Genomic DNA, 57,671 nt, shown 5'->3' on the forward strand with positions numbered 1-57,671 from the left:
GAGGGCCTTCCAGGTCTTCCAGAAGCCGAACATTACGAGTCAGCCTTCAGGAAAGCCTTGAAGCGCACCAGTTCGGTCAGGCGGTAGCCGCGATAACGCCCCATGGCCAGCATGAAGCCCACCAGGATCAGCAGGATCGCCGGGAAGGTGAACACGAAGTAGACCAGCTCCGGCACGCTCATGATCAGGTGCGCCAGGGAGGCGGCGAACAGCGTGCCGATTGCGACTTTCAGCGCATGGTTGGCGCCGCGTTCTTCCCAGGTGATCGACAGGCGTTCGATGGTCATGGTCAGGATCACCATCGGGAACAGCGCCACCGACAGGCCGCGCTCAAGCCCCAGCTTGTGGCTGAACAGGCTGATGGCGGCGATCAGCACCACCACGAAGGTCAGCACCACCGAGAGCCTCGGCAGCATCTGCAGCTTCAGGTGTTCCAGGTAGGAACGCAGGGACAGCCCCAGCGCGGTAATAATGGTGAACAGCACAATCCCGAAGCCCAACTGCGTCTCGCGGAATGCAAGGGCGATCAGCACCGGCGTGAACGTGCCGAGGGTCTGCAGGCCGATCAGGTTGCGCAGGATCAGGATCACCAGCACGCCGATCGGGATCATCACCATGATCATGAAGGTCTGCTGGGTTTGCAGCGGCAAGCCGTACAGCGAGTACTCGAGGAAGTTGGCGTCGGTGTTCTCGTCGGTCAGCTTGGCCAGGCGAATCGCGTTCATCTCGCTGTTGTTCAGGCTGAAGGTGACCATGGCTTTCTTGCCGCCATCCACGGTGATCAGGTTTTCATCGCCGGTCCACCACAGCAGGCGGTCGGCGGGCAGGCCTTGCTCGCCGGTCTCCGGGTTGAAGTACAGCCAGTCATTGCCATTGAAGCTGCGCAGCCACAGTTCCGGGGCTTGCGGCTGGTCGGCCACCAGGCGAATGGTGTGGACTTTTTCCACCGGCACATGGGCGATGGACAGCAGCAACTCGACGATCTTGGCCTTGTGCGGCGTCGACGGGTCGCCCGCCAGCAGCAGCTTGACGTTGTCGTCGTTGAGGTTGTTGGTGCGCTTGATGGCTTCGCTGATAAAGGTCTCGACGTCGGCCGAGTGCTGGCGAATCGGCGCCAGCAGGGCTTCGGCGGCGATTTTTTCCGGGCCTTCCACGGCAATGCTGTCGCGGAAGGTCGGGCCCTTGACCTTGACCTTTTCGCCGCTGTATCGCTTGGTCAATACCAGGCGATAGTAGAGGGTCTGGTTGCCCTTGGCCCGACGCGCCGACCAGGTGACCTTGCGGTTGCCGTCGATGCGATTGACGCTCACCCCATAGTTATTGGAGATGAAGCTTTCATTGAGGCTGACGAAGTCGCGGCTCAGCGGCGGCACGAACATCTGGATCTTCACCGGGTCCTTGGGGTTGGCGACGAACTCGACCTTGGCGTCGATATTCCACAAGTCGTCAGTGGCGTCCTCGGTAACGGGAATCCCCAGCACGAAGATCTGGTAGGCGGTGACCGAAATACCCAGCACCACCAGGATGGTGATGAGGATTTTCAGGTGCAGGGTCAGAGAGCGCATTCGGTTTACTCGGCGGTATGAGCGTCGGCGGCGCAGGCGGGTTTGCCTGCTGCATATTTAAGACTTGGGTCGACCAGCGCATCAAAGCGTTTCAACGCTTCGGAGCCGATCAGCAGCGGGTATTGGAAGGCGCTGCGGTCAGTCAAGTTCACTTCGATGCTGCGTAAAGCGGTGCCCATGCAGATGTCGAGGGCAATCACCGGGCGGGCAGTGTAGTTCTTGTCCTCATCGGGGTCGTAGTCACCGGCGCGGCGCTTGATCTTGCTGACGCGGGCCAGGGGGCGTTCGATGGGATGGGAGTGGGCGGTGTCGATCGCCAGGTAGAAGCGCACCCAGGACTCGCCGTTGCGCTTGAAGCGCTTGATGTCACGGGCGCTGAGGGACGCGGTCTTGGCGCCCGTGTCCAGCTTGGCCGCGACTTCGAGGTCGATGCCGGCCAATTGGGCGTATTCGTTGAGGCCATACACGGTCTTCTCGGCGGCAATGCCAAGACCGGGGACGAACAGTAGGCAAAACAGGGGGAAGGGCTTGAGTCTCATAGATCCTGAGGCGGTGCAGTGCGATGTTCCATTCATGGCGACTGGCATTGCTGCTCAATCTCTGGTGCGCCGTTTCATCAAGCGATGTCAGGCAAATGCGGCGGGCATTCTAACATGATGCTTTTTTGGCGCCAGCGCTGGCAGCCGGCCATGCCGGGGGCGGGTGCATCAAGGGTTATTAGACGATTGTCGACAATGTGGATTTATTCTTTGACTAAGCAAGCCTGATTAGCTAGTTTTTGCGGCATTGCTTTTGAAGGTGTCGACAATATGCTGGGTCAGCCAGAAGCTCCGATAATCGCGTCGGACGAATCCCAAACGATGTCGGAGAACGTCTTTCGCCGTATCCAGGCCGCCATCGTCAAGGGTGAGATCGCCCCCGGCAGCAAGATCTCCGAGCCGGAACTGGCGCGCACTTACGGCATCAGCCGTGGCCCGTTGCGCGAGGCGATCCACCGCCTGGAAGGCCAGCGCCTGCTGGTGCGCGTGCCCCACGTGGGCGCCCGGGTCGTGTCGTTGAGCCATGCCGAGCTGATCGAACTGTATGAAATCCGCGAGTCGCTGGAAGGCATGGCGTGTCGCCTGGCCGCCGAGCGCATGACCGACGCGGAAATCGAGGAGTTGCGCCAGGTGCTGCACACCCATGAGCGCGACGAAGCGTTCCAGGCCGGCCTCGGCTACTACCAGCAGGAAGGCGACTTCGATTTTCATTACCGGATAATTCAAGGCGCCGGTAATCGCACCCTGACCCAAATGCTCTGCGGTGAGCTGTACCAATTGGTGCGCATGTACCGCATCCAGTTTTCCGCCACCCCCAATCGTCCACGCCAGGCCTTCGCCGAGCACCATCGCATCCTGGATGCGATTGCCGACCGCGACGGCGAACTGGCCGAATTGTTGATGCGCCGGCACATCGGCGCTTCCAAACGCAACATTGCCCGTCATTTCCCCGACGGCGCCCCCCTGAAGAGGTGAGTCATGAGTTCTAACAACAAAAGCACTCCAGGCCAGCGTTTCCGTGACGCGGTCGCCAGCGAGCAGCCGCTGCAGGTGGTCGGTGCAATCAACGCCAACCACGCGCTGCTGGCCAAGCGCGCCGGTTTCAAGGCGATCTACCTGTCGGGTGGTGGGGTGGCTGCCGGTTCCCTGGGCGTGCCGGACCTGGGCATCACCGGCCTGGACGACGTACTCACCGACGTGCGCCGCATCACCGACGTGTGCGACCTGCCGCTGCTGGTGGACGTGGACACCGGCTTCGGTTCCTCGGCGTTCAACGTGGCGCGCACCGTCAAGTCGATGATCAAGTTCGGCGCCGCCGCCATCCACATCGAAGACCAGGTGGGCGCCAAGCGCTGCGGTCATCGTCCTAATAAAGAAATCGTGTCGCAGCAGGAAATGGTCGACCGCATCAAGGCCGCCGTGGATGCGCGCACCGATGACAGCTTCGTGATCATGGCGCGCACCGACGCGCTGGCCGTCGAAGGCCTGGAATCGGCCCTGGAGCGTGCCGCCGCGTGCATCGAGGCCGGCGCCGACATGGTGTTTCCGGAAGCCATCACCGAGTTGGACATGTACAAGCTGTTCGCCTCCCGTGTGAAAGCCCCGATCCTGGCCAACATCACCGAGTTCGGTGCGACCCCGCTGTACACCGTCGAACAGTTGAAATCTGCCGATGTTTCCATCGTGCTGTACCCGCTCTCGGCTTTCCGCGCCATGAACAAGGCCGCCGAGAATGTCTACACCGCGATCCGTCGCGACGGCACCCAACAGAACGTGATCGACACCATGCAAACCCGCATGGAGCTTTACGATCGCATCGACTACCACACCTTCGAGCAGAAGCTCGACGCACTGTTTGCCGCGAAAAAGTAATGCCTGCCAACCCTGCGGGAGCCGCAAGCCGGCTCCTGCAGGGTCGAGGTTGACGAACGCCTCCCGAATAAATTCAAGATTGGAGAACAGACATGGCTGAAGCAAAAGTACTGAGTGGCGCCGGCCTGCGTGGCCAGGTGGCCGGGCAGACCGCACTGTCGACCGTGGGCCAGGCGGGTGCCGGCCTGACCTATCGCGGCTACGACGTGCGCGAACTGGCCGCCGATGCGCAGTTTGAAGAAGTTGCCTACCTGCTGCTGTACGGCGAGTTGCCGACCAAAGCCGAGCTGGCCGCCTACAGCGCCAAGCTGGGCAAGCTGCGCGACCTGCCGCAAGCGTTGAAAGAAGTGCTGGAGCGCATCCCCGCTGACGCACACCCGATGGACGTGATGCGCACCGGTTGCTCGTTCCTGGGCAATATCGAACCCGAAAAAGACTTCAGCGTGCAGCGCGACGTGACCGATCGCCTGCTCGCCGCGTTCCCGGCGATCATGTGCTACTGGTACCGCTTCAGCCACGACGGCAAGCGCATCGACTGCGTAACCGACGAGCCGACCATTGGCGGCCACTTCCTGCACCTGCTGCACGGCAAGAAGCCGAGCGAGCTGCACGTGAAAGTCATGAACGTGTCGCTGATCCTCTACGCCGAGCACGAGTTCAACGCCTCGACCTTCACCGCCCGCGTGTGTGCCTCGACCCTGTCCGACCTGTATTCCTGCGTCACCGCCGCCATCGGCTCGCTGCGTGGCCCGCTGCACGGCGGCGCCAACGAAGCGGCGATGGAAATGATCGAGCGCTTCGGTTCGGCCGAGGAAGCTGTCGAAGGCACCCTCGGGATGCTGGCGCGCAAGGACAAGATCATGGGCTTTGGCCACGCGATCTACAAAGACAGCGACCCGCGTAATGAAGTGATCAAGGGCTGGTCGAAAAAACTCGCCGACGAAGTAGGCGACAAGGTGCTGTTCCCAGTGTCCGAAGCCATCGACAAGACCATGTGGGAGCAGAAAAAGCTGTTCCCGAATGCCGACTTCTACCATGCCTCGGCGTACCACTTCATGGGCATCCCGACCAAGCTGTTCACGCCGATCTTCGTGTGCTCGCGCCTCACTGGCTGGGCCGCGCACGTGTTCGAGCAGCGCGCCAACAACCGCATCATCCGTCCAAGCGCCGAGTACATCGGCGTCGAGCAGCGCAAGTTCGTGCCAATCGAACGTCGCTGAGTGAGGCAACCGGCGATCCGGGAATGGGTATGAGGTCAAATGTGGGAGGGGGCTTGCCCCCTCCCACATTTTGATCACATTCCAATTCTGGATCGGCTTCGGTTCTTCTTTTGTAACTACCGTGACCGAGTCCTGACGATGAACACTGAATTTCGCAAACCGCTCCCCGGCAGCCGCCTGGATTTCTACGACGCCCGCGCGGCTGTCGATGCAATCAGCCCCGGTGCCTACGCCACCTTGCCCTACACCTCCCGCGTGCTTGCGGAGAACCTGGTACGCCGTTGCGACCCGGCGACTCTCAACGCCTCCCTGAGCCAATTGATCGAGCGCAAGCGCGACCTCGATTTCCCATGGTTTCCGGCGCGTGTGGTGTGCCATGACATCCTCGGCCAGACCGCGCTGGTGGACCTCGCCGGCCTGCGCGATGCCATCGCCCTGCAAGGCGGCGACCCGGCCCAGGTCAACCCGGTGGTGCCGACCCAACTGATCGTCGATCACTCCCTGGCGGTCGAAGCCGGTGGTTTTGACCCGGACGCCTTCGAGAAAAACCGCGCCATCGAAGACCGCCGCAACGAAGACCGTTTCCACTTTATCGAGTGGACCAAAAAGGCCTTCAAGAACGTCGACGTGATCCCGCCAGGCAACGGCATCATGCACCAGATCAACCTGGAGAAAATGTCCCCGGTGATCCAGGTGCGCGACGGCGTGGCCTTCCCTGACACTTGCGTCGGCACCGACAGCCATACCCCGCACGTGGATGCCCTCGGCGTGATCGCCATCGGCGTCGGCGGCCTGGAAGCCGAGAGCGTGATGCTCGGTCGCGCGTCGTGGATGCGCCTGCCGGAAATCATCGGTGTAGAGCTGACCGGCAAGCTGCTGCCGGGCATCACCGCCACCGACATGGTGTTGGCGTTGACCGAGTTCCTGCGTCAACAGAAAGTCGTCGGTGCGTGGCTGGAATTTTTCGGCGAAGGCGCCTCGAAGCTGACCCTGGGCGACCGCGCGACCATCTCCAACATGGCGCCGGAATACGGCGCCACCGCGGCCATGTTCTATATCGATCAGCAGACCATCGCCTACCTGAAACTCACTGGCCGCGAAGACGAGCAAGTCACCCTGGTCGAGCAGTACGCTCGCCACACCGGCTTGTGGGGCGATGACCTCAAGGGCGCGCAATACGAGCGCGGCCTGACCTTCGACCTGTCCAGCGTCGTGCGCAATATGGCCGGCCCGAGCAACCCGCACGCCCGCGTCGCCACCCGCGACCTGGCCGCCAAAGGTATTTCCGGCCAATGGGATGAAGTGCCGGGGCAAATGCCCGACGGCGCGGTGATCATCGCCGCCATCACCAGTTGCACCAACACCAGCAACCCGCGCAACGTGATCGCTGCCGGCCTGCTGGCGCGCAACGCCAACAAGCTCGGCTTGACGCGCAAACCGTGGGTCAAGTCGTCGCTGGCCCCCGGTTCGAAAACCGTGGCCATGTACCTGGAAGAAGCCGGCCTGGGCCATGAGCTGGAAAAGCTTGGCTTCGGCGTGGTGGCCTTCGCCTGCACCACCTGCAACGGCATGTCCGGTGCACTCGATCCAGTGATCCAGCAGGAAATCATCGACCGCGACCTGTACGCCACCGCCGTGCTGTCGGGCAACCGCAACTTCGACGGGCGCATCCACCCGTACGCCAAGCAAGCGTTCCTGGCTTCACCGCCGCTGGTGGTGGCATACGCGATTGCCGGCACCATTCGTTTCGACATCGAAAAGGATGTGCTGGGCTTGGACGCCGAGGGCAAGGAAATTCGCTTGCAGGACATCTGGCCAAGCGATGAAGAAATCGACGCCGTGGTCAAGGCCTCGGTCAAGCCGGAGCAGTTCCGCGCCGTGTACATCCCGATGTTCGCCATCCACGAAGACACCGGCCCCAAAGTGGCGCCGCTGTACGAGTGGCGCCCGCAGAGCACCTATATCCGCCGTCCGCCGTATTGGGAAGGCGCCCTGGCCGGTGCCCGTCCGCTCAAGGGCATGCGTCCCCTGGCGGTGCTGCCGGACAACATCACCACCGATCACCTGTCGCCGTCCAACGCGATCATGCTCGACAGCGCCGCCGGCGAATACCTGGCGAAGATGGGCCTGCCGGAAGTCGACTTCAACTCGTACGCGACGCACCGTGGCGACCACCTGACCGCGCAGCGCGCGACGTTCGCCAACCCGAAACTGTTCAATGAAATGGTGCAGGAGAACGGCAAGGTCAAGCAGGGTTCGCTGGCGCGTATCGAGCCGGAAGGCCAGGTCACGCGGATGTGGGAAGCCATCGAAACCTACATGGAACGCAAGCAACCGCTGATCATCATTGCTGGCGCCGACTACGGCCAGGGCTCGTCCCGCGACTGGGCGGCCAAGGGCGTGCGCCTGGCCGGTGTGGAAGCGATTGCCGCCGAAGGCTTCGAGCGCATCCACCGCACCAACCTGGTGGGCATGGGCGTGTTGCCGCTGGAGTTCCTGCCGGGCACCGACCGCCACACCCTGCAGATCGACGGCAGCGAAACCTATGACGTGGTCGGTGAGCGCACCCCGCGTGCGCGGCTGACCCTGGTGATCAACCGCAAGAATGGCGAACGTGTCGAAGTGCCGGTGACCTGCCGCCTGGACACCGCCGAAGAAGTGTCGATCTACGAGGCGGGCGGCGTGTTGCAACGTTTTGCCCAGGACTTCCTGGAATCGGCGGCGACCGCCTGAAGAGGATAACCATGGCACACGCAGCGCAAATCAAGATCCCCGCCACCTACATGCGTGGCGGCACCAGCAAGGGTGTGTTTTTCAGCCTCAAGGACCTGCCCGAAGCGGCGCAGGTGCCGGGCGCCGCACGCGATGCCTTGCTGTTACGGGTCATCGGCAGCCCCGATCCCTATGACAAACAGATCGATGGCATGGGCGGCGCCACGTCGAGCACCAGCAAGAGCGTGATCCTCGCCAAAAGCACCCGCGCCGATCACGACGTGGACTACCTGTTTGGCCAGGTCTCCATCGACAAGCCGTTTGTCGACTGGAGTGGCAACTGCGGCAACCTGTCGGCGGCAGTCGGCTCGTTCGCCATCAGCGCCGGGTTGGTCGACCCGGCGTGCGTGCCCCACAACGGCGTGGCCGTGGTGCGGGTGTGGCAGGCCAATATCGGCAAGACCATCATCGCCCACGTGCCGATCACTGACGGCGCGGTGCAGGAGACCGGCGATTTCGAGCTGGATGGCGTGACCTTTCCGGCTGCCGAAGTGCAGCTGGAGTTCATCGATCCGGCGGCGGAAGAAGAGGGCGGTGGTGGCTCGATGTTCCCTACCGGCAACCTGGTCGACGACCTCGAAGTTCCGGGTATCGGCACCTTCAAGGCGACATTGATCAACGCCGGCATCCCGACAATTTTCATCAACGCCGAAGACCTCGGTTACACCGGCACCGAGCTGCAGGGCGCGATCAACAGCGACCCCAAGGCGCTGGCGATGTTCGAAACCGTGCGCGCCCATGGCGCGTTGCGCATGGGCCTGATCAAGCACCTGGACGAAGCCGTCCAGCGCCAACACACGCCGAAGGTCGCGTTTGTGGCTAAACCTGCGGATTACGTGGCGTCCAGCGGCAAGGCGATCAAGGCCGGCGATGTGGATTTGCTGGTGCGCGCGCTGTCCATGGGCAAGCTGCACCACGCAATGATGGGCACCGCCGCGGTGGCGATCGGCACGGCGGCAGCGATTTCCGGCACGCTGGTCAACCTCGCTGCAGGCGGCATCGAGCGTAATGCCGTGCGCTTCGGGCATCCGTCCGGCACCTTGCGCGTCGGCGCGGAAGCGACCCAGGTGAACGGCGAGTGGGTCGTGAAAAAAGCCATCATGAGCCGCAGTGCGCGGGTATTGATGGAAGGCTGGGTGCGCATTCCCGGCGACGCTTTCTAACATCCACACCGCTCCCTTGTGGGAGCGGGCTCGCCCGCGGTGACGGCGTGTGAGGCCACACTTGTCTGAACTGACAAACCGCTATCGCCGGCAAGCCAGCGCCTGCAAAGGGGGCGAGGATTTGCGTAGGACCAAGGCAGGCAATCAGACCTGCCATGACACATCAACCTGACCCTGAGGATGGAACAACCCCTAACTTTTGGAGAACTGCCATGAGCGCCAACGTCGACCAGAACAACCGCCCCGACTACGACCAGGTGTTGCAGGACATCGCCGACTACGTCCTCGATTACCGGATCGATTCCGAGGCGGCACTGGACACCGCCCGCAACTGCCTGATGGACACCCTCGGTTGCGGGCTGCTGGCCCTGCGTTTCCCCGAGTGCACCAAGCACCTGGGGCCGATGGTCGAGGGCACGGTGGTGCCGTTCGGCGCGCGGGTGCCGGGCACGTCGTTTCGCCTCGACCCGGTCAAGGCGGCCTGGGACATCGGTTGCATCGTGCGCTGGCTCGACTACAACGACACCTGGCTCGCCGCCGAGTGGGGCCACCCGTCGGATAACCTCGGCGGCATCCTGGCCGTGGCCGATCACCTCTCGCAAAAACGCGTGGCCAATGGCGATGCGCCGCTGACCGTGCGTGCGGTGCTGGAAGCGATGATCATGGCGCATGAGATCCAGGGCGTGATTGCCCTGGAAAACTCCTTCAACCGCGTCGGCCTTGACCATGTGCTGCTGGTGAAAGTCGCCTCGACTGCCGTCACTGCCAAGCTGATGGGCGCCAATCGCGAACAACTGCTGGCGGCGCTGTCTCACGCCTTTGTCGATGGCCAGGCCTTGCGCACCTACCGCCATGCGCCGAACGCCGGCTCGCGCAAATCCTGGGCGGCGGGGGACGCGTCGAGCCGTGGCGTACGCCTGGCGGACATCGCCCTGCGCGGTGAGATGGGCATCCCCGGTGTGCTGAGTGCGCCGCAGTGGGGGTTCTACGACGTGCTGTTCAGCCACACCAACAAGGACCTGGCCCTCAAGCCCGCAGACAAGCGCGCGTTCAGCCTGTCCCAGCCGTATGGCACCTATGTGATGGAGAACGTGCTGTTCAAAATCAGCTTCCCCGCCGAGTTCCACGCGCAAACCGCCTGCGAGGCGGCGGTGACCTTGCACCCGCAGGTCAAGGAGCGCCTGCACCAGATCGAACGCATCGTGATCACCACGCATGAGTCGGCGATTCGCATCATTTCCAAAGTCGGCCCACTGGCCAACGCCGCCGACCGTGATCACTGCCTGCAATACATGACCGCCGTGCCGCTGGTGTTCGGCGACCTGGTGGCCGAGCAGTACGAAGATGAATTCCACGCGGCGCACCCGATCATCGATGAGCTGCGCGACAAGATGGTCATCGTCGAAGACCCACGCTACAGCCGCGAATACCTGGAAGCCGACAAGCGCTCGATCGCCAACGCGGTGCAGGTGTTTTTCAAGGACGGCTCCAGCACCGAGCAGGTCGCGGTGGAATACCCGATCGGTCATCGTCGGCGTCGGGTGGACGGCATCCCGTTGCTGGAGGACAAGTTCAAGGCCAACCTGGCCACACGCTTCACCGCGCAGCGCAGCGCCGAGATTTTTGCCTTGTGCAAAGACCAGGCACGGCTTGAAGCCACACCGGTAAACCGGTTTGTCGATTTGTTCGTGATCTAGCCAGCGTGTCGGACCCGGCTTGTGTGGGAGCCGGGCTTGCCCGCGATGGCATCGCCTCGATACTTCTGATGTACCGAGGTGAATGCATCGCAGGCAAGCCAGCTCCCACAGGTGGTCGGTGCTGTGCAGACGGGCTTGCAGGCACACCGGTAAACCGGTTTGTCGATTTGTTCGTGATCCAGGCAGCGTGTCGGCCCCGGCTTGTGTGGGAGCCGGGCTTGCCCGCGATGGCATCGCCTCGATACCCCTGGGGGACCGAGGTGAATTCATCGCAGGCAAGCCAGCTCCCACAGGTGGTCGGTGTCGTGCAGACGGGCTTGCAGGCACGCCGGTAAACCGGTTTGTCGATTTGTTCGTGATCTAGGCAGCGTGTCGGACCCGGCTTGTGTGAGAGCCGGGCTTGCCCGCGATGGCATCACCTCGATACTTCTGGCATACCGAGGTGGATTCATCGCAGGCAAGCCCGCTCCCACATTTGGAGGTACGTTCGTCTCGACGCTTACATGCTGCCTTCCACATCATCCAGGCTGAACGTCTCCGTGTGGTCGTCATAGGAGAAGATCTCCGCATAGCGCCCCCACGCCACTACGCTTTCCAGGGTTTTTTCGACGAATGCTTCGGTCATCGAGTCTTCCAGTTCCTGCTCGAAGCGCACCCGTGGCGCCCGGTGGCCGCTGCGCTCGAGTAAGACTTGATGAATGCGCGCGGCCAATGGCACGTGCCGGATCAAATGCTCGGCGAACAAGGTCTTGCGTTCCTGGGTGCCGTAGTCGGCGAACAGCTTGCCGGCGTCGGTCAGGGTGATGTCGGCGCCCTTGAGTTCGGCGAAACCCAAATGCTCCAGCATCTCCGCCACCGGGAACAGGTCGTCGACTTCAAGCAAGCGCCGTTCGGCTACGGTGGGCAGGCCGGCGTGGCCGTTGTAGGGCTCGGCGGCCAGCGTTTCGATCAGGCCGGCCATCAGGTTGGTGGAAACTTCCGGCAGCAGGCTGCCCATTTTCAATTCGGGAAGGCCGCGGCTGGCATCGGCGCTGCGCCGGTCGGTCATCAGCGCGTAGATGTCGTCGACCATTTGCCGGAAGGTCGGGTCCAGCCGGTTGCGCGGGTGCGCGAACGGCACCTTGATTTCCGCGACCACCCGGCCCGGGTTGGACGACAGCACCAGGATGCGGTCGCACATCAGCACCGCTTCTTCGATGTTGTGCGTCACGATCAGGATCGACTTGATCGGCAACTGCTTGCCGCTCCACAAATCCAGCAAATCGGTGCGCAGGGTTTCGGCGGTGAGTACGTCCAGGGCCGAGAACGGTTCGTCCATCAACAACAGCGTCGGGTTGACCACCAGCCCGCGCGCAAACCCCACACGCTGGCGCATGCCACCGGACAACTCGCGCGGGTAGGCGTTTTCAAACCCGTCCAGGCCGATCAGGTCGATGGCTGCCAGGGCACGCCGACGGGTTTCCTTGCGTTCGACTTGCAAGGCTTGCAGGCCGGCTTCGACGTTTTCCAGCACGGTCAGCCAGGGAAACAGCGCAAAGGTCTGGAACACCATGGCCACACCTTCGGCCGGGCCGTTCAGTGGCGCGCCGTTGTAGAGCACTTCGCCCGAGGACGGCTGGATCAGGCCGGCGATGATGCGCAGCAAGGTGGATTTGCCGGAGCCTGAGCGACCCAGCATGCCGACAATCTCGCCTTCGTGCAGGCTCAGGTCCACACCGCTGAGGACCTGCAGTTCATCCTTGCCTTTGCCGAACACCCGGTTCACGTTTTTCAGCGAATAGATTTCCGGAGTGTCGGCGGTGTGTACGGTGTCGGTAGTCATCGCAGCGAATCCCATCAATTCAAGCGGAGTTTGTTTTCAGCCATGGCGTACATCGGCCGCCAGACCGCACGGTTGAACGCCACCACAAAGATCGACATCACCACCACGCCCAGCGCGATTTTTGGAAAGTCGCCGGCCGCCGTGGTCTGTGCGATGTAGGCACCCAGGCCGTGGGCGACCACGGTGTCCTTGCCCCAGGACACGTACTCGGAAACGATGCTGGCGTTCCACGCCCCGCCTGACGCGGTAATGGCGCCGGTGACGTAGTACGGGAAGATGCCCGGCAACATCACCTTGCGCCACCACAGCCAGCCGCGAATGCGGAAGTTGGCCGCCGCTTCCTTATAGTCGTTGGGGAAGGCGCTGGCGCCGGCGATCACGTTGAACAGGATGTACCACTGGGTGCCGAGCACGATCAGCGGGCTGAGCCAGATATCCGGATTGAGGTCGTAGTGCAGGATCACAATCACAAACACCGGGAACAGCAGGTTCGCCGGGAAGGCCGCAAGAAACTGCGCCAGTGGCTGGATTTTTTCCGCCAGCGCCGGTCGCAGGCCGATCATTACGCCCAGCGGCACCCAGATCAGCGACGCAATCAGGATCAGCCCCGCGACGCGCAGCAGGGTGATCAGGCCCAGCACAAACACGTGCCCGACTTCGCTGAAGGTCACCTCGGTGCCGACATACCGCACGATGTGGTAGAGCGCATAGGCGGTGAGCACCGCGATCAGCGCGCCCCACACCCAGTCGATCACTTTGGACCGCGTCGCACTGGCCGCCGGCGTTGCCGTGCGCACGCCGCGCGACAGGCTGAAGCGCCTGTTGCCCAGGCGGCTGATAGTGCGGGTCACCGGGCGCAGGATGCGTTGGACCACGCGCGTGCGCTGGACCAGATTGAGCACCCAGGATTGTGGCGCAATGCCCTGTGAGGCGGTGGTCTCCATGCGGAACTTGTCGGCCCAGGCGACCAGCGGCCGGAACAGGAACTGGTCGTAGATCAAGATCACCGCGATCATCGCCAGGATCACATAGCCCACCGCGTGCAGGTCTTTCTGGGCGATGGCGAGTGCCAGGTACGAACCCACGCCAGGCAGGGTGATGGTCTTGTCGCCGACGGTGATCGCCTCGGAGGCAACCACGAAGAACCAGCCGCCGGACATGCTCATCATCATGTTCCAGACCATGCCTGGCATGGCGAAGGGCACGTCGAGTTTCCAGAACTTCTGCCAGCCGGACAGCCGCAGGTTGGTGGATACCTCGACCAGGTCATGGGGCAACATGCGCAAGGACTGGTAGAAGCTGAACGTCATGTTCCAGGCCTGGCTGGTGAAAATCGCAAAGATTGCCGCGAATTCGGCTCCCAGCACGCGGCCGGGGAACAGCAACAGGAAGAACGTCACCGTAAACGAGATGTAACCGAGCACGGGCACCGACTGCAGGATGTCGAGCACCGGCACCAGCAGTTTTTCGGCACGCCGGCTCTTGGCCGCGAGGGTGCCGTAGAGCAGGGTGAAAACCAGCGCCGCGACCATCGCCGCGAGCATGCGCAGGGTGGTGCGCATCGCGTATTCCGGCAGGTTGGCCGGGTCGAGGGAAATCACGTCGCTCTGCAGGGTGGCGATGGGAGCCCACGTCTCCCGGGCGGTGATGGAGAAAAACAGCAAGAAGCCGATCACCAGCGGCAGGGCGACCAGGTCCCAGCGGTTGGGGAGCAAGCGCAACGTGGACGCGGGGATGTAATGACGGAATACTTTTTTCATCGGCCGTTGCTCATAGGCAGTCATTCCAGCAGCGTTCAGGGTCAGAGGGGCGTTACGGGGATGAGCGTAGCTTTTGTACGAACGACTCACCGAGAAGGGGCGGACGCTCTTCTCCGTGAGTCAGGGGCATCGCGACGATGCTGGCGGAATTGTACGTTTCTGAATGTTACAAGCGCATAAATTTGCTGTCAGTTTGCTGTACGAACCGCGACCTGGGCAGCGGCGCCCCGGTCGCGACTCGGCGGTTACTCAAAGCGCAGGATCACCCGGCGGTTGTGCTTGCTCTTCTTCTCGATCTTTTCGCAGAACACCCGGCCGATTTCCTCGGTGTTGATCACATGGGTGCCGCCGCACGGCTGGATGTCAATACCGCCAATTTCAATCACCCGTACCGAGCCCTGGATCACCGGCGGTGCGACCGCCTGGGTGCGGGTGATCTGCAGCAGGGTGGCGTATTCCGAGGCGGGCATCGACAGGGTCTTCACCTCGTGGGCCTGGGCGATCAGCGCGTTCAGGTCGCGGGTGAGGGTGTCCTTGTCGAGGGTCATTTCCGGCAGGTCGAAATCCAGTCGGCCCTTGTCGGCACTGATGCTGCAGCCGGTCACCGGCGCGTCGATGAGCGAGCACAGCAGGTGCAGGCAGGTGTGCATTTTCATGTGTTGATAGCGGCGTGCCCAATCGATGCCGGCGTCCACCTGTACTCCGGCGATCAATGGGTCGGGGCAGTGTTCCACCTGGTGCCAGATGATCGAGCGCTGCATCGCGTCGCGCACCGTGCCGATGACCTCGACCCGAGTGCCGTCTGCCAGGGTGAAGTGGCCGGTATCGCCCGGTTGCCCGCCGCCCGTTGGATAGAACAGCGTGTGCTCCAGGGCGATGCCGTGTTCGCTGACGGCGATCACCCGCGCGCTGAAGGCGTTCTGGTAGGGCGCGCTGTCAAACAGCGCGAGGGTTTCCATGGTGTGCACGGACATGTTCAACCTCCGACAATCAGTGGGCTGGCTTGCAGCAGGTGGCGCACCATCGCGCTCAAGCCAGGGGGAGAGAGCAGGGTGATTTCAAATTCCGGCCCGCACACTTTGAGGTTCAGCGGCAGGCGCGGCAGTTGATTGCCCGACTCGATGCGGTGCAGGCGAAACTGCAGGTGATGGCGCTCCTTCACCGTGGGTTCGAGCATCAGCCCCGGCAAGGCGTGGAAGTCGGCGTCCAGCACCGTGACCTTGTGGCTGGCATTCACCTCGCCGACCACGTGCAAACGCTCATCGAGGGCGAAGGCGCCGAGGTAGTTGCTGTGGTCCGACTCATCGTTTTTCTGCAGCTGGATCTGGTTGACCACCTTGACCTTGGTGCCGGCCGGGACGTCCTGGGTGATCACGCAGGAGGGGCTGATAAACACGTTGTCGCCGATCAGCACATAGCCCAGCACGCGGGCGCCGGAACCGACTTCGACGTTGTTGCCCAGGCGCGGATGACGCTTGCCATCGGGGTTGTTGGCGATGCCGCGCGCGCCCAGCGTGACGCCGCAGAGGATGTAGCAGTCGTTGCCGATCTCGCAGGTCTCGCCGATCACCGTGCCGTAGCCGTGATCGAGCACGAAGCGCCGGCCGATGCGCGCCGCTGGGTGGATCTCGGCGCCGGAGAGGACCTTGCCCTGGTTGCTCAGCTTGAGGGCGATGCGCGAGAACATGCCGTTCATCTGGTCAGGAAAATTCCACACCAGGTGGGCGAGGCGGTAGTACAACACCGTCTTGAACGAGGCGTAGGATTCCAGGATCAACTCGCCACGCCCGCGCGACGCCGGGTCGCGGTAGGCATAGGCGATGAGGTCCTCGGCCACCGCCTGGGCGGCGTTCTGGATCAACGGCGCCAGGTGCGGCTCCAGTTGCTTCATCTGCGCCGGCGTGAGCGTCTTGATGAGGTGGGTGAGTAACTCATCGTGCAACTGTTGCATGTCGATAAAGCCGCCCATGAAGGCACCCCCGTATGCTGGATGGTTGTCGATTATTCGAAACTGGGCAGGTAGCTGTCGGCATTGTCGTAGACCATGGTCAGCACCACCGTTTCGGGCGGCAGTTCGGGGGCGAGCCTGGCGATGGCCACCATGTTCGCGGCAGAGGACAGGCCCAGGCTGATGGCGTCGGTGCGCATGATGCGTTTCATCATGTCGATGCATTCCTGGCGCGAGACCTTGAGCATGCCGTCGAGGATGTCCAGGTTGAGGATGCTCGGGATCAGCCCGATCGACAGGCCCTGGATATGGTGCGGCGCGTGCTGGTTTTTCAGCAGGTCGCACTCTTCCGGCTCCACGCCCATCACGCGCATGGCTGGCCAGGCGTCCTTCAGGGTTTCGCCGATGCCGGTGATATGGCCGCCGGTGCCGATGCCGCTGACGAAATAGTCCACCCGGCGATCACCGAAGGCGCGGAGGATTTCCCGTGCGGTGGTGTCGCGATGGGTTTGCGGGTTGGCGCCGTTGCGTTGCTGGTTGAGCATCACGAAGCTGGGGTTTTCGAGTTGCAGCTCCATGCACTTTTCGCCGTGGGAATTGTTGCCCAGGCGGCTGTCCGACAGCACCACCTTGGCGCCGTACAGGCGCAGCAGCTTCTGCTTTTCCGGGCTGTAGTTGTCAGGGATCACCAGCACCACTTTGTAGCCGAGCACATTGCCGGCCATCACCAGGCCGATGCCGGTATTGCCGCCGCTGGGCTCGATGATGGTCTGCCCGGAGTCGCGGATCAGTACGCCCCGGCGCTCGGCGTCGAGGATCATGCCCAGGGCGATGCGCGCCTTGTGGCTGCCGCCCGGGTTGAGGGATTCGAGTTTGGCGTAGACCTCGATGCCGAGGTCTTCTGAAAACTGCGCCATGCGCACGATCGGCGTGTGGCCGATGGCGTCGAGGATTGAGTTATGCAGCATCAGGTAGGAGCCCATGGCCGGAGGTCAGTACAAAGGCATGTCGGGTTCGACGTCGCGAACCCAGTGTTTCATACCGCCTTGCAAGACTTTGGTGTTGGCGAAACCCGCCGCCAGCAGGGTGCTGGCCGCTTGCTCGGCACGGGTGCCGGCGTAGCAGATCAGGTAGTGAGTATTGTCCCGGCTGAGGCTGTCGAGGTGGCCATCCAGTTCGGCCAGGGGGATATGCACCACCCCCGGTAATTTGCACACCTCCAGTTCGCTGGCATCGCGCACGTCCAGCAGGACGTCGGCGCTGCGGTGGTGTTCGAGCACCTGCTTGAGCACGCGAGGCTTGATGTAGCGCTCTTCGGCCAGCGACGGTTGGCTCGGCATGGCGTCTGCACAGACCGCGGGCGCCCGGGTTTCAGTGTGGCGCAGCTCGGAGCAGCAGGGGCAGTCGGCGCGGCGCTTGAAACGGATCTCGCTGAACTTCATCGCCAGCGCATCGAAGCGCATCAAGCGGCCGGACAGCGGCTCGCCGATGCCGATGAGCAATTTGATCGCCTCGGTGGCCTGGATCATCCCGACCACTCCCGGCAGCACGCCGATCACCCCGCCGGCGCTGCAGTTGGGGGCCAGTTCCGTCGGGGGGGCGCTGGGGAACAGGCAGCGATAGCACGGGCCGCCTTGATAGTTGAGCACGCTGATCTGCCCGTCGAAACGGTAGATCGCACCGTATACGAGGGGCTTGCCCAGTTGCACGCAAGCATCGTTGACCAGGTAGCGGGTGTCGAAATTGTCGGTGCCGTCGATCACCAGGTCATAGGCGCCCACCAGTTCCAGGGCGTTGTCGGCCGTCAAGGCGGTATCGTGGGCGTTGATCTGGATATGACGGTTGAGGTCCTGCAGGCGCTGCCTGGCGGATTCGACCTTGGGCATGCCCAGGGTGCTGTTGCCGTGCACGATCTGGCGTTGCAGGTTGCTGCTTTCCACCACGTCGAAATCCACCAGGCCCAGGGTGCCGACGCCAGCCGCCGCCAGGTACAGGCTGATGGGCGAGCCCAGGCCGCCGGTGCCGATGATCAGCACCTTGGCTTTTTTCAGGTTCAACTGGCCTTCGCGACCGACGCCGGGCAGGGTGATGTGGCGCACGTAGCGCTGTACTTCTTCATTACTCAGGGTGTCGACGTCGATGCCGCCGGACGTGGCGAGCAGCACTTCGATCCTGGCCTTCTCCGGCAACCGGTCATCGGCGCCGATCAGTTCTTCCTCGGCGGTAAACAGGAAGTGTTCCTTGAGCTGGTTGTTGGCTTCGTGAAACAGGTGCGGGCGCAGCTGTGGGTGGCTGCTGCAGAGGTTTTCAATGACTTCGCGCAATGTCGATCCGGTGCCCTCGAGGGTCGATTCCGGCAGCTTGGCCACGCGAACCAGAATGTCGGGGAAAGAGACAGCGTTCATGGACAACTCCGTGTGCAGGTCGTTGAAGGGGTGAGGAGCGAAATGCTGGCCGTCCCAGGCAAACAGCTTGGAGGCCAGGGCCTGGCCCTGGCGGACATCGACCACCAGGTAACTGACCGGGTAGATCGGCTCGCCCATGAAAAGGGCCTTGTCCTGGTCCTCGTCGCTGAAATAGGCGCCAACGTCCGGATGGGAGTGGTAGATCACCACCACCGGGTTGTCGCTGCGAAACGCTTTGTTCATCAACAGCGTGTCGGCCACTGAAAACGTGTAGCCGTTGGCGGCGCTGCGCGCATACATCTCGGGGTTCCTGCGGTGCAGCTCATTCTGGATATTGCTGCCCAGGTACACGCTGCCATCGGCAAACACGAAGCCACAGCATTCCTCGGGGTAGCTGCGGCTGGCGTGGGCGTAGATCTGTTCGAGGGCAAGGGGGCGGAGGACGTCCATGTTTCTCTCGCGTTGTGGTGGGAGGGCCGGGCCGGTCAATTTTTCTTGGCCAGGAGTTTTTCAATCGGCAATTTGGTGATCGCAAAGCCGGCCAGGAGGATGGCCGAGTACAGCATCAGGTCGCGGGAAATCGCCACGCCTTCGTACCAGGCGCCGATGATCACCGCGAACACCGGGAAAATGATGAACACGAACGACAGAATGATCGGGCTCAAGCGCTTGAGCAGCATGAAATACACGATGAAGCCGCCCACCGACGCCACCAGCCCCAGGTAGAACAGCGCGCTCCAGGAGCGCAGGGTGATGGCATCGAAGGTCGGTGCTTCAAAAAACAGGCCGGCCACGAACAGCATCAACCCGGCGATGCCGATGGGCAGGGTGTTGTAGGTGATCACGCTGATGGCGCTGCCTTTCTGCTTGGTAATGACGTAGCACAAGGCATGCATGATCGCGGCGGTCAGAATTGCCAGCACCCCGAAGAACTCGGCGTGGTCCAGGTGCAGGCCCTGGCTCTTGATGATCATGTAGAGGCTGCCGAAACCGATGCCGATGCCGACGACCTGGGAAAAGTAGATGCGCTCGCGCAGGAACAGCGCCGAGAAGATCAGGATAAACACCGGCATGCAGCTGAACAGCAAGGCAGTGAGGCCCGACGACACGTGCATTTCACCGTAGTTGAGCAGGTAGTACGGCACGCTGAAGTACGACAGCGTCACGAATACGAAGAACCAGCGGCTCTCGCGAGGAAACAGGATCGGCTCGCGGCGCACCAGGGCAAAACACAGGAACAGCGGGAAGGCGATCAGGAAGCGCAGGCCGGCGGAGGTCAGCGGCGGCACGCTCTCCACGGCAATCTTGATCCCCAGCCAAGTGGTGCCCCAACTCAGGCACACGATCAGGAACATCACGCTGGTGACCAGTGCGGCCAACCACTGTTTTTGGGTTTTTGTTTTCGCGGTGTTTTCGAGAACGGCGGACATTGGCATCGTTTATTGCTTCCCTGAGCCGAAATTGAACTCTATATTGAGCTTGTAATGAGTTGTAAAATTCGGCGATTGAACCCGTAAAAGCACACTATTAGGGCGAAAGATGGCTGTCAAAACAAATATTGACATGGTGTCAATTATGCGTGAGGGGTTGTCCAACGGGCAGGGCGTGAAGTACAAGCGCCTGTCCGATGTCATGGAACGGGGCATCCTCGAAGGCTTGATTGAACCCGGACGAAAACTGCCGCCCCATCGGGTGCTTTCCGACAATCTCGGGGTGACCATCGGTACCATCAGCCGGGCCTACGGCGAACTGGAACGCCTCGGGCTGGTAGTGGCGCGGGTGGGTGACGGCACATTCGTGCGCAAGCGTGGGATGGAGCGCCAGCGTGATGAAGGCTTTCGCAATTTCAGCGAGGAGCCGCGCCAGTACTTCGACATGAGCCGCAACATGCATATTCCGGGGCAGGAAACCGCCTTCCTGGCCCAGAGCCTCCAAACCCTGTCGACCAATGCCAAGTTCCTCCAGGACATCAGCGCCTATACCCCGGATGCCGGCCTGCCGCGTTATCGCGATGCGGGCGCGCAGTGGTTGGTGCAGCGCGATTTTCACCCGATCCCTGAACAGGTCATCTGCGTCAACGGCGGCCAGCATGGCCTGCTCTGCGCGATGATGGCGCTGTTGCGCGCCGGCGACACGGTGGTGACCGAACAACTTACTTACCCAGGGCTGATCACCGCCGCGCGCATGCTCGGCGTACGCTTGATCGGCCTGGAGATGGATGAGGAAGGTGTGCTGCCGAGCGCGCTGGATGAGGTCTGTCGTAATCACCGGGTGTCGGCGCTGTATTGCACGCCGACCATCCAGAACCCGACCACGGCGGTGTTATCGGTGGCGCGGCGCGAAGCGCTGGTGAAGGTGTGCCGCGAACACAATCTGTTGATCCTCGAGGACGAAGCCCACGGCGTCCTGGTGGAAGACCGGCCGCCACCCCTCAGTCATTTCGCCCCTGAACGTACGATTTTGATCAGCAGTTTGAGCAAGGCGGTGTCGGCCGGGCTGCGTGTGGGTTATGTGCATGCGCCACCGGCGCTGGTCAGCCGTATCTCGGCGGCGTTGCGCTCCACCTGTTGGATGGCCACGCCGGTGACCCTGGAGCTGGCCACCCAGTGGATCGAAAACGGCACGGCGGAATACCTGCTGCGCCAGCAGATCAACGAGATCAGCCGGCGCAAGGCGTTGGTGCAGGATTTGTTGGCGGGCCTGCGATACCGCACCCACCTGAACAGCCCGCATTTCTGGATCGAAGTGCCGGAGCCGTGGCGCGCGTCGGAAATCGAGGCGGAACTCAAGCAGAACAACTACCTGATCGCCACCGCCGAGGCCTTTGCCGTGGGACAGACGGCGGTGCCGCAGTTTATCCGCGCGAGCATCTGCAATACGTCGGGGGATGATCAGTTGTTGCGGGCGGGGTTTGATGCGCTGGCCACCGCGCTGGGGCAGGGCGGCGGGCGCTTTCACCTGTAGATGACGGCGGTCCTTGTGGCGAGCGGGCTTGCCCCGCGTTGGGCTGCCTGGCAGCCCCAAAACCCGTCGCTGAGGACCGTCTGACACACCGCATTCATCTTGAAGGGGGCTGCTTCGCCGCCCAACGCGGGGCAAGCCCGCTCGCCACAGTCAGCGCCTGCCTGTATTACTTGAAGCGCCGCTCCACGCCCTTCTCCACCAAAATCTTCGCCGAAATCTCTTCCACCGAGAAATGCGTGGAATTGATATGCGCAATGTTTTCGCGGCGGAACAGATTTTCCACTTCGCGCACTTCGAATTCGCACTGGGCATAGCTGGAGTAGCGGCTGTTGGGCTTGCGTTCGTTGCGGATCGCGGTGAGGCGGTCCGGGTCGATGGTCAGGCCAAACAGCTTGTGCGAATGGGCGCGCAGGGCGGTGGGCAACGTCAGGTGCTCCATGTCGTCCTCGGTCAGCGGGTAGTTGGCCGCACGGATGCCGAATTGCATGGCCATGTACAGGCAGGTCGGGGTCTTGCCGCAACGCGACACGCCGACCAGGATCAGGTCGGCCTTGTCGTAGTAGTGCGTGCGGGCGCCGTCGTCGTTGTCGAGGGCGAAGTTCACCGCCTCGATACGCTCCATATAGTTGGAGTTATGCCCGATGGAATGGGACTTTCCGACCGAATAGGAGGAATGTTCACTCAACTCCTGCTCCAGTGGCGCCAGGAAGGTCGAGAAGATGTCGATCATGAAACCATTGGAGGTTGCGAGGATCTCACGGATGTCTTGATTGACGATGGTGTCGAAAATGATCGGGCGAAAGCCGTCTTTTTCAGCCGCCAGATTGATTTGTTGTACCATGGCCCGCGCTTTATCCACGCTGTCGATGTAGGGCCGCGTGAATTTGGCGAAGGTAATGTTTTCGAACTGCGCGAGCAGGCTTTGACCCAGTGTTTCGGCTGTAATGCCGGTGCCGTCGGAGATAAAGAAAGCAGATCGTTTCATTTGAGCCCTGGGCCTTAAGCTGATGGCGAATCTTGGATATGATAGGCGCGATTTTGCCGTCCCGCAGTGGGCCGCATTCTCACTTATTTTCCAGGTCCAGGCCACAAGCGCTGGCGTTAGCTCCTACTGAGCCGCCGGCGTCCTGAGCTTTTCCAACACAGAAAGTGGAGAGATCACCTTGGTAGAGTACGTAGTTTCCCTCGATAAGCTCGGCGTCCATGATGTAGAGCACGTGGGGGGCAAGAACGCATCCCTCGGCGAGATGATCAGTAATCTTGCAGGCGCTGGTGTATCGGTGCCCGGTGGTTTCGCCACCACGGCCCAGGCTTACCGCGATTTCCTTGAGCTGAGCGGCCTCAACGCTCAGATCCACGCCGCGCTGGACGCTCTGGACGTCGATGACGTCAACGCCCTGGCCAAGACCGGTGCCCAGATCCGCCAGTGGATCATGGACGCCGAGTTCCCCGAGAAGCTCAACGAAGAAATCCGCAGCGCCTTCGCGACGCTCTCGGCCGGCAACCCGGACATGGCGGTTGCCGTGCGCTCCTCGGCCACCGCCGAAGACTTGCCGGACGCGTCCTTCGCCGGCCAGCAGGAAACCTTCCTTAATATCCGTGGCGTGGAAAACGTGATCCGCGCGGCCAAGGAAGTGTTCGCCTCGCTGTTCAACGATCGCGCCATTTCCTACCGCGTGCACCAGGGTTTCGACCACAAGCTGGTGGCCCTGTCTGCCGGCGTGCAGCGCATGGTGCGTTCGGAAACCGGCACCGCCGGCGTGATGTTCACCCTGGATACCGAATCGGGTTTCCGTGACGTGGTGTTCATCACCGGCGCCTACGGCCTGGGCGAAACCGTCGTACAAGGCGCGGTCAACCCCGACGAATTCTACGTACACAAGGGCACCCTTGAAGCGGGTCGCCCGGCCATCCTGCGCCGCAACCTGGGCAGCAAGGCCATCAAGATGATCTACGGCGACGAGGCCAAGGCCGGTCGCTCGGTGAAAACCGTTGAAGTCGACAAGGCCGAGCGCGCGCGCTTCTGCCTGACCGACGCTGAAGTCAGCGAGTTGGCCAAGCAGGCGATGATCATCGAGAAGCACTACAAGTGCCCGATGGACATCGAATGGGCCAAGGACGGTGACGACGGCAAGCTGTACATCGTGCAGGCACGTCCGGAAACCGTGAAAAGCCGCACTTCGGCCAACGTCATGGAACGCTACCTGCTCAAGGAAACCGGCACCGTGCTGGTGGAAGGCCGTGCCATCGGCCAGCGCATCGGCGCCGGCAAGGTGCGGATCATCAAGGACGTGTCCGAGATGGACAAAGTCCAGCCAGGCGACGTGCTGGTGTCCGACATGACCGACCCGGACTGGGAACCGGTGATGAAGCGTGCCAGCGCCATCGTCACCAACCGTGGCGGGCGTACCTGCCACGCGGCGATCATCGCGCGTGAGCTGGGGATTCCTGCGGTAGTGGGTTGCGGCAACGCGACCCAACTGCTCAAGGACGGCCAGGGCGTGACCGTGTCCTGCGCTGAAGGCGACACCGGTTTCATCTTCGAAGGCGAACTGGGCTTCGACATCAAGCAAAACTCCATCGACGCCATGCCTGACCTGCCGTTCAAGATCATGATGAACGTCGGCAACCCGGACCGCGCCTTCGACTTCGCGCAGTTGCCGAACGCCGGTGTGGGCCTGGCCCGCCTGGAATTCATCATCAACCGCATGATCGGCGTGCACCCCAAGGCCCTGTTGAACTACGACGGCCTGCCGCTGGACATCAAGGAAAGCGTCGACAAGCGCATCGCCGGCTACAACGACCCAGTGGGCTTCTACGTCGAGAAGCTGGTGGAAGGCATCAGCACCCTGGCAGCGGCGTTCTACCCGAAAAAGGTCATCGTGCGGCTGTCGGACTTCAAGTCCAACGAATACGCCAACCTGATCGGCGGCAAGCTCTACGAGCCGGAAGAAGAAAACCCGATGCTGGGTTTCCGTGGCGCCTCGCGTTACATCAGCGAAGCGTTCCGTGACTGCTTCGAACTCGAATGCCGCGCCCTCAAGCGCGTGCGTAACGAGATGGGCCTGACCAACGTCGAGATCATGGTGCCCTTCGTGCGCACCCTGGGCGAAGCGAGCCAGGTGGTGGACCTGCTGGCCGAAAACGGCTTGTCCCGGGGTGAAAACGGCCTGCGCGTCATCATGATGTGCGAATTGCCGTCCAACGCGATCCTTGCCGAAGAGTTCCTGGAATTCTTCGACGGTTTCTCCATCGGTTCCAACGACCTGACCCAGCTGACCCTGGGCCTGGACCGCGACTCCGGGATCATCGCCCACCTGTTCGATGAGCGTAACCCGGCCGTCAAGAAGCTGTTGGCCAACGCCATCCAGGCCTGCAACAAGGCCGGCAAGTACATCGGGATTTGCGGCCAAGGCCCTTCCGATCACCCTGACCTGGCCAAATGGCTGATGGAGCAGGGCATCGAAAGCGTCTCGCTGAACCCCGATTCCGTGCTGGAAACCTGGTTCTTCCTGGCCGAAGGCCAAGCTTCGGCTTAAGGTCGATACGTCAAAAGTGCCGGTCACCCGTCAAGGGTGACCGGCATTCTTATCTGTGCAGGGCGGAACTCCTTCCGGACGCCGCCCTTTTTTGTGCAAGAGCATTATGCAAAGCAGCAGCAACCTGTTTCCCGTCGCCTTGATCAGCGCTGAACGTCGTGGCGACCTGAGTGAAGATGTGTATCGCCTCAAACCCGGCAACAGCCCCGACGGTACCGTCGAGTTGGCCGTTACCCGTTTGGGCTTGGCCGATGTCCCGGAAAACCGGGGCATCCCGGTCATTTTGTTGCATGGCAGTTTTTCCAATCGGCGCTTCTGGTATTCGCCCAAAGGGATCGGCCTGGGGGCTTACCTGGCGCGCCAGGGATTCGACGTGTGGATCCCGGAAATGCGCGGCCATGGCCTGTCGCGGCGCAATCACGACTACGCCAGGAACCGCGTCGCCGATTACGCGCGTTACGATTTGCCGGCGATTGGTGCGTTTGTGCGCGAGCAAAGTGCGCAGATCCCGCATTGGATCGGCCACTCCCTTGGCGGCACGACCCTGGCGGCGGCCCTCGGCGGGCAGCATCTTGGCGCGCCGGCGGTGGCCTCGGTGGCCCTGTTTGGCTGTCAGGTCAGTCGCACCCACTGGCCGTTGAAAATCCCGCCGGTGGAGTGGACCGGCCGCTTGCTGCTCAAGCGTTTTGGTCAACTGTCCGGCTCGCGGCTCAAGCGCGGCCCGGAGGACGAGCCGGCAGGCGTGCTGGTCGAAGCCATGCGTTGGAATGGCCTGTTTGGCCGCTTTGGCGAAGGCAAGCAGGATTGGTGGAAAGGCCTGGCCGACGTTGACGTGCCGCTGCTGGCCGTCAGTGCTGCAGGCGACCACCAGGACCCCGATTGGGCCTGCCGCAAGTTGTTCGAACAAATCGGTTCGCAGCATCGCCAGTACCTGTGCCTGGGGCGTGAGCAAGGTTTTACCGGTGATTTCGGGCATGTGGAGATGCTGGTCAGCAAAGCCGCACAAATAGAAGTGTGGCCGCTGGTGGCGCAATGGCTGAAAGATCCGCTGACACCGTTGTTCGGCGCCCCGGCCGAGGTCGCGGCCAGCGTTTGACGCAACGCTCTGCCAAGGGCGTTTCACTCGTGTGTGGTTGCGGCTAAGATATGACGCGGTAAACGCTTCTGGTCATATTCAGTCGCGCAGTGGCTATTGCGTTGCGGCCAGGCGGATGGGATGTTTCGCACCTGCTTCGGCCCGTGCTTCTTTCGAAAGACACTTCTTTGACGGAAAGGAATTTTTCAATGAACCATTACGTGACCCCCGACCTGTGCGACGCCTACCCGGACCTGGTGCAGGTGGTCGAGCCGATGTTCAGCAATTTCGGCGGCCGAGACTCTTTCGGTGGCGAGATCGTCACCATCAAGTGCTTCGAAGATAACTCCCTCGTCAAGGAGCAGGCCGACCAGCCGGGCGCTGGCAAGGTGCTGGTGGTGGACGGCGGCGGTTCCCTGCGCCGCGCGCTGCTGGGCGATATGATCGCCGAAAAAGCCGCGAAAAACGGTTGGGAAGGGCTGGTGATCTACGGCTGCATCCGTGACGTCGACGTTATCGCCCAGACCGACCTGGGAGTGCAGGCCCTGGCCAGCCATCCGATGAAGACCGACAAGCGCGGCATCGGCGACTTGAACGTGGTGGTCACCTTTGCCGGTGTGACGTTCCGCCCGGGCGAGTACATCTACGCCGACAACAACGGTGTGATCGTCTCGCCAAGCCCGCTGAAAATGCCTGAATAAACCGCAATAGACGACAGGGGTAAGGATGTTCGAGGAAGAAAACGCGCAGTGGGGGCTGGTGCATGCCCTGGTGCTGGACGGTAAAGGCGGTGCGCGTTCGATTGCCCGGACTGAGCTCGACGACTTGCAACTGCAGCCCCAGGAAAGCCTGTGGCTGCACTGGGACCGCAGTCATCCGCAAACCCAGACCTGGCTGCGCAAATCCAGCGGCTTGAGCGAGTTTGCCTGTGACCTGTTGCTGGAGGAGAACACCCGCCCGCGCCTGTTGCCGTTGCCGGACTCGGAATTGCTGCTGTTCCTGCGCGGGATCAACCTCAACCCGGGAGCTGAGCCAGAAGACATGGTGTCGGTGCGCATCTTTGCGGCCGCCAGTCGGGTGATTTCGTTGCGCCTGCGTCCACTGCGCGCCACCGATGAGCTGTTGGTGCAGCTGGCGGAGGGCAAAGGGCCGAAGACGGCCTCGGAACTCATCCTTTATATGGCCCAGTACCTAACCCATAAAGTGCAGGATCTGGTCACCGACCTGTCTGAAATCGTCGACGTAGAGGAAGAAAAACTCGATGCCGACGAACGGTACACGCCGGAGCATGGCAGTGTCTTGCAGATCCGCCGCAGAGCGGCCGGGCTCAAGCGATTCCTGTCGCCGCAGCGGGAAATTTTTGCCCAGCTTACGCGGATCAGGTTGCCGTGGTTTTGTGATGACGATGCCGACTACTGGAACGAATTGAACAACAGCCTGACCCGCTACCTGGAAGAGCTCGAATTGACCCGGGAGCGCGTGGGGCTTGTGCTTGAGACCGAAGACCGGCGCTTGAGCGTACGCATGAACCGCACCATGTATCGCTTCGGGATCATCACCGGGATCTTCCTGCCGATGAGTTTCCTGACCGGTTTGTTGGGTATAAATGTGGGCGGGATACCGTTCTCCGCCAGCCCCTATGGATTCGTGATTGCGTGCCTGTTGATGGTGTCGGTTGCGCTCGGACAATGGTGGCTATTTCGACGATTGCGCTGGGTTTGAGCTGAATATGACCTGAACGTAGGAAGGGTCCTATGTGACCCCAAGAATTTTACCCTCGTCTTTTAAAACACTTGCGAGAGGTCTTTATGCACGATCCGTTCGAACAGTCTTTGCGTGACATGCTCAATGCGTCGCCGTCCAACCGTGACGACGACGCCTGCCTGGGCCGCGTGTTGAAAACCGCCAACCGTCAGGTGGGGGCGGGGGACTTGTTCGGTCTGCTCGGCCGTTGGCTGCCGGCGTTGATGATGGCCCTGAACAACGGTTCGGCCCACGTATCACCGGTTTCCCGTCGTAAACCTCTTGCTCGCACTGCTGATAAGGCTGATTGAATATGGAACTTGATCTCTGGACCCAGAGCCTGGTCACCGCGATGACCGCATTGTGGACCAAGGTGGCGAATTTCATTCCCAACCTGTTTGGTGCCCTGGTCCTGGTATTGCTGGGCTTTGTCGTGGCCAAGCTGCTCGACACCCTGCTGTCCAAATTGCTTGCAAAATTGGGCCTGGATCGCTTGATGGCAGGCACCGGCCTGACCAAGCTGTTGGGCCGTGCCGGGCTGCAGGTGCCGATCTCTACCCTGATCGGCAAGATCGTCTATTGGTTCGTTTTGCTGATTTTTCTGGTTTCTGCGGCCCAATCACTTGGACTTGAGCGAGTTTCAGCTACGCTCGACATGCTGGCGCTGTATTTGCCGAAGGTTTTCGGCGGCGCGCTGGTACTGCTGGTAGGTGTTTTGCTGGCGCAACTGGCCAATGGGCTGGTGCGCGGCGCCGCCGAAGGCGTGGGGTTGGACTATGCTGCTGGCCTGGGGCGTATCGCCCAGGGGCTGGTGATCATCATCAGTATTTCGGTCGCGATCAGCCAGTTGGAGGTCAAGACTGACCTGCTCAACCACGTGATTGTGATTGTTTTGATTACCGTTGGTCTGGCAGTTGCGCTGGCCATGGGGTTGGGAAGCCGGGAAATTGCCGGACAGATTCTTGCGGGAATCTATGTGCGTGAGTTGTATCAGGTAGGGCAACAGGTGCGTGTAGGCGAGGTCGAAGGGCAAATCGAGGAGATCGGCACAGTCAAGACGACAGTGCTGACCGATGACGGCGACCTGGTGTCGCTGTCCAATCGGATTCTCCTGGAGCAGCAGGTCAGTAGCCGCTAATCCGGCAAACCCTGCTAATGTACGCCGCCGCAAACCCGGCTGACCGGGCTGTGGCGGACATTGACCTGACTGTCGGCACGACTTGTTTTGAATAAAGCCCAAACGCTGTCCACGCGCTATGACCCCCGTGAGCTCTCTGATGAGGAGTTGGTCGCGCGCTCGCACACGGAGCTGTTTCACGTAACTCGCGCGTACGAAGAATTGATGCGCAGATATCAACGCACTTTGTTCAACGTTTGTTCAAGGTATTTAGGGAACGATAGAGATGCGGACGATGTCTGTCAGGAAGTGATGCTCAAGGTGCTGTACGGCCTGAAGAACTTCGAGGGCAAATCGAAGTTCAAGACATGGCTATACAGCATCACGTACAACGAGTGCATCACGCAGTATCGGAAGGAACGGCGAAAGCGTCGCTTGATGGACGCCTTGAGTCTGGACCCCCTTGAGGAAGCGTCTGAAGAAAAGGCGCCGGCACCCGAGGAGAAGGGCGGGCTCGATCGCTGGTTGGTGCATGTGAACCCGATTGACCGTGAAATTCTGGTGCTACGATTTGTCGCAGAGCTTGAATTTCAGGAAATCGCCGACATCATGCACATGGGTTTGAGTGCTACAAAAATGCGTTACAAACGTGCTCTAGATAAATTACGTGAGAAATTTGCGGGCGAGACTGAAACTTAGTGCGTGGCAAATATCTCTTACGTGTAGGCAAGTTCTGTTAGACTTGTCGCCGAGTTGTCCCCCGGTTTGTGGGACTGCTTTACAATCACCAGATGGGGATTTAACGGATGAAACTGAAAAACACCTTGGGCTTGGCCATTGGTTCTCTTATTGCCGCTACTTCTTTCGGCGTTCTGGCACAAGGCCAAGGCGCAGTTGAAGGCGAGCTGTTCTACAAGAAGCAGTACAACGATAGCGTCAAGCACATCGAAGACGGCTTCAATCCTGGCGCTCGCATCGGTTACTTCCTGACCGACGACCTGTCCTTGAACCTGTCCTACGACAAGACCAACCACACCCGTTCGAACGACGGTACTGGTAACCAGAAGATCAAAGGCGATACCGGCAGCCTGGTTGCCCAGTATCACTTCGGTCAAGCTGGCGTAGACAGCCTGCGTCCATACGTAGAAGGCGGTTTCGGTCACCAGAGCCGTACCAACGTTCAGGCTGACGGCCACAGCGGTCGCGACCAGACTACCTTCGCTACCGTTGGTACTGGCGTGAAGTACTACTTCACCAACAACCTGTACGCTCGTGCCGGTGTTGAAGCTGACTACGGTCTGGACAACGGCAAGTGGGACTACTCCGCACTGGTTGGCCTGGGCGTAAACTTCGGCGGTAACGCTGGCGCAGCCGCTCCAGCTCCTACCCCAGCTCCAGCTCCAGAGCCAACTCCAGAGCCAGAAGCTCCAGTTGCTCAGGTTGTTCGTGTTGAGCTGGACGTGAAGTTCGACTTCGACAAGTCCGTTGTTAAGCCTAACAGCTACGGCGACGTGAAAAACCTGGCCGACTTCATGGCTCAGTACCCAGCTACCAACGTAGAAGTTGCTGGTCACACTGACTCCGTAGGTCCAGACGCCTACAACCAGAAGCTGTCCCAGCGTCGTGCTGACGCTGTTAAGCAAGTCCTGGTTAAAGACGGCGTGGCTCCTAGCCGCATCACCGCAGTAGGTTACGGCGAATCCCGCCCAGTTGCTGACAACGCAACTGAAGCTGGTCGTGCTGTTAACCGTCGCGTAGAAGCGTCGGTTGAAGCTCAAGCTCAGTAATTACTGAGTGGTAGAAAAAAGCCCGGCTTAGGCCGGGCTTTTTTTCGCCTGCGATTTGGCATCAGCCGTGAAAAAGTCCATACAGCAGCACCAGGTTGATCAGCAGCGACAGCAGCGCCAACGTCCGCCAGACCTTCAGCGGCTCGCGCTCCAACAGCGGCCTTGGGCGAACACTCAACTCGCGGCGATCGGCCTGTTCCAGCGTCAACAGCCATTCCTCGGCGGTTTCATAACGTTGCGCAGGCTGGGCGGCCACGGCTCGCTCCAGGCTGAGGGGCAGCCAGTCCGGCAGATCAGGGCGATAGCGGCTGGCGCTGACGGCCTGATTGAATCGGGGCCTTTGGAAGGCCTCGATTTCACCGTAGGGATAATGCCCGGTCAGCAGGTAATACAGGCACACACCGACGCTGTATAAATCCTGTTGAGCCGTAGGGCGCTCACCATTGAATGCCTCGGGGGCGATGAAACTCGGGGTGCCTGGCAGTGCGTGAGCACGATCTTCCGAGAGTCCCGGGCAGTAGGCCAGGCCGAAATCCAGCACGCGCAGCTCACCGTCGTCGCCCAGCAGCAGGTTTTCCGGCTTGATGTCGCGGTGCAGGATCTGTCGCCGGTGCAGCATGCCTACCGCGCGCAGCAAGCGTTCGGCCACCGATTGCCACTGCGCCAACGGCAATGGGCCTTGTTGCTTGAACAGTTCGGCCAGGGTGCGTCCCGGGTATTCGCGCATGACGTAATACAGATGCTGACGCGCGCTGGCGGTGTGCACTTCAGGAAATGCGCGACCGGCCACGCGGCGCAAAAACCACTCCTCGGATAACAGTGCCTGTCCGGCGTCGTGGTCATCGTCGCGATTCAGCGGCAGGGTTTTCAGCAGCCAGGGTTGCTGCTGCGCATCGCGCACACGGTACAGCACGGATTGTCGGCTGTGCGCGAGCACGCTTTCCACTTGCCAGCCCTCGAACTGCTGCCCGGCTTTCAAGGGCGGGGGCAGTGGCCATTGCTGCAACTGCACCAGCGCATCGCCGAGGGTGGCTGCACCGAGGGTGTCGATGCGCACCAGCAGGGCGCTGGCATTGTCCTGGCTGCCTGCCAGGTGCGCAGTATTCACCAGCGTGTTGACCGCCCAGTCCAGGTCGGTTTGTTCGCGCAGGATCGCACCGATGCTGTGATCGCCCAGGGTTGCCCATACGCCGTCGCTGAGCAGCACAAAGCACTCGCCTTCGCGCAATTGGCCGTCCAAAAAGTCCACCACCAGGTGTTGATCCAGGCCCAGCGCACGCTTGAGCACATGCTGCATGCCCGGCTGCTCCCAGACGTGGTCTTCGCTGATGCGCTGCAACTCGCCGTCCAGCCAGCGGTACACCCGGCAATCGCCGACATGGGCGAGGGTAAAACGTTGCCCGCGAAACACCAGGGCGCTGAGGGTCGTGAGCAAGGGCTGGCCGCCGCCATTAGCCTGTAGCCAGCGGTTCTGCGCCAACAGTAAGCGCTCCAGAGACTGAGCCACACCCCAGGTCGGCGGCGTGGCGTAGTAGTCCAGTGCCAGGGCCTGCACGGTCGAGCGCGCGGCCAGGCCGCCATCGGCGCACTGGCTCACCCCGTCGGCGATGGCGCACAGGTAGCCTTTGCTCGCCGCCAGTTCCGCCACGGGGGTGACGACGCGCAGGGCGTCCTGGTTTTCCGCCCGAGGGCCGATGACGCTGGCGTGGGCGACGCTCAGTCGCAGGCTCATCAGACGCGTGCGGCGGTCACGGCGGCCGAACCCCAGGTGGTTCTCCAGCGCCGCTTGACGCCGTGCAGGCCGAACCAGGCCAGTACACCCAGGCTGGCGAACAACCACAAGGCCATCTGATAGCTGCCGGTGCTTTGCTTGATTGCACCCATGCCCGCTGCCAGGGCGAAACCGCCGATGCCGCCGGCCATGCCGATCAGGCCGGTCATCACGCCGATTTCGCGCCGGAAACGTTGCGGCACCAGTTGGAATACCGCGCCATTTCCGGCGCCCAGTCCAAGCATGGTGCAGACAAACAAGGCGAGCGCCGCGTAGGAACTGGGCAGGTTGAAGCCGACCGCCGCGATGCAGATCGCCGCCACGCTGTACATGCCCAGCAAGGTGCGGATTCCGCCGAAGCGATCCGCCAGGGCGCCGCCCAACGGGCGCATCAGGCTGCCGCCGAACACGCAGGCCGCGGTGTAGTAGCCGGCCGTTACCGGGCTCAGGCCATACTGGTCGTTGAAGTAGCCGGGCAGGGCGCTGGCCAGGCCGATGAAGCCGCCAAAGGTCACGCTGTAGAAGAACATGAACCACCAGCTGTCGCGGTCGCCAAGTGCCTTGAAATAGTCAGCCATGGATTTGGCTTGCGGCCGCTGCGGCGCATTGCGCGCCAGCCAGGCGAAGACCACCAGGGTCAGCACCAGTGGAATCAAGGCAAAACCGAACACGTTGCTCCAGCCAAACGCAGCTGCCAGCACCGGGGCGAGCAGGGCGGCGAACACCGTGCCCGAGTTGCCGGCACCGGCAATGCCCATGGCCTTGCCCTGGTGTTCAGCCGGATACCACTGCGACGCCAACGGCAGCGCCACGGCGAACGATGCGCCAGCCATGCCGAGGAACACCCCAAGCAGCAACGCTTGCTCGTAACTGTGGATGCCGAGTTTCCAGGCGCCAAACAACGCGGCAATCACAATCACCTGGCCGATCAGTCCGGCGGTCTTGGGCGACAGCTTGTCGGCCAGCATGCCCATCAGGAAGCGCAGTACTGCGCCCGCGAGGATCGGAGTCGCGACGACCAGGCCGCGTTGTTGAGTGGTCAGGTGCAGGTCGGTAGCAATTTGCACCGCCAGTGGACCCAGGAGGTACCAGACCATGAAGCTCAGGTCGAAATACAGGAACGCGGCAAACAGGGTCGGGGTGTGCCCGGATTTCCAGAAGCTTGATTTCATCACGCACCTCAACGGTTGGGAGTCTTGTAAAAAGGCCTGGTGATGGAACAGCCGGCTAGGGCCGCCCCACCTTGCCCCGGAAAAGGGGGACAAAACGAAAAAACGCCGCCACCGGGTTCGCGAGGGCAAACCGGGTGTGCGACGTCTTTGTCGTGGAGGGGCAACCGCCGTTGGCTACCTGTGATGATTCTTTAGCAAGAGCTGCGCCACATCAGCCGAGCAGCTCGTTCATGGCGATAATCTGCTCTGCCACCTGAATCAGCTTCTGCTGGCGGCTCATGGCCTGGCGGCGCATCAAGGTGTAGGCCTCTTCTTCATTGCACGGCTTCATTTTCATCAGCATGCCCTTGGCCAGCTCGATGCGCTTGCGCTCGGCCAGCTGCTGGTCACGCGCCTGCAGCTGGGCGCGCAAGGCCTGGTCGCTTTCGAAACGCGCCATGGCCACGTCGAGGATCGGCTGCAGGCGCTGGGCCTGGATACCTTCGACGATGTAGGCGCTGACCCCGGACTTGATCGCCTGGCGCATCACATTCGGGTCGTGCTCGTCGGTGAACATCACGATCGGCCTGGGCTGGTCGCGACTGACCAGCACCACTTGCTCCATCACATCGCGGCCCGGCGACTCGGTATCGATCAGGATCACGTCCGGGCGCACCGTTTCGACGCGCGCCGGCAGGTCGATGGTCAGGCCGGACTCATCGATCACCTCAAAACCGGCTTCGATCAGCGCCGCCCTGAGGCGGCCGACCTTGCGCGGGGTGTCGTTGATCAACAGGATTCGCAGCATCGGGGGCCTCCTCTCAGCGCAAGGCATGGCGGCTGGCATGATCAGCCATGGCGTGCAGGCGGAAGCTGCGCGCGTAGCCCGCGGGGTCGGAGCCGTCCCAGACTTTGCCGTCGATCAGTTGGCTGCTGCGCATGTCCTGGCCGTTATCAGTGATACCCAAGGCATCGGCGGCCTGGCGATACAGCGCCAGTTGCTGCACCTGGCGGGCCACGCCCAGGTAGTCGGGATCTTCGCGTAGCAGGCCCCAGCGCCGGAACTGGGTCATGAACCACATGCCATCGCAGAGGTAGGGCAGGTTCACCTCGCCACCGGCAAAAAAACGCAGGGCGTGGGGGTCTTGCCACTGGTTGCCCAGGCCGTCGTCATAGGCGCCCAGCAGGCGCGGTTCGATGCAGTCGAGTGGCGCATCGAGGTACTCGCGGCCGCTGAGCAACTGCGCGGTGGAGCGACGGTTTTCATTGTTCTGCTCGATAAAGCGGCTGGCCTCCAGGATCGCCATCACCAACACGCGGGCGGTGTTGGGGTATTGATCGACAAAGGCCTGGGTGCAGCCGAGGACCTTTTCCGGATGGTTCGGCCAGATCGCCTGGGTGGTCGCCAGGGTGAACCCCTGGTTCTGCTTGACCGCGCTGGCGCACCAGGGCTCGCCGACGCAGAACCCGTCGATGCGTCCCGCCTGCAGGTGCGCAACCATTTGCGGGGGAGGAACCACGACGCTGTCCACGTCCTGCAATGGATGAATGCCCTGGCTTGCCAGCCAGTAATACAGCCACATGGCGTGGGTGCCGGTAGGAAAGGTCTGGGCGAAGGTGAGTTTTGTTCGGCTTTGGTGCACGTGGCGGTCGAGCGCTTCAGGAGTGATCACGCCTTGCTGCTGCAAGCCGTGGGACAGGTTGATGCTCTGGCCGTTCTGGTTGAGCCCCATCAGCACCGCCATGTCGGTGGGCGCGACGCCGCCGATGCCCAGGTGCACTGCATAGATCAGCCCATAAAGGCTGTGGGCGGCATCCAGTTCACCGCTGACCAGTTTGTCGCGCAGGTTGGCCCACGAGCTTTGGCGCTTGAGGTTCAGGGTCAGTCCGTAAGGTTGAGCGAAGCCCTGGGTGGCAGCCACCACCAGCGATGCGCAATCGCTCAAGGCCATGAAGCCCAGGTCGAGGCTGCTTTTTTCCGGGGCATCGCTGCCGTTGACCCAGGCCAGCGGGTCGCTCGCCGGGCTGCTGCCTACCGAATCGTTCATCAACACCTACCTTTTCGTTCACAAAAAAGCGCCGTTCCCTCAGATGGCGCTGCAAGCCATTGCGGGTAACGACGCCTTTGTCCGTAAGCGCACTCCACCATTGGTGTGCGCTCTGATACAGAGTTCCAAGCAAGGCACATGCCACGGGCTGGCAGGCGCAGTCTGCCGTCAACTTTCCATCAAGATTGAAACCGGCCTGGCTTTCAGTATGGCCGCAATCTCAATGCCAGGCCCACCCAGGAAACCCCACGGTGCACGCTGACTTTCCCGCAACGATCCCACGCCTACGGTGTTGCCGCTGGCTCCTGATGGCCGCACTGATGCTGGCCAATGTGGTTGCCTGGGGCGAGCACTACCAGGCGCAGGACGACAGCCTGCATACCGTGTTTACCGCGCTGTCGTTGCCTTTGGGCCTGCCTATCGTCGTCAGCCGCGAGGTCGCGCGCAAACGTTTCAGCGGGGTGCTCGACCTCGATGTACCCCAGCAGACCCTGGAGGCGCTTGCGTTGCAGCAGGGGCTGATCTGGTACAGCGACGGGCAAGTGCTGTACGTCTATGACGCTGGCGAGGCCAAAAGCTCCGCGGTGACGTTACGGCACATTTCCATCGACAGGCTGCGCGCCCTGATGCGCCGCTCGGGTCTTGACGAGTCACGCTATCCGCTGCGCGCGAGTGGTGGGCGGACATTCTATGTGTCCGGACCACCGAGCTATGTCGACCAGGTGCTGCACCTGGCCCGGATGATGGATCGGCAAAGGGCTGATCTGCGTGTGGGGACCCAGGCATTCGGCGTGGTCCAGGTGCTCAACAGTGCGGTGGCGGACCGGCAGTACGGCTCCAGCGACCGGCCCGTCACTGTGCCGGGGATGGCGTCGATGATCGAGTCCGTGCTGTCCAGTGAACTGAAGGGGGCACTGGCAGACAAGAGCCTTGCCGTCATCGCGTACCCGGATACCAACAGCCTGCTGATCAAGGGCAAGCCTGCGCAGGTGAGCTTCATCCAGGCACTGGTGGCGGAACTGGACCTGCCCAAGCGGTCGATCGAGGTTTCGCTGTGGCTGGTGGACGTCGATCAGGATGAATTGAAAAAGCTCGGCCTGGCCGGGGATGACAACGCCAGGCCAATGACCACTCAACTCCTGAAGCCTTCGGATGATAACCGCTTGATGGCGCACATCGCGGCGCTGGAGCGTAAACGACGGGCGAGGGTGGTGACGTTGCCGGTGATGATGACCCAAGAGAATGTGCCGGCAGTGTTCCAGGACAACTACACGTTCTACCTGCCGGCCCCCGGTGAGGAAGAGGCGAGCTGGAAACCGGTGCGTTACGCCACCCAGGTCAGTGTCTTGCCACGTTTTGCCGAGGCCAACCAGATCGAGATGCTCATCGACATTGAGGACGGCCGTCCGATGACCGAAGCCGGACGGCACGCCAGGCCCACTGCGGTCGGGCAAGTGGGCGTGGGCAGTGTGGTGCGTGTCGAACCAGGCAAACGGTTATGGCTGGGCGTGTTTCGCCGCGATACCGCGGAGCAGGGGCGTGGTACGGGGCCGATGCGCAGGGCCGAAGTACGCCTGTTTGTCATTCAGGCGCAGGCCGTGGGCAGCGAGGTGAAGACGCTGGCAGGGGGTGTCGGGCCACCTCCGTTGACGGCGTCGCAATACGAGCGTGTGCAACGTGCTTTTGTGCGCCCGGGTCGTGATATCTCACCATGAATAAGGCGTTATCCCATGCATCTGGAAATCCTATTGCAGGAACAACTGATCAGCCGCAGGCGCCTGGCAACGTTCGCCCCAGGGAAGGTGTTGCCCTTGGCGCCCGAGATCATTCACTGCGTGGAAGTACGGGTTAACGGCCAGTTACTGGCCTTGGGCGAATTGGTGCAATTGGAGGACAGGTTAGGGGTGGAGCTGCATGAGGTGTACCAGGAATGGGCGCCTGGTTGGACGGGATAGAGAAATGTCTGACGTGGAGGTTAGGAAAATCGCGGAATGTACGGGCTTTTTCCTAGCGTGAGCCATGCGGCAGGTTTTTATAGTCGTGCCGTGGGCGTAGGCGCCATTACTCGAAATAGGGACTTGAATGTCAGCTGTTGAATGCCGAGGTAGGTATGGCCGTCGTGGGTAATCAATTGACGAGGACTCCCTTGGTTTTCGCTCAATGGACCCTGCACGGCGATGGTCGTCTGACTGGCGAGCACGCGGATGTTCAGTTGCCGCCAAAGGAGTGGCACGTTTTGCGCCTGCTGCTGGCTTCCGGCGGTGTGTTGATGACCAAGGATCGCTTGTTGGAACAGGCATGGCCCCAGGGAGAGGTGGCCGAGGAATCTCTGACCCGCTGCATTTATTCACTGCGCAAATACCTGGGGGCCGACAAGGGATTCATCAAGACGATCTACGGTCGCGGGTACCGCTTCACCTGTCCGGTCAGGCTTGAGGCGCAAGCTCCAGGTGGGATGGAGCAGGTGTGCTCGGCCTGCGGTCAAGTCAGCCCTGTGCAGTCAGGGCATGAGCGGATAAAACATGCTTAGGTTGTGCATCAAGGGCTTGCTGCTCGGCCTGTTGATGAGCAGCCATCGGGCCCTCGCCTATTGCTGGGAAGAAACGGCCAGTCGTTATGGTATCGAGCCGGAATTGCTGCAGGCTATCGCCGACGTGGAATCGGGTTACCGTGCGGACGTGGTCAGCCCTGCCAACCGTAATGGCACTCGGGATATCGGGCTGATGCAGATCAACAGCATCCATTTGCCTCGCTTGCTCAAACAGGGGATTACCGAGGAGCGCTTGTTGAGTGAGCCATGCCTGTCAGTCGAGGTGGGGGCTTCGATTCTTGCCGAGTTTATCCAGCGCTTTGGCTACAACTGGACAGCCGTGGGTTCCTACAACGTGGGACCCGGGCCCGGGCCGCAGCGCGAGGCATTGCGCCTGCGCTATGCGGAAAAAATCTGGACGCGTTATGAAGCCCTGGTCACGCAGCGCTATTGATGTTTGGGCGGCATGCCTCGCGCGTAGCCCGTCACCCCGGCTATAATCGGCGCCACCTTTCGCCGCCATCCGAGTCTAGCCCGCCCATGTATACCCTGGCCCGCCAGCTGTTGTTCAAACTCTCCCCGGAAACCTCCCACGATCTGTCGCTGGACTTGATCGGTGCCGGTGGGCGTCTGGGGCTCAATGGCCTGGTATGCAAGGCTCCGGCGAAAATGCCGGTCTCGGTGATGGGCCTGGAGTTCCCCAATCCGGTCGGCTTGGCTGCTGGCCTGGACAAGAACGGCGCCGCCATCGATGGCTTTGCGCAGTTGGGTTTCGGCTTTGTCGAAATCGGCACTGTGACCCCACGGCCTCAGCCAGGTAACCCCAAGCCCCGCATTTTCCGCCTGCCGGAAGCCGAGGCGATCATCAACCGCATGGGCTTCAACAACCTCGGTGTCGATCATCTGCTGTCGCGAGTTCAAGCGGCGAAGTACAAGGGCATCCTGGGGATCAATATCGGCAAGAACTTCGATACCCCGGTAGAACGCGCGGTCGATGATTACCTGATCTGCCTGGACAAGGTCTACGCCCACGCCAGCTATGTCACCGTCAACGTCAGCTCGCCCAACACCCCGGGCCTGCGCAGCCTGCAGTTTGGTGACTCGCTCAAGCAATTGCTCGAAGCCCTGCGTCAGCGCCAGGAAGACCTGGACGTGCGTCATGGCAAGCGCGTGCCGTTGGCAATCAAGATTGCCCCGGACATGAGCGATGAAGAAACCGTGCTGGTGGCCCAGGCCCTGGTTGATTCAGGCATGGACGCGGTAATCGCGACCAACACCACCTTGAGCCGTGTCGGTGTCGAAGGCCTGGCCCATGGGGATGAGGCGGGCGGCTTGTCGGGCGCGCCGGTGCGTGACAAGAGCACGCACATCGTCAAGGTGCTGGCTGCCGAGCTGGCGGGGCGCCTGCCGATCATCGCGGTAGGCGGTATTACCGAAGGCAAACACGCGGCCGAGAAAATCGCCGCCGGCGCAAGCCTGGTGCAACTCTACTCGGGCTTCATTTATAAAGGCCCGGCGCTGATCCGTGAGTCGGTGGACGCCATTGTGGCGAGCGGGCTTGCCCCGCGTTGGGCTGCGCAGCAGCCCCAATAAGCCCAGAGATGCAGCGCCCGGTGTCCGGGCCTGCCGCGCAACCCAACACGCGGCAAGCCTGTTCGCGAGAATAAAAAAGGGCTCCTCAAAAGGAGCCCCCTGGGCCGAAGCCCGCCGCCTGGATAGGGCGTGCGTGGTTAAGTCGTTACGTATTCGTGGTGATGTCGGAATTAAAAGCCCTTGATTAGCCGACGGCGTGAAGTTCGTTGAGTCTGTGGATGCCCGCAGTGCCAGTCATACCGTCCCAGTTGTCGCCACGTCCTTCTCGCCAGCCGTTGATCCAGGCTTGGCGTACCGACGGTAGAGTAAATGGGCAAAGCTCACGGGATTTGCCATGAACGCCATATTGATATCCGCGTAAAAATGCTCTTTCCAACGGATCACGCTTAAGTCTTCTCATAGGGTGTTTCCCTCACTTGTTGACTGTCTAGATATCCTTCGGCCTCGTCCGAGGCCGGGCAGAGTTTTTCTGCCGTTGGTGGGCTCGCTGCCGGCGTGGCGAGCCTATGTGTCGGCGTCGTTACGGCGCCAACCTGTGTTGAGTTCTAACCAATAGGTCACATGGATTCAATGATCGTTTTGTCATAAGCACGTAACGATAACGATGCTATAGCCATAAGCTGGGCTGGCTTTTCGCCCCATTTATTCGGCAAAGCCAGCTATGATGCACCCTGCAAAGAGGACAGGTTTAATCCTTTAGTGAGAATGCCCGCTCGTTGCAGTCGGTTATTATTCGACGAAGGGTCGGAATATTTCGTTTTGTTACTGCTTTGTTGTTTGGAAACTTCTCTCTGCCCCGTCGATAAAGGCTCAAGCGCCCGTCAGACGGGGTGGGACGGCACATTCGTGCCACGCGAGCACTCTTCAAGAAAAGTGCTTGATTGAAAATCGAACCGGCGATGCGTCGCCCGTTCATTTATTGCTGAAAAGCCTGGAATGCCCATGTCGGACCGTTTTGAACTCTTCCTCACTTGCCCCAAGGGCCTCGAAGGCCTGCTGATCGAGGAAGCCGTCGGGCTTGGCCTTGAGGAAGCCCGCGAGCACACCTCGGCCGTGCGCGGCATGGCCGACATGGAAACCGCCTACCGCCTGTGCCTCTGGTCGCGCCTCGCTAACCGCGTGCTGCTGGTGCTCAAGCGCTTCCCGATGAAGGACGCCGAGGACCTCTACCACGGCGTGCTGGATATCGAATGGGCCGACCACATGGTCCCGGACGGCACCCTGGCCGTGGAGTTCAGCGGCCACGGCTCGGGCATCGACAACACGCACTTCGGCGCCCTCAAGGTCAAGGATGCGATCGTCGACAAGCTGCGCACCCCGACCGGCGAACGTCCGTCCATCGACAAGATCAACCCGGACCTGCGCATCCACCTGCGCCTGGACCGTGGCGAAGCCATCCTGTCCCTCGACCTCTCCGGCCACAGCTTGCACCAGCGCGGCTATCGCCTGCAGCAGGGCGCCGCGCCGTTGAAGGAAAACCTGGCCGCTGCGATCCTGATCCGTGCAGGCTGGCCGCGTATTGCTGCCGAAGGCGGCGCGTTGACGGACCCGATGTGCGGCGTGGGTACCTTCCTGGTGGAAGGCGCAATGATCGCCGCCGACATGGCGCCCAACCTGAACCGCGAGCTGTGGGGTTTCACCACCTGGCTCGGTCACGTTCCGGCGCTGTGGAAAAAACTGCACGCCGAAGCTGCCGAACGTGCGGCCATCGGCATGAACAAGCCGCCGTTGTGGGTGCGTGGCTATGAAGCCGACCCACGCCTGATCCAGCCTGCGCGCAACAACATCGAGCGCGCCGGTCTCAGCCACTGGATCAAGGTGTACCAGGGCGAAGTCGGCACCTTCGAGCCGCGTCCGGACCAACACCAGAAAGGCCTGGTGATCTGCAACCCGCCATACGGCGAGCGCCTGGGTGACGAAGCCAGCCTGTTGTACCTCTACCAGAACCTCGGCGAGCGTCTGCGCCAGGCGTGCATGGGGTGGGAGGCGGCAGTGTTCACCGGCGCGCCGGACCTCGGCAAGCGCATGGGCATCCGCAGTCACAAGCAGTACTCGTTCTGGAACGGCGCCTTGCCGTGCAAATTGCTGCTGATCAAAGTCAATCCGGATCAGTTCGTCACTGGCGAGCGCCGTACCCCGGAACAGCGCCAGGCCGAGCGTGAGCAAGCCGCCTACGACCAGGCCCCGGCCGAGCCGCAAGAGCGCCAGTACAACAAGAACGGTAACCCGATCAAGCCGGCCCCGGCCCCCGTGGTCGAGCAGGCGCGCCTGAGCGAAGGCGGGCAGATGTTCGCCAACCGCCTGCAGAAAAACCTCAAGCTGCTGGGCAAATGGGCCAAGCGTGAAGGCGTGGATTGCTATCGGGTGTACGACGCCGACATGCCGGAATACTCGATGGCCATCGACCTGTACCACGACTGGGTGCACGTGCAGGAATACGCCGCGCCGAAGTCCATCGACCCGGAAAAAGCCTCGGCGCGCATGTTCGATGCCCTGGCCGCGATTCCCCAGGCGCTGAACATCGACAAGAGCCGCGTGGTGGTCAAGCGTCGCGAGCGTCAGAGCGGCACCAAGCAGTACGAGCGCCAAAGCGCCCAGGGCAAGTTCACCGAGGTCAGCGAAGGCGGCGTGAAGCTGCTCGTCAACCTCACCGACTACCTGGACACCGGCCTGTTCCTCGATCACCGCCCGATGCGCATGCGCATCCAGAAGGAAGCGGCCGGCAAGCGCTTCCTCAATCTGTACTGCTACACCGCCACCGCCAGTGTGCACGCCGCCAAGGGCGGCGCGCGCAGCACCACCAGCGTCGACCTGTCCAAGACCTACCTGGATTGGGCTCGTCGCAATTTCTCGCTCAACGGTTTCTCCGACAAGAACCGCCTGGAGCAGGGTGATGTGATGGCGTGGCTGGAGGCCAGCCGCGATGAGTTCGACCTGATCTTCATCGACCCGCCGACCTTCTCCAACTCCAAGCGCATGGAAGGCATCTTCGACGTGCAGCGTGACCACGTGCAGTTGCTCGACCTGGCCATGGCCCGCCTGGCACCGGGTGGCGTGCTGTACTTCTCGAACAACTTCCGCAAGTTCCAGCTTGAGGACAACCTCAGCGAACGCTACGCGGTCGAGGAAATCAGCGACAAGACCATCGACCCGGATTTTGCGCGTAATGCGAAGATCCATCGGGCGTGGAAAATCACCGCTCGCTGATGGTTGCACCAAAAAGCCGCAAGCCTTGAATATTCGGGACTTGCGGCTTTTTTATGCTGGTCAAATACCGGTCCCGTAGCTATAACTTAACGCCTAGCCAAAGTGACACCCCCGCACACTGGCGTTGTGAGTGTTGCCTATGCCGTTGAACGCCGTCCGCCCGAAAATCCTAGGCTTTATCAGTGAGCAGGCATCGGCTTGGCTGGTGGCGTTGGTGGTGTTATTGGCAGGGTTCGCGCTGACCGCAATCGTCGCCTGGGCTGCTTCCGATCTCTATCAGCAACAGGTGCGCCAGCGCTTTCAGTTGCTGGTCAACGAACGGTATACCCGTCTGCAGGAGCGCTTCGAAGACCAGGAGCAGCGCCTGAACAGCCTGCGGCGGTTCTTCGTCAATTCCGATGATGTGTCCCGCGATGAGTTCGACGGTTTCGCCCAGCCCTTGTTGTTGCGCGCCCGTGCCTATTCCTGGGCGCCGCGGGTATTTCGCAAGCAGCGCCGGCAATTTGAACAAGAGGTGTCGCGCCTGCGCGGTACCCCGTTTGTTATCCGTGAGTTGAATTCGGCCGGCGAGTTGGCCCCGGCGCCCGAGCGCGACGAGTACGTACCGGTGCTCTACAGCCAGACTCAAAGCCTGTTGGGCGCACCGTTGGGTTTTGACCTGCTGGCCCAACCGCTGCGGCGCTCGGCGCTTGAGCGTGCGCAATCGAGTGGCAAGCTGGCAGTGTCGCAACCGATGCAGTTGGTCGGTGTAGAACCGGGCTACTCAACCGGGGTATTGCTGGTGGCGCCGGTGAGCACCCCGTCGACTTCCGGGCAGTCGCCGAATGAGCCCTACGGCTACGTGATGGCGGTGATCAGCATGCGCCAGCTGGTCGCCGATGGGTTGCCCAAGCCGGACCGCGACAATCTGGTGATGCAGATTGTCGATACCTCCGATGTGCAAAAGCGCGTGCTTTTCGAGTCCGAGAATGCCGTAGGCGACAGCGACCTCATCGGCGCGCGCCGCCTGACCCTGGGCGATCACGTGTACGCCTTGAGCCTGCGCCCGAGCCAGGTATTCGACCAGGCCAACCATTCTTCACTGACCACGATCCTGAGCATGGGCGGCTTGCTCAGCCTGCTGCTCAGCAGCCTGCTCTATGTACTGGTGAGCCAGCGCCAGCGCGCGTTGAAACTGGTGGAGCAACGTACCGTGCAGTTGCGCCAGCGCGAGCAGGAGCTGCGCGGGGCCCACGGTCAATTGCGCAGCGTGCTGAATGCCGCCACCCAGGTTGCGATCATCGCCACCGACCTGCGCGGGGTGATCAACACCTTTAACGCCGGGGCCGAGCAGATGCTGGGGTTCAAGGCCGACCAGGTCATGGGCACGCACACCCTCGAAAGCCTGCACCTGGCCTCGGAACTGGAAGCGCGCGCCAGCAGTTTGAGCGTGATGTTGGGCAAGCGCATCCCGGCGAGCCAGGCGATGCTGGTGGAAAGCCCCGACAACCTGCACGAAGCCCGCGAGTGGACATTGCTGCGCGAGGACGGCAGCCCATTGACCGTGAACATGTTGGCCACCGTACTGCTGGATGACCATGGCCTGTGGATCGGCCATTTGGCCATTTACCTCGACGTGACCGAGCAGAAGCGCGCCTATGAGGCACTCGCTGCGCGCGACCGGCTGCTCAAGAAGCTCAGCGCGCATGTGCCCGGCGGCATCTTCCAGTTCACCCTGGAGCCGCAGGACAATTGGAAATTCATCTACGCCAGCGACGGCATGCGCGACATCTATGAGATCGAGCCTGGCGTGTTGCAGCAGGATGCGACGAAGGTCTTCGAGCGGATCCATCCGCTGGATGCGGAGCGCGTGCGTACCTCGATTCGCTTGTCGGCGTTGCAGTTGAGCCATTGGCGCGAAGAGTACCGGGTGCTGTTGCCACAACGCGGCCTGCGCTGGATTCGCGGCGAAGCCACGCCAGAAGAATTACCCAGCGGCGGTACGCTGTGGCATGGCTACGTGTCGGATATTTCCGATCTCAAGCGGGTAGAGGAGGAACTGCGCGCGCTGTCCATCACCGATTCCCTCACCGGGATTCACAACCGACGCTACTTCCAGGATCGCCTCAAGGCCGAGATGGTCAGGCTCAACCGCGCTTCAGGGGCGTTGTCGGTGATCATGCTCGATGTCGACCACTTCAAGCGCATCAACGATCAGCATGGGCATGCGGTGGGCGACGGGGTGTTGCAGGAGTTGTGCAAACGCATCAGCCAGCGCCTGCGCCGCAGCGATGTGTTCTGCCGCCTGGGGGGCGAGGAGTTCATGGTGCTGTGCCCCAACACCCAGGGCGAGCAGGCTTACAGCCTGGCGCTGGAGTTGTGGCAATCGCTGCGCAATGCGCCGATGGCGCCGGTGGGCATCGTTACCGCCAGTTTTGGCGTGGCCAGTTGGCGGGTCGATGAAGGTATTGATGGGCTGCTGTTGCGTGCCGACTCGGCGGTGTATGTGGCCAAGCAGGCCGGCAGGGATCGAGTCGAAACGTGTGGCAGCGGGCTCGCCCGCGACAGCGGTCTATCAGCCACCGGATACAGCGACTGATAGTGCCGAGCGCGGGCAAGCGCGCTTGTTGCGCGGTCTAGAGCACCGGTGCGGGCGCCGCCAGTTTCGGCTGGCGATACAGGTCCAGCAGTACTTGATCCAGCACCGACGAAGCGCCCCATGGTTTCGGATCGTTGAGGATCGCCACCACTGCCCAGGTGTTGCCGTTGTTGTCGCGGCTGAAGCCGGCGATGGCCCGCACGGTGTTCAGGGTGCCGGTCTTGACGTGGGCTTCGCCGCGCATGGCGGTGGTCTTCAAGCGTTTACGCATGGTGCCGTCGGTGCCGGCAATCGGCAGCGAGCTGATGTACTCCGCGGCGTAGGGGCTTTTCCACGCGGCTTGCAGCATGGCGGCCATCTCGCGGGCGCTGACGCGTTCCGCCCGCGACAGGCCGGAACCGTTCTCCATCACCAGGTGCGGCGCGGTGATGCCTTTCTTCGCCAGCCATTGGCGCACGACGCGTTGCGCGGCCTTGGCATCGTCGCCGTCGGCGTCGTTGCGAAACTGCGCGCCCAGGCTCAGGAACAACTGCTGGGCCATGGTGTTGTTACTGTATTTGTTGATGTCGCGGATGATCTCCGCCAGGTCCGGCGAAAACGCACGGGCGAGGACCTTGGCATCCTTGGGCACCGGTGCCTGGATATCACGGCCCTGGATGGTGCCGCCCAGTTCCTGCCAGATCGCCCGCACCGCGCCGGCGGTGTAGGTCGCGTGGTCCAGCAGCGACAGGTAGGTCTGCGAGCTGCAGCCGTCGGCCAGTTGGCCGCTGACGGTGACCGTCACGCTGCCATCCGCCGCGGTAACCGGGTTGTAGCGCACGTCGCCGGTGCACTGCTTGGCGTTGGACACCTTGACCTGGTTGTCGATGCGGATGCTGGCAATCGGCGGCTCGACCGACACCAGCACCCGGCCGGAATCGTTGCGGGTCACGAAGCGCAGGGCCTTGAGGTTGACCAACAGGGCGTCGGGCTTGACCAGGAACGGCTTGTTCTCGTCGTTGCCATCATCATTGAATTCGGGCAATTGCGGCTGGTTGAAGAAGCTGCGGTCCAGCACCAGGTCGCCGGTGACTTGCTGCACGCCATTGGCGCGCAGGTCGCGCATCAGCAGCCAGAGCTTTTCCATGTTCAGCTTGGGGTCGCCGCCGCCCTTGAGGTACAGGTTGCCGTGCAGCACGCCACCGCTGAGGGTGCCGTCGGTGTAGAACTCGGTCTTCCATTGATGGTTGGGACCGAGCATTTCCAGGGCCGCGTAGGTGGTGACCAGCTTCATGGTGGAGGCCGGGTTCACCGAGACATCGGCGTTGAAGACCGTGGGGGTGCCCGGGCCGTTCAGAGGGATCATCACCAGGGACAGTGCGGTGTTTTGCAGCTTGGCCTTGGCGAGCGCCTGCTGGACATTCGGGGGCAGGGTGTTGGTGGTCGGGGCAGCGGAGGTGGAAAAGGCCAGTGGCAGAAGAAAACCGGCAAGCACTACTGAACGCAACGATTTGATCATAAGAAATAAAACCCTACTGCTGAGGAGGGTGAAAAAGGCGAGGGGTAAATAAGAAAAATCCCTCAATGGTCATGAAAGTGTCGGCATTATGCCCCAAGGTGGATCCAGTTGTAGCTGAACGATAGCTGGTAATCGGCGTTTTTTTCACCGGCAATTTGCCGCCTGTCCCAGAGAGTCGGGCAATCGTCACCTTAAACTGCTAAAGTGCCGCCCGTTATTACTTATGAGGATTGTTCCAATGGCGACTAACCGTTCCCGGCGTCTGCGCAAAAAACTGTGCGTTGATGAATTTCAAGAGCTGGGTTTCGAACTGAACCTGGATTTCAAAGAAGGTTTGGATGATGAAGCGGTTGACGCGTTCCTCGAAGCATTCCTGACCGAAGCGATGGACGGCAATGGCCTGGACTACGTCGGCGGCGATGACTTCGGTCTGGTGTGCAAAGCCACTCGTGGTTCGGTCACCGAAGAGCAACGTGCAATCGTTGAAGCGTGGCTCAAGGCCCGCCCAGAGCTGACTCGCGTTGAAGTAAGCGCGCTGTTGGACGCCTGGCATCCAGAAAAGCCGATCAACCCGGCGGTCTGATGTCATGAAAAAAGCGACCCTGCGGGGTCGCTTTTTTGTTCCTGGCGTTTAAGCAATCAGGCCTTGCGCCAATTCAGGATCAGCAGCGTCAACACCCCCGCCACAATCCCCCAGAACGCCGAACCGATCGAAAACAACGTCAACCCCGACGCAGTGACCATAAAGGTGATCAGCGCCGCTTCGCGTTCCTTCGGCTCATTCATGGCGATGCTCAAGCCGTTGATGATCGAGCCAAACAGCGCCAGGGCCGCAATCGACAGCACCAGCTCCTTGGGCAAGGCTGCAAACAATGCCGCCAGCGTCGCGCCGAATACCCCGGCAATCCCGTAGAACACACCACACCAAACCGCCGCCGTATAGCGCTTGTTACGGTCTTCGTGGGCATGCGGCCCGGTGCAGATCGCCGCGCTGATCGCCGCCAGGTTAATGCCGTGGGAACCGAACGGTGCCAGCACCAGCGAGGCCAGGCCGGTTGCGGTGATCAGCGGCGAGGCCGGCACGTTGTAGCCGTCGGCGCGCAACACGGCGACGCCGGGCATGTTCTGCGAGGTCATCGCCACCACGAACAGCGGGATGCCGATACTGATCGTCGCCGCCAACGAGAAGTGCGGCGTGGTCCATACCGGCGTTGCCACTTCGAGATGAAAGCCGCTGAAATCCAGAAGTCCCATCAACCCGGAAAGCACGCTGCCGATCACCAGCGCGGCCAGCACCGCATAGCGTGGCGACAGGCGCTTGATGATCAGGTACGTGAAAAACATCCCCAATACCAGGCCGGTGCGGTGCTGCGCGGCGACGAAGATCTCGCTGCCGATCTTGAACAGGATGCCGGCGAGCAGGGCCGCTGCGAGTGACGCCGGGATGCGCTTGACGAGCTTTTCGAAGCTGCCCGTCAGCCCGCAGAGCGTCACCAGCACGGCGCAGGTGATGTACGCACCGATGGCTTCGCCATAACTCACGCCGCCCAGGCTGGTGATCAGCAACGCGGCGCCGGGGGTGGACCAGGCGATGGTGATCGGCGTGCGATAGCGCAGCGACAAGCCGATGCTGCACACCGCCATGCCAATGGAAATCGCCCATATCCACGAAGAAATCTGCGCTGTGGTCAAGCCGGCGGCCTGGCCGGCCTGGAACATCAGGACCAGGGAGCTGGTGTAGCCGGTCATCATGGCGATGAAGCCGGCGACGACGGCCGACGCAGAAGTGTCGGCCAGCGGGCGCAAAGGCGCTTGGGTGGCGTCGTTCATGGAAAGGTGATCCTTTTACCTGGGTTTTGCCGGTAACGGCACGGTTTCAAGCCTAAACTCAAACGTAATGTTTCATTGCAATACAGCCGCGACCGCAAACAGCCGTACAGTGTGTTGGCGCTTTGGGTTGTGTACAATGTGCCCTGTTTTTAGGTGATACTTGCCAGCGACCCGCTGTTGCCGTATTACCCTTAATTCGCCGCCGTTCTCCAAACCCGAGTGCCCATGAACGAACAGTTGCAACCTCTCAAGAAACAACCGCGAGCCGGCAAGGCCGGTCGCAGCGGAACCCAGGACGATATCGTCTACGCGCATATCTTCGAAGCGATCCTCGAACAACGCCTGGCGCCCGGAACCAAGTTGAGTGAAGAGGCACTGGGCGAAATCTTCGGCGTCAGCCGCACCATCATTCGCCGTGCACTCTCGCGCCTGGCCCATGAAGGCGTGGTGTTGCTGCGGCCCAATCGGGGTGCGGTGGTGGCCAGCCCCAGTGTCGAAGAAGCGCGCCAGGTGTTCCTGGCCCGGCGCCTGGTGGAGCGAGCGATTACCGAGCTGGCAGTGCAGCACGCCACGGCCGAACAATTGGCCGAGCTGCGTCAGATGGTCAACGACGAGCGCGACAGCTTCTCTCGTGGCGATCGCGGTGCCGGCATCCGCCTCTCCGGCGAGTTCCACCTCAAGCTGGCCGAAGCGGCGAAGAATGCGCCACTGATCAGCTTCCAGCGCAGCCTGGTGTCCCAGACCTCGTTGATCATCGCCCAGTACGAAAGCGGCAACCGCTCGCACTGTTCCTACGATGAGCACACGCAGTTGATCGACGCGATCGAAGCGCGCGATGCAGGGTTGGCAGTGAATTTGATGATGCACCACATGGACCACATCGACAGCAAGCTCAACCTCGATGAGGAAAGCGCGTCGGATGATTTGCATGCGGTGTTTTCGCATTTGTTGCAGACCAAGAAGCCAGGGCGCTCTTCGGTCAAGCTCTGATGTGCCAAGCTCACCACTAACAAAATGTGGGAGCGGGCTTGCTCGCGAAAGCGGTGGAACAGTCAGCCTATCCAGGGACTGACACTCCGCCTTCGCGAGCAAGCCCGCTCCCACATTTGTTTTGCGGTGTGGTCAGGATCAGCGCTGATGCACCAGTTTGCCAGCCGCGTAGGTCTGTAGAATCGTCCGATCATCCCCCAGCGTCATCAGCACAAACAACGTCTCGGCAATGTTCTGGGCCTGCTTCAGGCGATAGCTCAGCAGCGGTGTGGCGTTGTAATCCAGCACCAGGAAATCCGCATCGGTGCCGGGCTGCAACGTGCCGATCTTGTCTTCCAGGCGCAGTGCCTTCGCACCACCCAATGTGGCCAGGTACAGCGACTTGAACGGGCTCAAGCGTGCGCCCTGCAACTGCATGACCTTGTACGCTTCGTTCAAGGTCTGCAGCAGCGAGAAGCTGGTGCCGCCGCCCACGTCCGTGCCCAGGCCCACATTCAGGCTGTGCTTCTCCGCCATCGGCAGGTTGAACAGGCCACTGCCGAGGAAGAGGTTCGAGGTCGGGCAGAACGCGACCGCCGAGCCCGTCTCCGCCAGCCGCGCGCACTCGTCGTCACACAAGTGCACGCCGTGGGCAAACACCGAGCGCTCGCCGAGCAATTTGTAATGGTCGTACACATCCAGGTAGCCGTTGCGCTCCGGGAACAGCGCCTTCACCCACTCGATTTCCTGCTTGTTCTCACTGATGTGAGTCTGCATGTAGAGGTCCGGGTATTCGCTCAGCAACTGCCCTGCGAGGGTCAGCTGTTGCGGTGTACTGGTCGGTGCGAAACGCGGCGTCACGGCGTAGTGCAAACGGCCCTTGCCATGCCAGCGCTCGATCAGCGCCTTGCTTTCCTGGTAACCGGACTCGGCGGTGTCGGTCAGGTAGTCCGGGGCATTGCGATCCATCATCACCTTGCCGGCGATCATGCGCAGGTCGAGTTTCTCGGCGGCTTCGAAAAATGCATTCACTGACTGCGGGTGCACACTGCCGAACACCAGCGCGGTGGTGGTGCCGTTGCGCAGCAATTCCTTGATAAAAATATCCGCGACTTCTTCGGCGTGGGCCTTGTCGGCGAACTGGCTTTCGCACGGGAACGTGTAGGTGTTGAGCCAGTCCAGCAATTGCTCGCCATAGGCGCCGACCATGCCGGTCTGCGGCAGGTGGATATGGGTGTCGATCAGGCCCGGGGTGATCAGCGCGTCCTGGTAATGGGTGATTTCGATATCGGCGGGCAATGTCGGCAGCACGTCGCTGGCATGGCCAACTGCACTGATCCGGCCGTTTTCAATTACCAGCAGGCCATCCTCGAAATACTCGTAGGAGGCTTCGATCCCAACGATAGCGGGGTCGGCGAGGCTGTGCAGAATGGCGGCACGGTAGGCTTTGCGAGTCAAAGGCATGGTCATCTCAATTCTTGGCAAAAGAAGTCAAAGCTTGGCTGCGGCGCGAGGCCGGCAGCAGTTTGGCAATGGGTTCGGCGCTCGCAGTGTGCTGGCCGAAATTGGCGTTATAGGTGGCGATGATTTCGCCGGCGATGGAGATCGCGATCTCCACTGGCAATTTGCCCTTCACCTCGGTGAGGCCCATCGGGCAATGCATACGCTGCAGTTGCGCGGTATCAAAACCGCGATCACGCAGGCGGTGTTCGAACTTGACGCGTTTGGTCTTCGAACCGATCAGGCCGAAGTAGGTGAAGTCATTGCGCTTGAGCAGGGCGGCGGTCAGTTCCAGGTCCAGCGCGTGATTGTGGGTCATGACGATGCAGTAACTGCCCACCGGCAGGTCGGCAATTTCGTCGACCGGCTCTTCGCTGACGATTTTACGCACGCCTTCGGGGATATGTTCCGGAAACTCCTGGTCACGGGAGTCGATCCAGCGCACCCGGCACGGCAGGCTCGCCAGCAGGGGCACCAGCGCGCGGCCGACATGGCCGGCGCCGAACACGGCGATCTGCGCCTGCACCTGGCCCATGGGTTCGAACAGCAGCACGGTCACGCCACCGCAGCACTGGCCGAGGCTTGCACCCAGACTGAAGCGTTCCAGATGGGTGTTCTGCTGGCCACGTACGAGCATGTCGCGGGCGATCTGCATCGCCTTGTATTCCAGGTGGCCGCCGCCGATGGTGTCGAAGGTCTGCGCGGCGCTGATGACCATCTTCGAGCCCGCATTGCGCGGCGTGGAGCCGAGCTCTTCGATGATGGTCACCAGTACGCAGGGTTCACCGCGGTTCTGCAGGTCGGCGAGGGCGCTGATCCAGTAGTTCATGATTACCTCAACATCTCTGTTGTCAGTCCAACCGCTATCGCAGGCAAGCCAGCTCCCACATTTGATTGGGTTCACACATCAACATGTGGGAGCCGGGCTTGCCCGCGATGGCAGCGCCTGGGTCTAAAGCGAAGCCAGCTCGGTTTGCGTTTCCACAGCTTTTGCGGCAGTCAGTTGGCGCATTTGCTCACACCCCCACAACACGCGCTCCGGCGTCGCCGGCGCATCGATCTGCGGCTGATGGCGATAGTCACCCAGGCTCGCCACGGCGTCCTTGATCGCACACCACGAAGCAATCCCGAGCATGAACGGCGGCTCGCCCACGGCCTTGGAATGGAACACCGTGTCTTCCGGGTTCTTGCGGTTTTCCACCAGCTTCACGCGCAGGTCCAGCGGCATGTCGGCGACGGCCGGGATCTTGTAGCTGGCCGGGCCGTTGGTCATCAGCTTGCCCTTGTTGTTCCACACCAGCTCCTCCATGGTCAGCCAGCCCATGCCCTGGATAAAGCCGCCTTCGACCTGGCCGATGTCGATGGCCGGGTTCAGCGAGGCGCCCACGTCGTGGAGGATGTCGGTGCGCAGCATCTTGTACTCGCCGGTCAGGGTGTCGACGATCACTTCGCAGCACGCCGCGCCGAACGCGAAGTAGTAGAACGGCCGACCGCGCGCCTGGCTGCGGTCGTAGAAGATTTTCGGGGTCTTGTAGAAGCCGGTGCTCGACAGCGACACCTGGGCGAAATACGCCTGTTGGATCAGCGCCTCAAAGGTCAGGATCTGGTCACGCACGCGCACATGGCCGTTGTGGAATTCCACGTCCGCTTCGCTCACGTCGTACTTGCGCGCGGCGAATTCCACCAGGCGTTGCTTGATGGTTTCGGCGGCGTTCTGCGCGGCCTTGCCGTTCAGGTCGGCACCGCTGGAGGCAGCGGTCGGCGAGGTGTTGGGCACTTTGTCGGTGTTGGTGGCGGTGATCTGCACACGGTCGATTTCGACCTGGAACACTTCGGCCACCACTTGCGCGACCTTGGTGTTCAAGCCCTGGCCCATTTCGGTGCCTCCGTGGTTGAGGTGAATGCTGCCGTCGGTGTAGATATGGATCAACGCACCGGCCTGGTTGAGGAAGCTTGCGGTAAACGAAATACCGAACTTGACCGGGGTCAGCGCCAGGCCTTTTTTCAGGATCGGGCTGTGGGCGTTGTACAGGCGAATCGCTTCGCGGCGCTCGGCGTATTGGCTGCTGGCTTCAAGCTCGGCGGTCATCTCTTCGAGCATGTTGTGCTCGACGGTCTGGTAGTAATGCGTGACGTTGCGCTCGGTCTTGCCGTAGTAGTTGGCTTTGCGCACGGCCAGCGGGTCCAGCGCCAGGTGACGGGCGATGGCGTCCATCACTTCCTCGATGGCGACCATCCCTTGCGGGCCGCCGAAACCGCGATAGGCGGTGTTGGACGCGGTGTTGGTCTTGCAGCGATGGCCGTTGACCGTGGCATCGCCCAGGTAATACGAGTTGTCGGCGTGGAACATCGCGCGGTCGACGATCGAGTTCGACAGGTCCGGCGAGCAACCGCAGTTACCTGCCAGTTCCAGGTTGATCCCGTGCAGGCGTCCGCTGTCGTCGAAGCCCACGTCGTATTCGATATAGAACGGGTGGCGCTTGCCGGTCATCAGCATGTCTTCGACGCGCGGCAGGCGCATCTTGGTCGGCTGGCCGGTGAGGCGCGCGACTACGGCACACAGGCATGCCGGGCTGGCGGCCTGGGTTTCCTTGCCGCCGAAACCGCCGCCCATGCGGCGCATGTCGACGACGATTTTGTTCATCGACACGTCGAGTACTTCGGCCACCAGTTTCTGTACTTCGGTGGGGTTCTGCGTGGAGCAGTAGACAATCATGCCGCCGTCTTCGGTGGGCATCACCGAGGAGATCTGGGTTTCCAGGTAGAAGTGTTCCTGGCCGCCGATATGCAGGGTGCCCTGGATGCGGTTTTTGGCGGTCGCCAGGGCGCCCGTCGAATCACCGCGCTGGTGGGTGTGGCTGTCGAGCACGAAATGTTTTTTGCGAAAGGCTTCGACCACGTCCAGCACCGGTTCGAGGTCCTCGTATTCGATCACCGCCGCCATCGCCGCCTGGCGGGCGGTCTCCAGGTCACGCGCGGCCACGGCGAGTACCACCTGGCCGACGAACTGCACGGTGTCGATGGCCAGCAACGGGTCGCCGGGCATCAGCGGGCCGATGTCCTTCAGGCCGGGCACGTCTTCATGGGTGATGACTATGCGCACGCCGTCGAAGGCGTAGCAGGGCGCCGTATCGATGCTGACGATGCGGGCGTGGGCGCGGTCGGACATGCGTGCATACAGGTGCAACTGGTTGGGGAATTCCAGGCGGTCATCGATGTACTGCGCTTCACCGCTGACGTGCTTGGCGGCGCTGTCATGCTTGACGCTGCGGCCGACCCCGGAGGTGAGGTCCTGGGCAAACAGCTCGGCGAGTTCGGCCTGGGTTTTGACCACGACGTGATGGTTAGACATAAGCGGTCACCCGAGTCTCGATATGCGGCGTTTGCAGTTCGATGAAGTATTTGCGCAACAGGTTCTGGGCGCTGAGCAGGCGGTATTCCTTGCTGGCGCGAAAGTCCGACAGCGGGGTGAAATCCTCGGCCAGGGCGGCGCAGGCTTTCTCCACCGTGGCGGCATTCCAGGTCGCGCCGACCAACGCGGCTTCGCAGCTTTTCGCGCGTTTGGGCGTGGCGGCCATGCCCCCGAAGGCGGCACGTGCTTCGCTGATCACGCCGTTGTCGATCTTCAGATTGAAGGCGGCGCAGACGGCGGAAATATCATCGTCCAGGCGCTTGGACACCTTGTACGCGCGAAACAGTGCGTGGCCCTTGGGCACGATGATTTTCTCGATGAACTCACTGTCCTGGCGGGCGGTGACGCGGTAGTCGATGAAATAATCTTCCAGCGCCAGCGTGCGGCGCACATCGCCTTTGCACAACACGATCTGCGCGCCCAGCGCGATCAGCAGCGGCGGTGAGTCACCAATCGGCGAGGCGTTGCCGATATTGCCGCCGAGGGTGCCCTGGTTGCGGATCTGCAACGAGGCGAAGCGGTGCAGCAGGTCGCCGAAATCCGGGTATTCGTGGTGCAGCGCGGTGTAGCAGTCGGAGAGGGCGGTGGCGGCGCCGATTTCCAGGCGATCGTCGAAGTCTTCGATGCGCTTCATCTCTTCGATGTTGCCAACGTAGATCATCACCGGCAGCGTGCGGTGGAACTGCGTGACTTCCAGCGCCAGGTCGGTGCCGCCGGCCAGCAGGCGGGCTTGTGGGTAGGCGTCATAGAGGTCGGCCAGGTCGGCGACGGTCAGGGGCACCAGGCAGCGTTTGTCGCCACTGTTGAGTTCGCCGGTCTGCGTCGGCGCGATGGCTTTGAGGCGGGCGATGGTCTCGGCCTGGCGGCTGTCGAACTGGTCCACCGGCTTGTTGCAGCAGGCCTGTTCGGCGGCGGCCAGAATCGGCCGATAGCCGGTGCAGCGGCACAGATTGCCGGCCAGCGCTTCATGGGCTTTCTGGCTGTCGGGCGCGTCGCTGTTTTTTTGCAGCGCGAACAGCGACATCACAAAGCCCGGGGTGCAAAAGCCGCATTGCGAACCGTGGCACTCCACCATGGCTTTTTGCACGCTGTGCAGTTGGCCTTGATGCTTGAGGTCTTCGACGCTGATCAGTTGTTTGCCGTGCAGGGACGAGACGAAAGTCAGGCACGAGTTGAGGCTGCGATAGCGGATCTGCTCGGCACCCTGGGCATCGCGGTGCAGTTCGCCGACCACCACCGTGCATGCACCGCAGTCGCCGCTGGCGCAGCCTTCCTTGGTGCCGGATTTGCCCAGGTGCTCACGCAGGTAGTTGAGCACGGTCAGGTTGGGGTCCAGGGCGTGCTCGCTACGGAGTTCCTGGTTAAGTAAAAACTGGATCACGGAAGGCCTCGCAGACTCATTATTGTTGTTAACCGCTTTGCGCCGAATCTAGTCATGTCTGACTTTTCGGTCAACGATTTTCTGACCGGAAGGTCAAGAAATTGCGATCACAACACTTTCAATTATGGTCCAGTCTTCTGAAACCGGCGTTTTATGGGGTTTTTGCCTTTTCAGCGCTGCTTATTTCGTGCCAAATTCGCGCTTGTGGGCCCAGCGCCATCAGCCAGCATTTGCGCTACACTGCCGCGCTTGTACCGATAGAAGATTTTGAAGGGAAAACATGACGTTCAAGGCGCCGGACAGTCTCGCCGAGCAAATCGCTCACCACCTCGCCGAACGTATCATTCGCGGCGATCTCAAGCCTGGGGAACGGATCCAGGAACAGAAAGTCACGCTGGCGCTCAATGTCAGCCGTGGTTCCGTGCGTGAAGCCCTGCTGATCCTCGAGCGTCGCCACCTGATCGCGATCCTGCCGCGCCGGGGCGCCCACGTCACCGAACTCACTGCACACAAGGTCCAGAGCCTGTGCACACTGATGGGCGAGCTGTACATCCTGCTCGGCAATGCGGTGGCCCAGGGCTGGCAGGTGCAGGCTGACATGGCGCCGTTCCTGCAGATCCAGCAACGCCTGATCGCCAGCTTCGAGCGCCAGGACATCCGCGCCTTCGTCGAAGAAAGCTTCAACGTGATGCGCGCCGCGTACCCTTTTGCCAACAACCCGTATCTGCAGGAAACCGTCGAGAACCTGCAGCCGGCGATGAACCGCGCCTATTACCTGGCGCTGGATCAACGCAAGGCCTCCATGAGTGAATACCTCGTGCTGTTCGAGCAACTGCTCGCCGCCGTGCTCGCCCGTGACCTGGCGCAGATTCGCCTGGTGCTGTCGGCCTACGGCCAGCGCAGTTGCTCGTTGGTCATCGCTGCGTTGGCGGACGCCTAAGCGTGCGGCTCAAGTGCATCAAACTGGCGGGGTTCAAATCCTTCGTCGACCCGACCACGGTGAACTTCCCCAGTAACATGGCGGCGGTGGTCGGGCCCAATGGCTGCGGCAAGTCGAACATCATCGACGCCGTACGCTGGGTGATGGGCGAGAGCTCGGCCAAGAACCTGCGTGGCGAGTCGATGACCGACGTCATCTTCAACGGCTCCACCAGCCGCAAGCCGGTGAGCCAGGCCAGCATCGAACTGGTGTTCGATAACTCCGATGGCACCCTG

The 57,671-nt window shown here is 61.7% G+C and carries 48 protein-coding genes (2 of these 48 running past the window's edge); 26 read left to right on the top strand and 22 right to left on the bottom strand.

What is annotated here, in order from left to right; genetic code table 11:
- The 3 genes in view from AC07OJ_RS15860 to rloA are tightly spaced (at most 5 nt apart) and all read right to left on the bottom strand, a layout consistent with a single transcriptional unit that may run on beyond the window.
- Positions 1-33, bottom strand: partial view of an alpha-L-glutamate ligase-like protein gene (locus AC07OJ_RS15860; RefSeq protein WP_106802933.1) — the start only. Its footprint begins 954 nt before the window's first position; the window shows 33 of its 987 coding nt (coding positions 1-33); its start codon is at positions 31-33; its stop codon lies off the left edge, out of view.
- Positions 33-1,565 carry an osmotic stress tolerance membrane protein RloB gene (gene rloB, locus AC07OJ_RS15865; RefSeq protein ID WP_065909494.1) on the bottom strand — a complete coding sequence of 511 codons (1,533 nt, stop codon included), beginning with the start codon at positions 1,563-1,565 and terminating at the stop codon, positions 33-35. The genes AC07OJ_RS15860 and rloB overlap by 1 nt, the downstream gene beginning before the upstream one ends.
- Positions 1,566-1,570: 5 nt before the next feature.
- Complete coding sequence (gene rloA / locus AC07OJ_RS15870; RefSeq protein WP_065909496.1) at positions 1,571-2,104, bottom strand: retropepsin-like aspartic peptidase RloA; 534 nt, start codon at positions 2,102-2,104, stop codon at positions 1,571-1,573.
- A gap of 270 nt (positions 2,105-2,374) precedes the next feature.
- On the opposite strand from rloA, the gene AC07OJ_RS15875 reads away from it, so the two are divergent.
- The 6 genes from AC07OJ_RS15875 (at position 2,375) to prpD (ending at position 10,828) form a co-directional block, all read left to right on the top strand.
- Positions 2,375-3,079, top strand: a complete 705-nt coding sequence (locus AC07OJ_RS15875) for a GntR family transcriptional regulator (RefSeq protein ID WP_065909498.1) — start codon at positions 2,375-2,377, stop codon at positions 3,077-3,079.
- A gap of 3 nt (positions 3,080-3,082) precedes the next feature.
- Positions 3,083-3,976, top strand: a complete 894-nt coding sequence (gene prpB / locus AC07OJ_RS15880) for a methylisocitrate lyase (RefSeq protein ID WP_065909500.1) — start codon at positions 3,083-3,085, stop codon at positions 3,974-3,976.
- 92 nt (positions 3,977-4,068) lie between these two features.
- A complete protein-coding gene (prpC, locus tag AC07OJ_RS15885) occupies positions 4,069-5,196 on the top strand; it encodes a bifunctional 2-methylcitrate synthase/citrate synthase (protein WP_065909502.1) in 1,128 nt (375 codons plus the stop codon).
- 138 nt (positions 5,197-5,334) lie between these two features.
- Positions 5,335-7,929, top strand: a complete 2,595-nt coding sequence (gene acnD, locus AC07OJ_RS15890; protein ID WP_120449476.1) for a Fe/S-dependent 2-methylisocitrate dehydratase AcnD — start codon at positions 5,335-5,337, stop codon at positions 7,927-7,929.
- 11 nt (positions 7,930-7,940) lie between these two features.
- Positions 7,941-9,131 carry a 2-methylaconitate cis-trans isomerase PrpF gene (prpF, locus tag AC07OJ_RS15895; protein ID WP_495094786.1) on the top strand — a complete coding sequence of 397 codons (1,191 nt, stop codon included), beginning with the start codon at positions 7,941-7,943 and terminating at the stop codon, positions 9,129-9,131.
- 212 nt (positions 9,132-9,343) lie between these two features.
- Positions 9,344-10,828 (top strand): 2-methylcitrate dehydratase, encoded by a 1,485-nt coding sequence (prpD, locus tag AC07OJ_RS15900; RefSeq protein WP_495094787.1) that lies wholly within the window; start codon positions 9,344-9,346, stop codon positions 10,826-10,828.
- Between the two features lie 499 nt (positions 10,829-11,327).
- Here the strand turns inward: prpD and AC07OJ_RS15905 are convergent, their stop codons facing one another.
- From AC07OJ_RS15905 to AC07OJ_RS15935, 7 genes are all read right to left on the bottom strand, one after another.
- Positions 11,328-12,650 carry an ABC transporter ATP-binding protein gene (locus AC07OJ_RS15905; RefSeq protein WP_106805608.1) on the bottom strand — a complete coding sequence of 441 codons (1,323 nt, stop codon included), beginning with the start codon at positions 12,648-12,650 and terminating at the stop codon, positions 11,328-11,330.
- Between the two features lie 14 nt (positions 12,651-12,664).
- Positions 12,665-14,410, bottom strand: a complete 1,746-nt coding sequence (locus tag AC07OJ_RS15910; RefSeq protein WP_065909509.1) for an ABC transporter permease — start codon at positions 14,408-14,410, stop codon at positions 12,665-12,667.
- Positions 14,411-14,655: 245 nt separating this feature from the next.
- Positions 14,656-15,384, bottom strand: a complete 729-nt coding sequence (locus tag AC07OJ_RS15915) for an alanyl-tRNA editing protein (RefSeq protein ID WP_120449467.1) — start codon at positions 15,382-15,384, stop codon at positions 14,656-14,658.
- Positions 15,385-15,386: 2 nt separating this feature from the next.
- A complete protein-coding gene (locus AC07OJ_RS15920; RefSeq protein WP_495094788.1) occupies positions 15,387-16,379 on the bottom strand; it encodes a serine O-acetyltransferase in 993 nt (330 codons plus the stop codon).
- A 32-nt stretch (positions 16,380-16,411) separates the two neighbouring features.
- Positions 16,412-17,326, bottom strand: coding sequence for a PLP-dependent cysteine synthase family protein (locus tag AC07OJ_RS15925; protein WP_065909869.1), 915 nt, complete (start codon positions 17,324-17,326; stop codon positions 16,412-16,414).
- 24 nt (positions 17,327-17,350) lie between these two features.
- Positions 17,351-19,213 carry a molybdopterin-synthase adenylyltransferase MoeB gene (gene moeB, locus AC07OJ_RS15930; RefSeq protein ID WP_495094789.1) on the bottom strand — a complete coding sequence of 621 codons (1,863 nt, stop codon included), beginning with the start codon at positions 19,211-19,213 and terminating at the stop codon, positions 17,351-17,353.
- A gap of 35 nt (positions 19,214-19,248) precedes the next feature.
- Positions 19,249-20,142 (bottom strand): DMT family transporter, encoded by an 894-nt coding sequence (locus AC07OJ_RS15935; RefSeq protein ID WP_162946161.1) that lies wholly within the window; start codon positions 20,140-20,142, stop codon positions 19,249-19,251.
- A gap of 160 nt (positions 20,143-20,302) precedes the next feature.
- Here AC07OJ_RS15935 and AC07OJ_RS15940 point away from each other — a divergent pair, with 160 nt between their 5' ends.
- The gene (locus AC07OJ_RS15940; RefSeq protein WP_495094790.1) at positions 20,303-21,727 is read left to right on the top strand and encodes an aminotransferase-like domain-containing protein; all 1,425 of its coding nucleotides are present in this window, start codon (positions 20,303-20,305) and stop codon (positions 21,725-21,727) included.
- Between the two features lie 166 nt (positions 21,728-21,893).
- Here the strand turns inward: AC07OJ_RS15940 and ppsR are convergent, their stop codons facing one another.
- Positions 21,894-22,712 (bottom strand): posphoenolpyruvate synthetase regulatory kinase/phosphorylase PpsR, encoded by an 819-nt coding sequence (gene ppsR / locus AC07OJ_RS15945; protein ID WP_034128357.1) that lies wholly within the window; start codon positions 22,710-22,712, stop codon positions 21,894-21,896.
- Between the two features lie 178 nt (positions 22,713-22,890).
- On the opposite strand from ppsR, the gene ppsA reads away from it, so the two are divergent.
- The 8 genes from ppsA (at position 22,891) to AC07OJ_RS15985 (ending at position 30,988) form a co-directional block, all read left to right on the top strand.
- On the top strand, positions 22,891-25,266 hold the full coding sequence (gene ppsA / locus AC07OJ_RS15950) for a phosphoenolpyruvate synthase (RefSeq protein WP_106802940.1): 2,376 nt from the start codon (positions 22,891-22,893) through the stop codon (positions 25,264-25,266).
- A 106-nt stretch (positions 25,267-25,372) separates the two neighbouring features.
- Positions 25,373-26,362, top strand: coding sequence for an alpha/beta fold hydrolase (locus tag AC07OJ_RS15955; RefSeq protein ID WP_495094791.1), 990 nt, complete (start codon positions 25,373-25,375; stop codon positions 26,360-26,362).
- 188 nt (positions 26,363-26,550) lie between these two features.
- Complete coding sequence (rraA, locus tag AC07OJ_RS15960) at positions 26,551-27,042, top strand: ribonuclease E activity regulator RraA (protein WP_032887592.1); 492 nt, start codon at positions 26,551-26,553, stop codon at positions 27,040-27,042.
- 25 nt (positions 27,043-27,067) lie between these two features.
- Positions 27,068-28,063, top strand: coding sequence for a zinc transporter ZntB (locus AC07OJ_RS15965; protein ID WP_213553521.1), 996 nt, complete (start codon positions 27,068-27,070; stop codon positions 28,061-28,063).
- A gap of 86 nt (positions 28,064-28,149) precedes the next feature.
- A complete protein-coding gene (locus AC07OJ_RS15970) occupies positions 28,150-28,395 on the top strand; it encodes a hypothetical protein (RefSeq protein ID WP_005790375.1) in 246 nt (81 codons plus the stop codon).
- A gap of 2 nt (positions 28,396-28,397) precedes the next feature.
- The gene (locus tag AC07OJ_RS15975) at positions 28,398-29,222 is read left to right on the top strand and encodes a mechanosensitive ion channel family protein (RefSeq protein WP_003175519.1); all 825 of its coding nucleotides are present in this window, start codon (positions 28,398-28,400) and stop codon (positions 29,220-29,222) included.
- A gap of 87 nt (positions 29,223-29,309) precedes the next feature.
- Positions 29,310-29,900 carry an RNA polymerase sigma factor SigX gene (gene sigX / locus AC07OJ_RS15980; RefSeq protein WP_003193286.1) on the top strand — a complete coding sequence of 197 codons (591 nt, stop codon included), beginning with the start codon at positions 29,310-29,312 and terminating at the stop codon, positions 29,898-29,900.
- 107 nt (positions 29,901-30,007) lie between these two features.
- Positions 30,008-30,988 (top strand): OmpA family protein, encoded by a 981-nt coding sequence (locus tag AC07OJ_RS15985; RefSeq protein ID WP_015885346.1) that lies wholly within the window; start codon positions 30,008-30,010, stop codon positions 30,986-30,988.
- 61 nt (positions 30,989-31,049) lie between these two features.
- Here AC07OJ_RS15985 and AC07OJ_RS15990 read toward each other — a convergent pair whose 3' ends face one another.
- From AC07OJ_RS15990 to AC07OJ_RS16005, 4 genes are all read right to left on the bottom strand, one after another.
- Positions 31,050-32,720 (bottom strand): bifunctional protein-serine/threonine kinase/phosphatase, encoded by a 1,671-nt coding sequence (locus AC07OJ_RS15990; protein ID WP_495094792.1) that lies wholly within the window; start codon positions 32,718-32,720, stop codon positions 31,050-31,052.
- Positions 32,720-33,931 (bottom strand): nitrate/nitrite transporter, encoded by a 1,212-nt coding sequence (locus AC07OJ_RS15995; protein WP_495094793.1) that lies wholly within the window; start codon positions 33,929-33,931, stop codon positions 32,720-32,722. The genes AC07OJ_RS15990 and AC07OJ_RS15995 overlap by 1 nt, the downstream gene beginning before the upstream one ends.
- A 211-nt stretch (positions 33,932-34,142) precedes the next feature.
- Positions 34,143-34,718, bottom strand: a complete 576-nt coding sequence (locus AC07OJ_RS16000) for an ANTAR domain-containing response regulator (protein WP_495094794.1) — start codon at positions 34,716-34,718, stop codon at positions 34,143-34,145.
- Between the two features lie 13 nt (positions 34,719-34,731).
- On the bottom strand, positions 34,732-35,958 hold the full coding sequence (locus tag AC07OJ_RS16005; protein ID WP_065909535.1) for a CmpA/NrtA family ABC transporter substrate-binding protein: 1,227 nt from the start codon (positions 35,956-35,958) through the stop codon (positions 34,732-34,734).
- A gap of 308 nt (positions 35,959-36,266) precedes the next feature.
- On the opposite strand from AC07OJ_RS16005, the gene sctC reads away from it, so the two are divergent.
- The 5 genes from sctC to AC07OJ_RS16030 all read left to right on the top strand — a co-directional run bounded on the left by sctC (position 36,267) and on the right by AC07OJ_RS16030 (position 40,081).
- Positions 36,267-37,673, top strand: a complete 1,407-nt coding sequence (gene sctC / locus AC07OJ_RS16010; RefSeq protein WP_495094795.1) for a type III secretion system outer membrane ring subunit SctC — start codon at positions 36,267-36,269, stop codon at positions 37,671-37,673.
- Between the two features lie 15 nt (positions 37,674-37,688).
- Positions 37,689-37,913, top strand: a complete 225-nt coding sequence (locus AC07OJ_RS16015) for a FliM/FliN family flagellar motor switch protein (RefSeq protein ID WP_495094796.1) — start codon at positions 37,689-37,691, stop codon at positions 37,911-37,913.
- A gap of 155 nt (positions 37,914-38,068) precedes the next feature.
- Positions 38,069-38,488: a winged helix-turn-helix domain-containing protein gene (locus tag AC07OJ_RS16020; protein ID WP_495094797.1), complete on the top strand. Its 420-nt coding sequence runs from the start codon at positions 38,069-38,071 to the stop codon at positions 38,486-38,488.
- The gene (locus AC07OJ_RS16025) at positions 38,481-38,942 is read left to right on the top strand and encodes a transglycosylase SLT domain-containing protein (RefSeq protein ID WP_495094798.1); all 462 of its coding nucleotides are present in this window, start codon (positions 38,481-38,483) and stop codon (positions 38,940-38,942) included. The genes AC07OJ_RS16020 and AC07OJ_RS16025 overlap by 8 nt, the downstream gene beginning before the upstream one ends.
- A gap of 86 nt (positions 38,943-39,028) precedes the next feature.
- Positions 39,029-40,081 (top strand): quinone-dependent dihydroorotate dehydrogenase, encoded by a 1,053-nt coding sequence (locus AC07OJ_RS16030; protein ID WP_495094799.1) that lies wholly within the window; start codon positions 39,029-39,031, stop codon positions 40,079-40,081.
- 184 nt (positions 40,082-40,265) lie between these two features.
- Here the strand turns inward: AC07OJ_RS16030 and rmf are convergent, their stop codons facing one another.
- Positions 40,266-40,481: a ribosome modulation factor gene (gene rmf, locus AC07OJ_RS16035; protein ID WP_002553055.1), complete on the bottom strand. Its 216-nt coding sequence runs from the start codon at positions 40,479-40,481 to the stop codon at positions 40,266-40,268.
- A 542-nt stretch (positions 40,482-41,023) separates the two neighbouring features.
- On the opposite strand from rmf, the gene rlmKL reads away from it, so the two are divergent.
- Together rlmKL and AC07OJ_RS16045 are read left to right on the top strand one after the other, a co-directional pair.
- Positions 41,024-43,288: a bifunctional 23S rRNA (guanine(2069)-N(7))-methyltransferase RlmK/23S rRNA (guanine(2445)-N(2))-methyltransferase RlmL gene (gene rlmKL / locus AC07OJ_RS16040; protein WP_065909542.1), complete on the top strand. Its 2,265-nt coding sequence runs from the start codon at positions 41,024-41,026 to the stop codon at positions 43,286-43,288.
- A 139-nt stretch (positions 43,289-43,427) separates the two neighbouring features.
- Complete coding sequence (locus AC07OJ_RS16045; protein WP_495094800.1) at positions 43,428-45,866, top strand: sensor domain-containing diguanylate cyclase; 2,439 nt, start codon at positions 43,428-43,430, stop codon at positions 45,864-45,866.
- Positions 45,867-45,903: 37 nt separating this feature from the next.
- On the opposite strand, the gene dacB is transcribed toward AC07OJ_RS16045, so the two are convergent.
- Positions 45,904-47,364: a D-alanyl-D-alanine carboxypeptidase/D-alanyl-D-alanine endopeptidase gene (gene dacB / locus AC07OJ_RS16050; RefSeq protein WP_106802950.1), complete on the bottom strand. Its 1,461-nt coding sequence runs from the start codon at positions 47,362-47,364 to the stop codon at positions 45,904-45,906.
- Between the two features lie 238 nt (positions 47,365-47,602).
- Between dacB and AC07OJ_RS16055 the strand changes: the two genes are divergently transcribed.
- The gene (locus tag AC07OJ_RS16055; RefSeq protein ID WP_065909546.1) at positions 47,603-47,947 is read left to right on the top strand and encodes a YggL family protein; all 345 of its coding nucleotides are present in this window, start codon (positions 47,603-47,605) and stop codon (positions 47,945-47,947) included.
- Between the two features lie 56 nt (positions 47,948-48,003).
- On the opposite strand, the gene AC07OJ_RS16060 is transcribed toward AC07OJ_RS16055, so the two are convergent.
- Positions 48,004-49,194 carry a benzoate/H(+) symporter BenE family transporter gene (locus tag AC07OJ_RS16060; RefSeq protein ID WP_106802952.1) on the bottom strand — a complete coding sequence of 397 codons (1,191 nt, stop codon included), beginning with the start codon at positions 49,192-49,194 and terminating at the stop codon, positions 48,004-48,006.
- 225 nt (positions 49,195-49,419) lie between these two features.
- Here AC07OJ_RS16060 and AC07OJ_RS16065 point away from each other — a divergent pair, with 225 nt between their 5' ends.
- Entirely contained in the window at positions 49,420-50,184 is a 765-nt protein-coding gene (locus AC07OJ_RS16065; RefSeq protein WP_017477154.1) for a GntR family transcriptional regulator, read from the top strand.
- 138 nt (positions 50,185-50,322) lie between these two features.
- Here the strand turns inward: AC07OJ_RS16065 and guaD are convergent, their stop codons facing one another.
- The 4 genes from guaD to xdhA form a co-directional block, all read right to left on the bottom strand.
- On the bottom strand, positions 50,323-51,627 hold the full coding sequence (gene guaD, locus AC07OJ_RS16070; protein ID WP_495094801.1) for a guanine deaminase: 1,305 nt from the start codon (positions 51,625-51,627) through the stop codon (positions 50,323-50,325).
- Between the two features lie 7 nt (positions 51,628-51,634).
- Positions 51,635-52,492: a xanthine dehydrogenase accessory protein XdhC gene (gene xdhC / locus AC07OJ_RS16075; RefSeq protein ID WP_065909550.1), complete on the bottom strand. Its 858-nt coding sequence runs from the start codon at positions 52,490-52,492 to the stop codon at positions 51,635-51,637.
- A 123-nt stretch (positions 52,493-52,615) separates the two neighbouring features.
- Positions 52,616-55,015 (bottom strand): xanthine dehydrogenase molybdopterin binding subunit, encoded by a 2,400-nt coding sequence (xdhB, locus tag AC07OJ_RS16080; protein ID WP_065909552.1) that lies wholly within the window; start codon positions 55,013-55,015, stop codon positions 52,616-52,618.
- Positions 55,008-56,456: a xanthine dehydrogenase small subunit gene (gene xdhA / locus AC07OJ_RS16085; RefSeq protein ID WP_065909554.1), complete on the bottom strand. Its 1,449-nt coding sequence runs from the start codon at positions 56,454-56,456 to the stop codon at positions 55,008-55,010. Before xdhA ends, xdhB begins: the two co-directional genes overlap by 8 nt.
- A gap of 280 nt (positions 56,457-56,736) precedes the next feature.
- On the opposite strand from xdhA, the gene AC07OJ_RS16090 reads away from it, so the two are divergent.
- Together AC07OJ_RS16090 and smc are read left to right on the top strand one after the other, a co-directional pair.
- Positions 56,737-57,396, top strand: coding sequence for a GntR family transcriptional regulator (locus tag AC07OJ_RS16090; RefSeq protein ID WP_120449447.1), 660 nt, complete (start codon positions 56,737-56,739; stop codon positions 57,394-57,396).
- Positions 57,397-57,398: 2 nt separating this feature from the next.
- Positions 57,399-57,671: the 5' portion of a chromosome segregation protein SMC gene (gene smc, locus AC07OJ_RS16095; RefSeq protein WP_106802954.1), read on the top strand. The gene runs 3,216 nt beyond the window's last position; the window shows 273 of its 3,489 coding nt (coding positions 1-273); its start codon is at positions 57,399-57,401; the stop codon falls past the right edge of the window.

The sequence above is a fragment of the Pseudomonas sp. GW821-FHT09C08 genome (genome assembly GCF_059418125.1).

Coding starts and splice junctions, on each gene's coding strand:
- ppsR (WP_034128357.1), bottom strand. CDS start 22,712: ATGAAACGATCTGCTTTCTTTATCTCCGACGGCACCGGCATTACAGCC.
- AC07OJ_RS15910 (WP_065909509.1), bottom strand. CDS start 14,410: ATGAAAAAAGTATTCCGTCATTACATCCCCGCGTCCACGTTGCGCTTG.
- AC07OJ_RS15955 (WP_495094791.1), top strand. CDS start 25,373: ATGCAAAGCAGCAGCAACCTGTTTCCCGTCGCCTTGATCAGCGCTGAA.
- acnD (WP_120449476.1), top strand. CDS start 5,335: ATGAACACTGAATTTCGCAAACCGCTCCCCGGCAGCCGCCTGGATTTC.
- sctC (WP_495094795.1), top strand. CDS start 36,267: ATGGCCGCACTGATGCTGGCCAATGTGGTTGCCTGGGGCGAGCACTAC.
- AC07OJ_RS16015 (WP_495094796.1), top strand. CDS start 37,689: ATGCATCTGGAAATCCTATTGCAGGAACAACTGATCAGCCGCAGGCGC.
- AC07OJ_RS15915 (WP_120449467.1), bottom strand. CDS start 15,384: ATGTCCGTGCACACCATGGAAACCCTCGCGCTGTTTGACAGCGCGCCC.
- AC07OJ_RS16090 (WP_120449447.1), top strand. CDS start 56,737: ATGACGTTCAAGGCGCCGGACAGTCTCGCCGAGCAAATCGCTCACCAC.
- xdhC (WP_065909550.1), bottom strand. CDS start 52,492: ATGAACTACTGGATCAGCGCCCTCGCCGACCTGCAGAACCGCGGTGAA.
- guaD (WP_495094801.1), bottom strand. CDS start 51,627: ATGCCTTTGACTCGCAAAGCCTACCGTGCCGCCATTCTGCACAGCCTC.
- AC07OJ_RS15875 (WP_065909498.1), top strand. CDS start 2,375: ATGCTGGGTCAGCCAGAAGCTCCGATAATCGCGTCGGACGAATCCCAA.
- rlmKL (WP_065909542.1), top strand. CDS start 41,024: ATGTCGGACCGTTTTGAACTCTTCCTCACTTGCCCCAAGGGCCTCGAA.
- AC07OJ_RS16045 (WP_495094800.1), top strand. CDS start 43,428: ATGCCGTTGAACGCCGTCCGCCCGAAAATCCTAGGCTTTATCAGTGAG.
- AC07OJ_RS15925 (WP_065909869.1), bottom strand. CDS start 17,326: ATGCTGCATAACTCAATCCTCGACGCCATCGGCCACACGCCGATCGTG.
- rloB (WP_065909494.1), bottom strand. CDS start 1,565: ATGCGCTCTCTGACCCTGCACCTGAAAATCCTCATCACCATCCTGGTG.
- AC07OJ_RS16060 (WP_106802952.1), bottom strand. CDS start 49,194: ATGAACGACGCCACCCAAGCGCCTTTGCGCCCGCTGGCCGACACTTCT.
- rmf (WP_002553055.1), bottom strand. CDS start 40,481: ATGAGAAGACTTAAGCGTGATCCGTTGGAAAGAGCATTTTTACGCGGA.
- AC07OJ_RS16055 (WP_065909546.1), top strand. CDS start 47,603: ATGGCGACTAACCGTTCCCGGCGTCTGCGCAAAAAACTGTGCGTTGAT.
- AC07OJ_RS15990 (WP_495094792.1), bottom strand. CDS start 32,720: ATGAGCCTGCGACTGAGCGTCGCCCACGCCAGCGTCATCGGCCCTCGG.
- AC07OJ_RS15970 (WP_005790375.1), top strand. CDS start 28,150: ATGCACGATCCGTTCGAACAGTCTTTGCGTGACATGCTCAATGCGTCG.
- AC07OJ_RS15920 (WP_495094788.1), bottom strand. CDS start 16,379: ATGGGCGGCTTTATCGACATGCAACAGTTGCACGATGAGTTACTCACC.
- AC07OJ_RS16030 (WP_495094799.1), top strand. CDS start 39,029: ATGTATACCCTGGCCCGCCAGCTGTTGTTCAAACTCTCCCCGGAAACC.
- rraA (WP_032887592.1), top strand. CDS start 26,551: ATGAACCATTACGTGACCCCCGACCTGTGCGACGCCTACCCGGACCTG.
- AC07OJ_RS16020 (WP_495094797.1), top strand. CDS start 38,069: ATGGCCGTCGTGGGTAATCAATTGACGAGGACTCCCTTGGTTTTCGCT.
- prpC (WP_065909502.1), top strand. CDS start 4,069: ATGGCTGAAGCAAAAGTACTGAGTGGCGCCGGCCTGCGTGGCCAGGTG.
- AC07OJ_RS15905 (WP_106805608.1), bottom strand. CDS start 12,650: ATGACTACCGACACCGTACACACCGCCGACACTCCGGAAATCTATTCG.
- AC07OJ_RS15965 (WP_213553521.1), top strand. CDS start 27,068: ATGTTCGAGGAAGAAAACGCGCAGTGGGGGCTGGTGCATGCCCTGGTG.
- rloA (WP_065909496.1), bottom strand. CDS start 2,104: ATGAGACTCAAGCCCTTCCCCCTGTTTTGCCTACTGTTCGTCCCCGGT.
- AC07OJ_RS15985 (WP_015885346.1), top strand. CDS start 30,008: ATGAAACTGAAAAACACCTTGGGCTTGGCCATTGGTTCTCTTATTGCC.
- prpB (WP_065909500.1), top strand. CDS start 3,083: ATGAGTTCTAACAACAAAAGCACTCCAGGCCAGCGTTTCCGTGACGCG.
- dacB (WP_106802950.1), bottom strand. CDS start 47,364: ATGATCAAATCGTTGCGTTCAGTAGTGCTTGCCGGTTTTCTTCTGCCA.
- AC07OJ_RS15975 (WP_003175519.1), top strand. CDS start 28,398: ATGGAACTTGATCTCTGGACCCAGAGCCTGGTCACCGCGATGACCGCA.
- prpF (WP_495094786.1), top strand. CDS start 7,941: ATGGCACACGCAGCGCAAATCAAGATCCCCGCCACCTACATGCGTGGC.
- xdhB (WP_065909552.1), bottom strand. CDS start 55,015: ATGTCTAACCATCACGTCGTGGTCAAAACCCAGGCCGAACTCGCCGAG.
- AC07OJ_RS16005 (WP_065909535.1), bottom strand. CDS start 35,958: ATGAACGATTCGGTAGGCAGCAGCCCGGCGAGCGACCCGCTGGCCTGG.
- prpD (WP_495094787.1), top strand. CDS start 9,344: ATGAGCGCCAACGTCGACCAGAACAACCGCCCCGACTACGACCAGGTG.
- AC07OJ_RS16025 (WP_495094798.1), top strand. CDS start 38,481: ATGCTTAGGTTGTGCATCAAGGGCTTGCTGCTCGGCCTGTTGATGAGC.
- moeB (WP_495094789.1), bottom strand. CDS start 19,213: ATGGACGTCCTCCGCCCCCTTGCCCTCGAACAGATCTACGCCCACGCC.
- AC07OJ_RS15995 (WP_495094793.1), bottom strand. CDS start 33,931: ATGAAATCAAGCTTCTGGAAATCCGGGCACACCCCGACCCTGTTTGCC.
- AC07OJ_RS16065 (WP_017477154.1), top strand. CDS start 49,420: ATGAACGAACAGTTGCAACCTCTCAAGAAACAACCGCGAGCCGGCAAG.
- AC07OJ_RS16000 (WP_495094794.1), bottom strand. CDS start 34,718: ATGCTGCGAATCCTGTTGATCAACGACACCCCGCGCAAGGTCGGCCGC.
- AC07OJ_RS15940 (WP_495094790.1), top strand. CDS start 20,303: ATGGCTGTCAAAACAAATATTGACATGGTGTCAATTATGCGTGAGGGG.